This is a genomic window from Nonomuraea sp. NPDC050643, assembly GCF_040654715.1.
In the GTDB taxonomy this organism is placed as follows: domain Bacteria; phylum Actinomycetota; class Actinomycetes; order Streptosporangiales; family Streptosporangiaceae; genus Nonomuraea.
Genome location: NZ_JBFAIM010000008.1, coordinates 228163 through 282742 on the forward strand (window position 1 = coordinate 228163; position 54580 = coordinate 282742).

Genomic DNA, 54580 nt, shown 5'->3' on the forward strand with positions numbered 1-54580 from the left:
TTCATGTTCTGGTGGCACGCGCCCACGCCCGAGGACCTGCAGGACGTCTATGCCAGGTTCCGGCGCACGACGCTGGGCCGACACAGCAGGCCGGTCTGGTCGGCGATGGCGCTGCACCGGCCGGCCGAGTTCAACAAGTCGCACGTTCCGGCCTTCCTCGCCGAGGAGGAGCCGCGCGGCTACGTGAGCGTCTATCCGTTCGTGCGCTCGCTGGAGTGGTATCTCCTGGAGGACTCCGAGCGGCGGGCGATGCTGGCCGAGCACGGCAGGATGGCGCGTGACTATCCCGACGTGCGGGCCAACACCGTGGCGTGCTTCTCGCTCAACGACTACGAGTGGATGCTGGCGTTCGAGGCCGACGAGCTGCACCGGATCGTCGACCTGATGCGCACGCTGCGCGGGGCGCAGGCGCGCCGGCACACGCGCGAGGAGATCCCCTTCTACACCGGCGCCCGCAAGCCGGTGCAGGAGCTCATCGCCGCCCTCCCGTAAGCGGCCCTCCCGTGCACAGGGCGCGGGTCAGCGGGTCAGGGCCGCGCGCAGGCGCCAGGAGCCGAGGGCGAGGAAGGCCGCCGCGTACGCCGCCAGCACGCCGAGCTGCGGCAGGATCGTGCCGTTCTCGCGCAGCAGCACGGCGAAGCCGTCCAGGGCCCAGGCGTGCGGGGTGACGTGGTTCGACCATCTCGCGGGCCTCGGCGTCGTCGCCGACCCGCACCACCTCCATCTGGCCGGACCGCTCCAGGGCCGCCACCAGCTCGGCTCCTCGCGGGCCCGATCCGCCGGTGACGCCCGGCCGCGGGGCGAGGCCCGAGCCGAACGACAGGCCCAGCACCATGATCAGCACGATCGGGAAGATGACCACGAAGAAGATGCTGGTCCGGTCCTTGAAGAGCCTGACCAGGTTGACCCAGGCGATGGCGATCATGTCCTGAGCATCCTTTGTTGAGCCGGCGTTTCATGCCGCCCGAATACTCCTTGATCGGGTCTCCGGCCCGCTCGGTCAGGCCGATGACCTGGAGGACCTCGTCGATCCTGGGGCGGGCGGCGGAGCGGCCGAGGCCGTACAGGCGGGCGAAGAAGCGCAGGTTCTCGCGGGCGCTGAGGTCGGGGTAGAGGGCCAGGTCCTGGGGCACGTAGCCGATCTGCCGCTTGCCCCATGTGCTGGTGGTGCCGTGGGGGCGGCCGCGGACGAGCACCTCGCCGCCGTCGCGGCCGAGAATGCCGGCGATCATCGAGATGGTGGTGGTCTTGCCGGCGCCGTTGGGGCCGAGAAGGCCGTAGGTCTCACCGGCCTCGATGGTCAGGCTGACGTCGTCGACGGTGACGAGATCGCCGAGCGTCTTCCGTAAAATTACGACATTTCAGTATCTCGTCGCCGGGCACGTTTGCAGTCTGCTCAGCTCGATCAAGGAAGAGCAAGACCCAAGTCGGCGATCCCACTGAATTGATCTATCCCCTTTGTCACAATCAGGGAAATCTCTTGTTCTTGGGCGTGGCGCGGGGGTGGCGCGTTCCAGGGGAGCGGAGTGCGGGGTGGGCGAGTCCGGACATCGGAGTCATCGGCGGCGCGCCGCCGGCCGTCACGCGGCGGGACGTTCCCGGCACGCGCGCGGCCGTACCAGGGGGAGGGCGCGATGGGCGGCCGGGGCGCTGGCGCTGGCCGGCGGGGCGGCTGTGCTGTTCTCCGTCCACGGGGCGGTGTTCACTTCCGGATCCGCGACCTACGCCCTGGACACGACGCCCGGCGCGGCAGGCGACCCGGCCCCGGGCTCCGCCGGGTCGTCGTCGATCAGGCCCTTCTCGACCGGCTCGTCCGCGATCGGGTCGTCAGGGCTGTCCGGCCGGGAGGCGACGGCGGGCGCTGAAGCCGAGTCCGAGGCCGAGTCAGAGGCCAGGTCGCGGGAGCAGCGCAGGTCGGCGCCGCCCGAGTCCGCGCCGGCGGCCGAGCCGGGATCGGTGGAGGGGGCGAGCGTCCCCGAGGACCTGCCGGCGGGCGGGCCGGAGCCGGGCGACGGGGACGACTACCGGGCCGACGGGCCCTCCCGGCATACGGATCACCAGGCGGCGCGGTATTTCCGTACACAGTGGGGTTCGGGGGACAAGGCGCTGAAGCGCCTCAAAGACATCCGCACCGTCGGCGGATATTTGCGCATTTATACGGATTTGCCGGAAAGTGCCGACAATTCCGCCACCGCCATCACGCTGTGCGAGCGCGGCCTGGAATATCTGCGCGCCCGCGGAGTGAGCGATCCGGTGGTGTTCGTCCAGGCGGAGTTCGGGGGGAACGGGAATCCGGTGCTCGCCAACATCCTCGGCCCCTCCGACCGCACCTGCCGGGTCACCCATCCCGCGCCGGACTGACCGGCCGGTCCGGATCAGCGGACCCGGACCCGCGTCTTCGCGCACACCTCACACCGCTGCGTGACCACACGCCCTATGACCTCGATCGTCACCCAGCGGTGGCGAAGATGGACAAAGCGCACACGCCACTCCTACCCTCCGGCGGCGATCAGTACGCCGTGTCGCTAGTCGATCACGGTTTGGGTTCGAGTCGCAGGGAGATCGAGTTGATGCAGTAGCGATCGTCCGTTGGAGTCGGATAACCCTCGCCGTGGAACACGTGCCCGAGGTGCGAGTCACACCGGGCGCAGCGCACCTCTGTGCGGACCATACCGTGGCTGCGGTCGTCTATCAGCTTCACCGACTCGGACTCGGACGGCTCGAAGAAGCTCGGCCACCCGCAGTGCGACTCGAACTTCGTGTCCGACCGGAACAGCTCCGCGCCGCAGGCCCGGCAGGAGTAGACCCCCTCGGTCTTGGTGTCGACGTATTCCCCCGTGAACGGGCGCTCGGTCCCGGCCTCCCTGAGGACGTGAAACTCCTCGGGCGACAGCTCGGTCCGCCACTCGGCCTCGCTCTTGACCACCTTGTCCACCTTGTCCATACGTCAAGACTACGAGATCCGGCAAAAAGAGATTTCCGGCGGGTGAAGCATCCTTTCTAGGGCGATTCTGCGTCTTTGTCAGCAAGGGGGTGTCCATCGCCTCCTGCCAAGGGGTGAGATCGTCCGAGGATCCCGCCAAGCGGCACAGCCCACGCCCGTGCTGGCGCCGCTGGGGATCAACATGGGCCGGCCGGGCGGCGCGCCAGCGCCCGGAACGGCAGCGGGCGATCTGATGGCCCGTCCCGTCGAGCCCCCGGTCCCGCCACCGAGGCGGCTCCGGGGCGGGCCCACCTCGCTTGACGCCAGGGAGTAGGTTCGGTGGCATGGCATCGCCGTACATAGAGCTCGAGGTAGGGGAGCGGACCGTCAAGGTCACCAATCCCGACAAGATCTACTTTCCAGAGATCGGCGCCACGAAGCGGGAACTGGTCGAATACTACGTCAGCGTCGGCGAAGGGGCGCTGCGGGCGCTCAAAGACCGGCCCACGAACCTGAAGCGGCACCCGGACGGCGTACAGACCGAGGCGATCTACCAGAAGCGGATGCCGCCCAAGCACCCCGACTGGCTCCAGTCCGTGACCGTGACCTTCCCCAGCGGCCGTACGGCGGAGTCCCTGCGGGTCACGGAGGTGGCGGCCATCGCCTACGGCGCCAACCTCGGCACCATCGACTTCCACCCCTGGCAGGTCCGCGCCTCCGACGTCGAGCACCCCGACGAGCTGCGCATCGACCTGGACCCGCAGCCCGGCCTCGGCTTCGACGCCGCCCGCAGGGCCGCTTTCCTGACCAGGGAGGTGCTGGAGGAGCTCGGGCTGGCCGGCTTCGTCAAGACGTCCGGCAACCGCGGCGCGCACGTCGCCGTCCGCATCGAGCCGCGCTGGGACTTCGTCCAGGTCCGCCACGCGGGCATCGCCCTGGCCAGGGCGGTCGAGGAGCGCGACCCCGGCCTGGTGACGACGGCCTGGTGGAAGGAGGAGCGCGGGGACCGGGTGTTCATCGACTTCAACCAGAACGCCAGGGACCGCACGGTGGCCAGCGCGTACTCGGTCAGGGCCCAGCCGCACGCGCCCGTCTCGGCCCCGCTCACGTGGGAGGAGCTCACGGACGCCGACCCGCGCGACTTCGACATCCGCACCGTGCCCGCCCGCTTCGCGAAGGTCGGCGACGTGCACGCCACCATCGACGACCGTGCCTACTCCATCGAGCCCCTGCTCGACCTGTACGCCCGCGACGACCGAGGCGACATGCCCTACCCGCCCAACTACCCGAAGATGCCCGGCGAGCCCAAGCGCGTCCAGCCGAGCAAGGCCAGAGACGTGCCCGGCGAGAACGAGCCGGGGTAGGCCGGCGTCGTGCCCGGGCCGGACGGGTGGGAGCCGGCTCGACGGCATGACCCTGTTCGGCGAAGGGTGGGGTCAGGAGCCGAGCCGGAGGCGGGCATGGGCGGTGCCGGGATGGACAGGCTGGATCGAGGGCCGATCACCGACGAGCGTTTCCTGGCGCGGGCGGACGCCGAGTCGGCTGAGGACGGCGGCGCGACGGGTGTGATCACCGTGTGCCGGCCGGCTCAGGGGCGCCACCGGCTTCGTAGCCTGATGCACCTGCTCGGGGCGGAGCAGGGCCTCATGCTCGTGCCGGAAGGCACACCACCGCCGGAGTCGCTGCGCGAGCTGGGCTGGCGGAAGGCGCGGCAGATGGTGGACGAGGTGTCCGGCCTGCCGCTCGACGTCCTGCGGGGGCCGATCCCCGGCGATCACCGCCGTACGAGGTGATGCGGCGCCAGTTCGCGTGTCTCGCCCCTGCCCATGTACACGACCCGGTCCGTCAGCCCCGCCTGCTCGATGTGGTGGCGGAAGTCGTCCAGCGGTGAGCCGAAGGCGTCGTAGTCGTCGAGGTGGACCGGTACGACCGTGTGCGGGTTGATCAGGTCCACCCACGCCGCGCCCTGTTCCCCGTCCATGGTGATGGGCAGCGTGCCGAGCAGCTTGGCGCCGCCCAGGTGCACGATGGCCAGGTCGATGTCGGGGAAACGGCGCGGGATCGCGTCCAGGCGGCGGTCGAGCAGGGTGTCGCCGCTGATGTGCAGGCGCAGCTCCACGCGTTCGTCCCGGTTGCAGAACTCCAGCATCGTGCCGATCACGGGCGGCAGCAGCGCCTCGGCCAGGCCCGGCGCGTGTTTGGCGGGCAGGGCGGTGATCATGACCGTGCCGTCGGCGCCGCGCAGCTCGTGCTGGTGCCACGCCTCCAGGCCCACGCTGCCGCGGAAGCCGCGCCGGCGCAGCCGTCCGGCGGCCGCGGTGGTCGTGACGATCGGCGTGTCCTTGTCCAGGCTCCGCCGGGCCACCCGGTCCCAGTGGTCACCGTGCAGGTGGGACAGCACCACCGCGTCCAGCGGCGGCAGGTCCCCGACCTCCACGGCCGGGTCCTTGAGGCGCCGCGCGGACATGCCGAGGCCCAGGTACGCCCGCTGGCCCCGGTGCAGGAAGTGCGGATCCGTCAGCAGCGTGAAGCCGTTGTAGCGGATGAGCGTGGTGGCGTTACCGATGAACTGCAGGCTTCCTCTCACCTTTCGACTCACCCCGGATGCGGCGGCCGCTGCTCGGGAGGCACACTGCCGCCTCTGCGGGCCTTGGCCGTGCCGTGCGGGCGGGAGACGCGCTTGGCGCCGCTCTTCGTCTGGGGAATGAGCTTCGCCGAGTCCGCGTCAGCCGCTGTCTTGCCCGATCTGCGAAGTTCAGGCTGTTGTGGATTGCTCATGGCATTTGTCCCCCTTTGTGGGTATCCCTGCCACGCGAGGCCGTTGCCAAACCCTCCGTGTCCGGCTGGTTTCACTTCGGTCACATTACTTGACTCTCGGTCTAATAATTCGCAAGGCTCTCTTGTGCGTCGGGGGGCGACAACCGATTCTGGAGCCTTCTCATGGCAAGAGTTCGACGTCTCGCAGCGGCTGGAGCGGTGACCGCCTTCGTGGTCGCGGGCGTGAGCCTGGCGGCCGGCCTGGGCCCCGCCTCCGCGTCCACCACGGCGTCCACCATGGCCCACGACGACCCTTTGGTGCCGGGGTCGGTGTCCACGTGCCTGCTTCCGCTGCCCCTCCTGTGTGACGAACAGCCCGGCGACTCCTGGTCGGGCGGCACCCCCGCACCCCACGATTCCTGGTCGAACGCGCCCATACCCGACGACTCGTGGTCGGACGCGCCGAAACCGCAAGAGTCCTGGCCGGGCCCGGAGAAATCCACCCATCCATGGCGACCGGCGGGCGAGCGCGAGCACAAGGTGCCCAAGGGGCATCCGGAGACCGGTGGCGGCGCGCTCGCCGAGCACGAGCCGGTGTGGCCGTTCGCGGTGGGCGGGGCGGCGCTGCTGGCCGGCGCCGGGCTGGCCGGCGTCGCGGTACGCCGCCGCAGGGACGACGCCCGGCGTGACGGGAGCGTCGATCCCGTCGGGTGATGCGGCCGGTGACGAGCGGGGGTCGATGGTGGGGCGTGGCGGGCTTGGGCAGCGGCTCATTGCGGGCGGCGCCGTCGCCGTGTCGCTGGGCGGGGTGCTGCTGATCGGGCTCGGGCTGAGCGGCATCCTGGGCGGCGAGCCCGAGCGCGTACCGGCGGCGGCCGAGCGGAGCCGGTCCGCGCGGGCCCCCGCCCCGCTCGCGGACGTGCCGCTGTCCGGCGTGGCCGATCCCATGAGGGCGGCCCGGCCCACGGCCGTCTACATCCCGTCGATCGGGGTGGCCGCGCCGCTGATGGAGCTGGGACTCGACGCGAAGGGCGCCATCCAGAACCCGCCGTTCGACCCGCCGAACGTGGCCGGCTGGTACCGCTACGGACCCGTACCCGGGCAGCGCGGCGCCGCCGTGATCACCGGCCACCTGGACACCAGGACCGGTCCCGCCGTCTTCGCCCGGCTCGGCACCGTCAGGCGCGGCGACCAGATCCAGGTGCTGCGCGCCGACCGCTCGGTGGCCGTCTTCGTCGTGGACAAGGTCGAGCACACGCCGAAGCGCGGCTTCCCGGCCAAGAAGGTGTACGGCAAGCTGGCCTACCCGGGCCTGCGGCTGGTGACCTGCGGCGGGACGTTCGACCGGAAGGCGCACAGCTACCAGGACAACACCATCGTGTACGCCCACCTCGCGGCCCCGTACTATCCCAAGAGCTGATCACGGGTCGCGCGGCAGCCCGAGGGCGCGCTCGGCGATGATGTTGAGCTGCACCTCCGTCGTGCCCCCGCCGATCGTGAACGCGCGGGTGGTGAGGATCATCCGGTTCCAGTAGTGGTCCGACGGGGCCAGCGACCAGCAGAACTCCGAGATCGCCTGGGCGTGCCGCATGCCGAGCAGCTTGCGCACGCTCGAGGCGGTCCCCGGGCCGGCGCCGGAGAGCTGCGAGAGCGTCACGCGCAGGCCGAGCGCCGCGACGGCCTGGCCCTCCGCCCACAGGCGGCCCGCCTGCTCGCGCTGCGCCTCCCGCAGCGGGGGCAGCCGGGCGATCGTCGCGATCATGTCGGTGTGCCGCGAGCCCGGCCCCCAGGAGTCGCCGAGCGCGACGCGTTCGTGGGACAGCGTGTCGCGCGCCACCCGCCAGCCCCGGTCCACCTCGCCGACGACCAGGTCGTCCGGTACGAAGACGTCGTCGAGGAAGACCTCGTTGAAGATCTCGTCCCCGTTGATCTCCTTGAGCGGCCTGACGGTGACCCCGGGAGCGGACATGTCAACCAGGAAGTACGAGATCCCGTCATGCTTTGATTTTTCGGGGGAAGTCCGGGCGAGGCAGATGCCCCAATGGGCGTACTGGGCCAGCGACGTCCAGATCTTCTGACCGGTCAGCGACCAGCCGCCCTCCACCTGGATGGCCTTCGTCGACAGCCCGGCCAGGTCGGAGCCCGCGCCCGGCTCGCTGAAGAGCTGGCACCAGACGATCTCGCCGGTGAACGTCGTGGGCAGGAAGCGTTCCTGCTGCTCACGGGTGCCGTACCGGACGATGGAGGGGACCGCCCACGCCGCGATGCCCAGGTTGGGACGCTTGAGGTCGCGGAACTCCTGGTGGATGATGACCTGTTCGAGCGGCGAGGCGTCCCTGCCCCACGGCCGGGGCAGGTGCGGCATGATCCACCCCTCCCGCGCGAACCGGCCGAGCCTGGCCGGCCGCTCCTCGGCCCGCAGCGAGGCGGCCTGGGCCCTGACGGCGTCCCTGACGGGGGCGGCCTCCTCGGGCAGGTCGGGCTCCATCCGCCGCCGCACCCCGGCGAGCGCCAGCTCCGTCACCTGCTCGGCCCACGGGCCGGGGTCGCCGGCGAGCATGCGGTCGGACAGGGCCCTGCGGTAGTAGCGGTGCGCGTCGTGCTCGAAGGTGTAGCCGATGCCGCCGAGCACCTGGATGGCGTCCGCCGCGCAGCGCACCGCCGCCTCGGGCGCCAGCACCGCCGCCGCGGCCACGGCCAGCACGACCTCCCCGTAAACCGGCCTCGCCCCACAGGCGCCGCCCGTACGCGCGGCTCTCGCCTGGCCGGCCGTCCTCACTTCGCCGGCCGTCCCCGTCCCCGCCTCGCCGGCCGTCCCCACTTCACCGAGCGTCCCCGTCCCCGCCTCGTGCTGGGTCCGGGTCTCGTCCAGTGCCCTGGCGGCGTCCCAGACGGCGGCGCGGGCCTGTTCGAGTGCCACCAGCGCCCCGGCCACCCGGTGCTTGACCCCCTGGAACTGCCCGATCGGCCGCCCGAACTGCTCGCGCACCTTGGCGTGATCGGCCGCCGTCGCGACGGCCCACGCCGCCACGCCGCACGCGTCCGCGCCGAGCAGCACGGCGGCGATCTCCCGTACCGGGACGTCGCCGAGCACCCGGTCGGCGGGGACGTTCCGCACGATGACCGAGCACAGCGCCCGGTCCAGATCGACGCCGTCGCAGGGCTCGGCGACGACGTCACCGCGCTCCAGCACGGCCCACGCCCCACCGGCGGGAACGAGGAACAGATCCGCGTCCGCCGCCCCCAGCACGGCATCGGGGGTCAGCGCGACGGCGGCGGTCAGGGAGCCGTCGGCGAGCCCAGGGGGCGACTCGCGCCACGCGCCGGGCCAGGCGAGCACCGCCGACGCCAGGACGCTCGCCAGGTACGGCCCCCGCACCCGCCGCTCGCCCAGCGCCTCCAGCGCCACGCAGAGCTCCAGCAGCCCGTACCCCTGCCCGCCGCACTCCTCCGGCAGATGCAGCCCCAGTAACCCTTGCCCGGCCAGCGCCGCGTGGTCGGCGTTGCGCCCGGCCAGCCCCCGTACGGAGGCGGCCAGCGCGAGGTGCTCTTCGGTCAGCCCGATACCCATGCCCCCGAATCTAGAACCCTATTCGGTCCAGCTCCAGCCCGCCCGGCGGCTCGCCGCCCCCCGAAAACGGTTGGCGACCGGCGACCGGCCCCCGTTAGGCTGGCGAATGTCCGATGCGTCTGCGGGTGTGACCACCCGCCGGAGGGAGTGCGTCAATGCCTGGCACCGCGCCGAGTGCGCCTCGTCGTGCCGTGGGCGAATCCTGCCTCCGACGTCACCACCTCTGACAGGACAGACCTCCTGCCGCGAGGCGCTCCTTCGCTGCCCTGAATGACCTTCATTTCGGCAAGGAGTCCTGAGGTTGACCACCATCGGCAAGACCTTCCCGTGCGTACGCTGCGGTCTCACCGTGGCCGAGCACGCTCCCGACGGCGCCCGCCGCAACCACTGCCCGAGCTGCCTGCACTCGCTGCACGTGCTCGACCGGGTGGCCGGCGGCCCGTCCGAATGCGGATCGCGGATGATCCCCATCTCGATCGCCGTCCTGCGCACCGGCGAATGGATGCTCATCCATCGCTGCACCCGGTGCGGTGAGCTGACGTCCAACCCCATCTGCGGGGACGACAACCAGCTCATCCTCATGCGCATGGCCGTACGGCCACTGGCGCAGCCGCCGTTCCCGCTCGAAGCGTTCGGCGACCTGTGACATGCCGAGGAGGAACCCAGGCCGGGAAAGGCCGCAACGGCGTAAACAGGTGCACGGAGAGCCGGTGGACGCGTTCCGCTGCGTCGGCTGCCGGCTCGACGTGCCGATGATCGCGCCGGGCACCGCGCACCGCAACCACTGCCCGCACTGCCTGACGAGCCTGCACGTCGACCATCGGATCCCGGGGGATCGGCGGGCGGCCTGCCGGGGCCGGATGGCGGCGCTGAGCGTCACCGTCCGGCGGGACGGGGAGTGGCTGATCATCCACTGCTGTCAGTCGTGCGGCGGGCTCAGCGCCAACCGCATCGCGGGCGACGACAACGCGCTGGCCCTGCTGCGCGTCGCCGTCCGCCCGCTGTCCGACAGCCGCCTTCCGGTCAGCGCGCTGCTGGCCCTGTGAACCCTCGCCGGGACCGCCCGGCGAGGGATAGGCTCGTCCCCGTGATATCGGAATTCGAACTGGCGCTCGATGGCGGCCGGGTGCTGCACGCCTACGACTCGGCGCCCGGTGTCGCCGGCCGACTGCCCGTCCTCTGGCATCACGGCACGCCCAACACCGGCATGCCCCCCGAGCCGCTCTTCGAGGCCAGTGACCGTCTCGGCCTGCGCTGGGTGTCCTACGACCGGCCCGGCTACGGCGGCTCCTCCGCCGAGCCCGGCCGCGACCTCGCCTCGGCCGCCGACCACACCAGGCGGGTCGCCGACGCGCTGGGCATCGGCCGCTTCGCCGTGATGGGCCACTCCGGCGGCGGCTCCCACGCCCTGGCCTGCGGCGCCCTGCTCCCCGACCGGGTCCTGGCCGTGGTGAGTCTGGCCGGTCTGGCCCCCTACGACGCCGAGGGCCTCGACTGGTACGCGGGCATGTCCGCCTCCGGCGTGGCCTCCCTGCGCGCCGCCGCCGCGGGGCGCGAGGTGAAGGAGCGCCACGAGGCGACGGCGGCGTACGACCCCGAGATGTTCACCCCCGAAGACCACGCGGCGCTCGAGGGCGACTGGTCCTGGGTCGGCGGCCTGGTCGGCCCGGCCCTGGCCGGCGGCCCCGGCGGGCTGATCGACGACGACCTGGCCTACGTCACCCCGTGGGGCTACGACCCGCGGAAGGTGGGCGCCCCGGTCCTGCTCGTCCACGGCGACCGCGACCGGGTGGTGCCCGCCTCGCACGGCCGGTGGCTGGCCCGCCACTGCCCTGCGGCCGAGCTGCGCACGCATCCCGGCGACGGGCACATCTCGATCCTGCGGCAGGCCGAGGCCGCCCTCGACTGGCTGGTCAGTCGTCCGACTCCAGGTGCAGCGCCTGGGTGAAGTCCGAGACCGCCTCCTCGTGCCGGTCCAGCTCCTGGTGGATCTCGCCCCGCACCCGATACGCCCACACATATTCGGGGTCCAGCTCGATCGCCCGGTCCAGGTCCTTCAGCGCCGCCTCGCTGTCGCCCAGCTCGCTCAGCACCGCGCCCCGGCTCCCGAGCGCCCGGTCGTTGGCCGGGTCCAGCTCCAGCGCCCGGTTCAGGTCCGTCAGCGCCTCCTCGTAGCGGTCGATCATGCGCAACGCCTCGCCGCGCCGGCTCAGCGCCCGCACATACTCCGGGTCCGCCTCCAGGGCCTTGGTGTAGTCGTCGATCGCCTCGGGGTAGAGCTGCAGGCGCTGGTACAGGTCGCCGCGGGCCACCCACGAGTACGCCAGCCCCTCGTTCAGGGCGATGATCTTGCCGTGCTCCTCCAGGGCCTCGTCCAGCCGGTCGAGGTCCACCAGGACGTCCGCCCTGGCCTCCAGGATCCAGAGCGAGTCGGGGGAGAGGGTCAGCGCGTGCTCGAAGTCGGCCATGGCCTCCTCCAGGCGGCCCATGGCGGTGTGCACCTGGCCGCGCGAGCCGAGCGCGTACGCGCTGTCGGGCTCCAGCTTCAGCGCCTCGTCGAAGTCCCCGAGGGCGGCCTCGTGCCGTTCGATCAGGCGGTGGGCCTCGCCGCGCAGCCGCCAGGCGCGGGCGTTGTCCGCCACCAGCGCGATCGACTCCGTAAGGTCGGCGATCGCGGCGTCGTGACGCGACAGCGCGATGTACGATTCGGCCCGGCTGCGCAGCACCGACGCACGAGACTGGGCCGCCGCCTCGGACAGCCCGGAATGGTCCTTGATCCCCTCGCTCATGAGGCGTAAATCTATCCAACTAAATCTGGATAATGGCCGCCTTTTCGCGGGTGTACTCGAGGACCGAATCGTGGCCGTAGCCGCTGTCCTTGACCCCGCCGAACGGCAGCCCGGCGGGCATCTGGCGGAAGGTGTTCACCCAGACCGTGCCGCTCTGCAGGTCCCGGACGAAACGGTGCGCGCGGCCCAGGTCACGGGTCCAGACACCGGCCGCCAGCCCGTACGCGGAGTCGTTCGCGATCTCCAGCGCCTCCTCGTCCGACGAGAACGGGATGGCCACCGCCACCGGCCCGAAGATCTCCTCCTGGCACACGCGCAGCGAGTTGTCCTCCGTCGTGTACAGCGTGGGCGCCACCCAGTAGCCGCCGGGCAGCTCCGGCACCACGTCGGCCCCGGTCCGGGCGCCGAAGAGCAGTTCCGCGCCCTCCTTCTCGGCCAGCTCCAGGTACGACGTCACGCGCTCGTACTGGCCGGCCGACACGATCGGTCCCATCGTCGTGGCCAGGTTCAGCGGGTCGCCCAGGACCACGCTCTCGCAGGCGTGCCGGATGCGGCCCAGCATCTCGTCCCAGATCGAGCGGTGGAGCAGGATGCGCGAGCCCGCCACGCACACCTGGCCGGCGTTGCCGGTGTAGATCGAGTTCACGGTGACGCCCTTGGCGGCGGCGTCCAGGTCGGCGTCCGGGAAGACGATGTTGGGGGACTTCCCGCCCAGCTCGAACGTCATCGGCTTCAGCGCGTCGGCCGAGGCCCGGGTGATGGCCTGGCCGGTGGCCGTCGAGCCGGTGAGGCTGATCTTGCCGACGCCGCGGTGGCGCACCAGGGCGTCGCCGACCTCCTCGCCCAGGCCGCTGACGATGTTCAGCACGCCGGGCGGGAACACCTCCGCCAGCAGTTCGCCCAGCCGCAGCACCGACGCGCTCGCCTGCTCGGCCGGTTTGACGATCACCGTGTTGCCCGCCGCCAGCGCGTACGCGGCCTTGGCCGAGAACGTGGAGATCGGCGAGTTCCACGGGATGATGCAGACCGCCACCCCGTACGGCTCCCGCCGCGTCAGCCCCAGCGCGTCGGGCCCGAGCACCACGGTGTCGCCCTTGACCGCGTCGAGGCACTGCCCGGCGGCGATCTGCCACAGGTACGCCATCCCCGGCAGGTCCCGCTTCAGCGTGTCGCGCAGGATCCGGCCGTTGTCGCGCGTCTCCAGCCTGGCCAGCTCCTCGGCATGCCGGCCGAACAGCTCCGCCACCTTGCGCAGGAAGTGGGCCCTGGCCACGGCGGGCAGCGCCGACCAGGCGGGGAACGCCCGGCGGGCCGCCTCGACGGCCGCCTCCGCCTCCGCAGCGCCGCTCGCCGGGATCTGGGCCCACGCCTCGCCCGTGGCCGGATCGACGGTGTCCATCACGCGTGCGGCGGGAAGCAGCTCTCCGCCGATGAGATTACGAAAGTCAGGCACGAAACCAAGCATATGCTTGCTCAAGAAGAGCGGCCAGTGCCGGGGGAAAGATCACGTAAAGCGCGCGAAGGCGGACGCATAGTCCGGAACAGTCCGGGCACAACGCCTCGCGGGGTGGTGACTATGGCGCACAGATTGCTGGGCAAGTTGGCGTACGGCTCCCGTTACGACCGTGTCCCCTGGGGGCAGCGGGTCTACGTCCGGCCGGGGGAGCGGCGCATCCGGGAGGCGCAGTGGGCCTGGCTCACCAGGCGCGCGCCGATCATGACGCTGGCCGACTACGAGCGGCTGCGGTCGCTGGGCGAGATCGAGGAGTTCCTGAGCTGCATGATGTGCGGGGAGTCCCGCCAGCAGCCGCTCTTCGAGCCGACCGGCGGCGCGGAAGGTCGTAAGGGCTGGCGCTACCACGTCGTCCGCTGCCCCTCCTGCGGCTTCCTCTACCGCAACCCCAACGTGCGCCCCGAGCGCCTCGGCGATCTGTACGCCACCGGCTACAGCAACTTCCTGACCGGCAAATACGCCGCCAACCGGCAGCGCCGCTACGACCTGACCATGAAGGCGTTCTCACCGGTCTTCGACGAGGGCAAGGAACGCCGCCTGCTCGACTTCGGCTCGGGCGTCGGCCTGTTCCTGGAGCTGGCCGAGCAGCGGGGGTTCGACGCCTTCGGGGTGGACCTGTCGCCGGAGTCCGTGGCCCAGGCCAACGAGCGGCTGAGCAGGGCGCGCACCTACTACGGCGCGCCCGAGGACGTGCCCGAGATCGCCGCGGGCGGGTTCGACGTGATCACGCTCTGGTCGGTGCTCGCGCACCTGCCCAGGCCGCTGGAGGACTTCGCCAGGTTCAGGAGCCTCCTGGCGCCCGGCGGGGTGCTGCTGATCCTTACCGTGAACGCGCACTCGCTGCTGCTCAAGGCGTACGGGTCGAAGTGGAGCGGCTTCACCAAGAACCACCTGATGTTCTACTCCTCGGAGACCGTGCGCACCCTGCTGGGCCGCAGCGGCTTCGCGGGCGTGGCCTTCGCGCCGCACTACGGCGACACCGTCGAGGCCGGCACCACGAAACTGGACGCCGACCTGACGGCGCGGCTGCGCCGCAACGTGGAGCTGAGCGACGGCGGCAACATGATGCGCGTGCTGGCCTTCGCCGACGAGGAGGCGATCGGCCGCTGGAGCGGCGGCCCCCTGCCGGTCCACCGCCTGCACGCCTAGAACCGCCCGCCCGGAGTAGCCCGTACACCCGGAGTCGCTGCCACGCCGGAGGCCGCCCGCGCTCAGAGTTCGGGCACTCCGAAGTCGGAGGTCTGCGACGGCTTGGCGAGCTCCGGGTCGAGTCGCTCGATCAGCCGCAGCACCAGCGCCGCCCGCCGCACCCGCTCCCGTCCGAGCTCCTTGGGCACCACGCCGAGGTGCCCGCCCGAGGGGTAGATGTTGGGCGCGTTCCGCAGCCCCATCTTCAGGTAGACGGGGGCGGCGGCCCGGATGATCTCCACCGCCTCGTAGAACCGGACGAACCCGCCCTGGTCATCCGGCACCTCCAGGTAGAGGTCGATCGGCAGCCCGGTCGCGGCCCGGATCTCGGCGAGCTGCGGCGCGGTCAGGTCGGTGCCCACGTTGACGGTGCCCGCGCCCAGCCGCTCGTAGATCGCGGCGGTCGGCCCGTTCGTGAGCGGCATCAGCACGGACGTCTTCAGCACCAGGTTCGCCGGCAGCGTGCCGTCCTGCTTCAGCGCCCGCAGCACCTCCAGCGCGCCGAGGTCGCCCACGAGCAGGCTGCGGATGCCCAGCGAGCAGGCCCGCAGCGCGTCCGCCAGGCACGCGGCCACCATCGCGTTCCCGCGCGCCGCCGCCCCGACGGCCTGGGTGAGCTTGGCCTGGCCGCCGGTGTCCCAGGCGGCCCGCGGCCCGAGGAACAGGTTGACCTCGATGCCGCGCTCGGCCCCGATCCGCGCCATCCGCGTGATCTCGTCGTCGGTCAGCATCATCACGCCGCTGCCCTGCGAGGTCCTGGCCACCGGCACGCCGAGCCGGTCGGCCTCCGCGACCACCGCCTCCAGCACGTCCGGTCCCTCGACGCTGGGGATCTCGAACCGGTAGGGGGCCCCGTCCGCGAACCGCGCCCCGGACACGGCGGCGGCCCGCACCACCGGATGCCCGAGGCGGTCCATGAGGGCGTGGAGGTCGGCAAGGCTGGTCATCAGGGGGTCTCCTCGTCGTAGATCACTTCAGCGCGCCCGAGCGTGGTACGCCGGCCCGTGTCGTCCTCGCCCCACAGCTCCACCTCCGCCCGGTTCCCCTCGGTGGACACCACCCGGCCCCGGCACGTGTGGGCCCGGTCGCGGAAGTCCATGCCACGGTAGCTGACCTCGAGCACGGCCAGCCGCCCCCGCCCGCCGAGCCACTCCGTGACGAGCCGGCCCAGGTAGGCGGCCTTGAGCAGCCCGTGCACGGCCAGTTCCGGGTGGCCGAGCGAACGCGCGAAGTCCAGGTCGTAGTGCATCTCGTAGAAGTCGCCCGAGGCGCCGGCGTACTCGACGAGCCGGCGCAGCGTCGTGGTCTCCGTCAGCGGAGGAAGCACGCTATTTCCGGATTCGGGTGCCGACATGCTTCACCACCAGCTCGCCGTCCGGCCGCCTGAACTCCGTCTCGAACGTCAGCAGCGCCATCGTCCCCGCCTTCCCGCTCTTCTCCACGACCCCGGTGAACCGCGGCCGTGAGACGAGCACGTCGCCCGCCCGCAGCGGCGCGTGGTACTCGAACCGGTCACCGCCGTTCAGCCACCCCGACCCGTACGACGCCGCGGCCGGCAACGACGGCGGCTCGTCCAGGAAGCACGCCGTGAACGTGGGCGGCACCACGGAGTCCGAGGAGGAAGCGGTGTCCCCGACCGCCCGCCGGTAGAAGTCCAGATGACGCCGCTCGACGACGTCCTCGCGCAGGGGCCCGGTCCAGCCGACCGCCTCCTGGAGTGCCTCGATCATGTGTCTCCTTCCCTGACCCGCTTCAGCCAGGCCAGCGACTCGGGGGAGTGGCCGCCGACCCGGTCCTCGATCCCGTCGAGGAACGTCATCTCCCCGTGCCCGGCCAGCTCGGCGTGCACGGCCTCCGGCGAGCCCGACTCGATCACCTCGAGCAGCCGGCGGTGCCGGGCCCAGTCGTCAACGAGCGACTCGCCCGATGCCCTGGCCTGCCGGTTCATGCCCATGCAGAGCAGCATCTGGAGCTGGATCGAGCGGTAGGCCTCCTCCAGCCGCCGGTGCCCGGACAGCCCGATGACCGAGCTGTGGAACTCCACGGCCTGCTCCAGTACGCCGATCCAGTCCCCGGAGCGCGCGCAGTCGCCGTGCCGGTCGAGCGCGGCGTGGCAGCGCTGGAGGCGGGACTGCTCGCGTACCGGGACGCCGAGGTCCACGGCCATCCGCTCCAGCTCGCGCCGGAGCGTGACGATCTCGTAGATGTCGTGCAGCGTGAGCCGCGTGACGAAAGCGCCCCGCCGCGGCTGCTGCGTGATCAGCCCCTGCTGCTCCAGCACCCGCATCGCCTCGCGCAGCGGCGGCCTGCTGACGCCCAGCTCCTGGGTGAGCTGGTTCTCCACCACGCGGTCGCCCGGCTGCAGCTTGCCGCTGAGCAGCATGCGCATCAACGCCTCGGTGGCGAGCTGAACCATGCTGGGGGGTGCCTCGATGCGCATCGTGGTCTCTCTTGTCGTCGGCGATCATTGTCTGCCGCCATAGTGCCGAAGAAGTTCCGGCAGAGCTCTTGTCTAGCTCAGTTGTCTTCTGTAGACAATAGACCAACCCCGGCCGAAGTGAGGTTTTCGTAACATATGACTCCCTTGTCCGGAATTCGAGTGGTCGAAGTGGGCGCGTTCATGGCCGCCCCCTTCGCGACCATGCAGCTCGCCGACCTCGGCGCGACCGTCATCAAGGTCGAGAACCCGGCCGGTGGCGACCAGGTGCGCGCCATCGGCCCCTTCGCGGCCGGCCACAGCTCCCCGTTCGCCCGCCTCAACAGGAACAAGCGGTCGGTCGCCCTCGACCTGAAGTCGCCGGACGGCGCCGCCGCCTTCCGCCGCCTCGTCGAAAGCGCCGACGTGCTGGTCGAGAACCTGCGCCCCGGCGCCATGCGCAAGCTCGGCCTCGGCTTCGACGACCTCAGGACGCTCAACCCCGGCCTCGTGTACGTCTCCGCCTCCGGCTGGGGCCAGGACGGCCCCCTCGCCGACCTGCCGGGCCTGGACATCATGGCCCAGGCCCGCGGCGGCCTCATGAGCGTCACCGGCATGCCCGGTGGCGACCCGGTCAAGGTCGGCGTGCCGATCGCGGACCTGGTCTGCGGCCTGTACGGGGCGCTCGGCGCCGTCTCCGCCCTGCACGCCCGCACCCTGACCGGCCAGGGCCAGCACGTGGACGTGTCCCTGCTGGAGTCGGCGGTGTCGTTCGCCATCTGGGAGGCGGGCAAGTTCTTCGCCACCGGCGAGGTCGGCGGGCCGCTCGGCTCGGCGCATCAGAGCACGGCCCCGTACCAGGCGATCCGCACCGCCGACGGCTGGTGCACGGTCGGGGCCGTCACCCCCAAGACCTGGCGGGGCTTCTGCGTCGCCCTCGGCCTGACCGGCCTGCTCGACGACGAGCGCTACGCCGACGCCCACGACCGCCACGGCCTGCGCCACGAGCTGATCCCCGCCATCGAGCGGGTCACCGCCGAGCGCACCACCGCCGAGGTCGTGACCGCCCTGGAGGCCGAGGGCGTGCCCTGCGCCCCCATTTCCGACTACTCCCAGGTGTTCGACGACGCACACCTCAACCAAAGGCGCTTCTTCTGGGATGCCGAGCATCCCGAGATGGGCCCCGTACGCCAGCTCGGCTCGGCCATGCGCTTCTCGGAGACGCCGACCAGACGCGGACCGGCCGGGCCGCTGCTCGGCGCGGACACCGTCGAGGTGCTGCGCGAGTGCGGCCTGACCGAGCAGGAGATCGACCGGCTGCTGGCCGAAGGCGCGGCGGCCCAATCCCCCACCCCCTTGGAGAGTTCATGAGCGACCAGCTGACCCCCGGTGCGAGCGCCAGCCTCACCTGGGTCGTGACCGAGCGGCACTGCACCCGCCGCGGCGACCACGACATCTTCTCCACCCCCAACCTGGTCCACCTGATCGAGGACGCCGCGATCGAGGCGCTGGCCCCCTACCTGGCCGACGGCCAGGGCAGCGTCGGCAGCAGGGTCGAGATCGCGCACGTGGCGCCCACGCTCAAGGGCGGCGAGGTGACCGCGACCGCCACGGTGACCGAGGTGGACCGGCGGCGCGTCGCCTTCGCCGTGGTCGCCGAGGACGGCAACGGGAAGATCGGTGAGGGCACGCACGAGCGCTTCGTCATCGACCTGGCCAAGTTCGCCGCCAAGCTCGACGGGCAGGCGTCATGAAGGCGCGGCCCGGCGCGCTGCCCGCCGTGCTGCTGCTGGGGACGCTGCTCCTGGGGACGGCGGCCTGCGGCGCGGACGCCGACGCGGGCGGCGGCGGAGCCTGGAAACCGCGCGGCGACGTCCGCATGATCGTCCCGTTCGCCGCCGGCGGGGGCAGTGACCTGGCCGGCCGCGCCATCGCCACCGCCCTGGAGAAGGCCCAGCCCGGTCTGAAGGTCACCGTGGAGAACCGCGACGGCGGCTCGGGCGCGGTCGGCTACTCGGGCATGCTGGGCAAGAAGGGCAACGGCAACTACCTGCTGGCCACCGAGAACGCCATCCTGTCCCTGCCACTCAGCGGCCAGGTGTCGTTCACCCGCAAGGACTTCACGCCCGTCGCCAAGCTCGCCGAGGACGGCGGCATCCTCGTGGTCAAGGAGGACTCCGCGTTCAAGACCTGCGCCGACGTGGTGACCGCGGCCAAGAGCGGCCGGGTCAGCGTGGGCATGTCGGGCGCGTACGGCGTGGACAACGTGATCTACACGATGATCGAGAAGAAGACCGGCGTGACCTTCCAGCGCGTGCCGTTCGAGTCGGGCGGCGAGCTGGTGCCGGCGGTGCTCGGCGGCCAGATCCAGGTCGCGCTGCTCAACCCCGGCGAGGTGATCGGCCAGTTCAAGTCCGGTGACCTGCGCGGCCTGTGCGTCACCACCGACAAGCGCTACACCTACCCCGAGTTCGCCCAGCTCGGCACGGCCAAGGAACAGGGCATCGACGTCTCGTACGTGCAGTTCCGGGGCTTCCTGGCGCCCGGCGGGCTGGACGAGCGCGAGCGCGCCTACTGGGAGGGCGCCGCCAGGGGCGTCACCAAGACCCCCGAGTTCCAGAAGTGGCTCAAGGACAACTACCTGCAGCAGGCCGAGCTGTACGGCGACGACTTCGGCACCTATCTCGAGCAGCTCGACACCGCACTCGCGCCGGTGCTGAAGAAGTCGTCATGAGGCAGCTCCTGCGTGGCGAGGCCGCCGTCTGGGCGCTGCTCGTCTGCCTGTCGGCCGCCATGGCCGCAGTCTCGTTCGGCTACGGGATCACCAAGGAGGGCGGGCAGGTCGGGCCCGGGTTCCTGCCGCTGGTCAGCGGCGTGGCCCTGGCGCTGCTGTCGGGCGCCTGCCTGCTGCGGTCCGTACGCGCCGCCGCCGAGGAGGCCGCCCCCGAGGAGGAGGACACCGACCCCCGGCGCGTCAGGACGCTCTGGACCGTCTTCGGCCTGCTGCTGGTCGCGCTGCTGCTGGTGCCGCTGACCGGCTTCCTGGTGGCGTTCGGGCTGCTGGTGTTCACCGTGTCCGCGTTCGTCGAGCGGCAGCCGATCGTCTCCGCCGCCGTCGTGGCGCTCGCCGCCACGCTGGTGATCTACGCGGTGTTCGTGCTGTTCCTGGCCGTGCCGCTGCCGGGCGGGCTGCTCGGCGTCGGAGGCGACGGCTGATGCTGGACAACCTGATCATGGGCTTCGGCGCCGCGCTCACGCCCGCGAACCTGCTCTGGTGCTTCGTCGGCGTGCTCGCCGGCACCGTCATCGGCCTGCTGCCCGGCCTCGGCTCGACGACCGGCGTGGCCGTGCTGCTGCCGCTGACGCTCTCGTTCGAGCCGCTCACCGCGCTCATCATGCTCGCCGGCATCTACTACGGCGCCCAGTACGGCGGCACGATCACCTCCGTGCTGATCTCCACGCCCGGCGAGGCGGCCAGCGTGGTCACCGCGATCGACGGCTACCAGATGGCCCGCAAGGGCCGGGCCGGCGCCGCCCTGTCGATCGCGGCCATCGGCTCGTTCGTCGCCGCCATCGTCTCGCTGATCCTGCTGGTCGCCATGGCGCCGCCGTTCGCCAAGCTGGCGCTCGACTTCGGGCCGCCGGAGAACCTGGCCGTCATGGTGCTCGGCCTGACCACCATCGTCAGCTTCTCCTCCGGCGCGCGGCTGCGCGGCCTGGCCATGGCGATGCTGGGCATCCTGATGGCCACCGTCGGCGTGGACGCCGCCACCGGGCTGCCCCGCTACACCTTCGGCGACGTGGACCTGCTGTCCGGGCTGCCGTTCGTCCAGGTGATGATCGGGCTGTTCGCGGTCGGAGAGGTGCTCTTCCAGATCAGGCAGGGCGCCGCGAAGCCCATCAGGGCCCGCTTCAGGGACCTGGTGATCACCCGCGAGGAGCTGTCGCGCTCCAAGGGCGCCATCGCCCGGGGCAGCGTGATCGGCTACCTGCTCGGCTGCCTGCCGGGGGCCGGCTCCACGCTGGCGTCCTTCCTCGCGTACGGGGTCGAGAAGCGGGTCTCGCGCCACAAGGACGAGTTCGGCCACGGCGCGATCGAGGGCGTCGCCTCCCCGGAGAGCGCCAACAACGCCGCCGCCAACGCCAACTTCGTGCCCACGCTGGCCCTGGGCATCCCCGGCGGCGCGACCACGGCCGTGCTGCTGGGGGCGTTCATGATGTACGGGATCCAGCCGGGGCCGCTGCTCTTCGACGAGCAGCCGGAGCTGGTGTGGGGGCTGCTGGCCTCGTTCTTCATCGGCAACGTCATGCTGCTGGTGCTGAACCTGCCGATGGCGCCGCTGTTCGCGCAGTTGCTGCGGATCCCGTACGGGTACATGTATCCGCTGATCCTGGTGACAAGCTTCGTCGGGGCGTACTCGATCGACAACAACATGTTCAGCGTGTGGGTGGTGTTCGTCTTCGGGTTGGTCGGATATTTCATGAAAAAGTTTGATCTGCCGATGGCGCCGCTCGTGCTCGGCCTCGTGATCGGGCCGCTGTTCGAGAAGGCCCTGGTGCAGACGTCCGCCATGGGCGACGGCGACCTGACGATCATCTTCACCCGGCCGATCGCGCTGGTGGTGCTCGTCCTGGCCGCCCTGCTGCTGGCCGGGCCCTCATTGCTCAAACTGATCCCTCGAAAGGTCAAGGAGACCGTGTGAGCGAGCTACTCGTCACCGCCGACGGGCCCGTGCTGCGGGTGGTGTTCAACCGGCCGGCCCAGCACAACGCGCTGACCTGGGCCATGTGGGACGGCCTGTACGACGCCTGCGAACGCGCCGACGCCGACCCGGAGATCAGGCTTCTCGTGCTGTCCGGGGCGGGCGGCCGGGCGTTCGTGGCCGGGACCGACATCTCCCAGTTCGCCGAGTTCACCGACGGGCAGGACGGCGTCGCCTACGAGCGCAAGGTCCAGCGCGTCATCGACCGCCTCGAACGCGTCCAGGCGCCCACCGTGGCCGTCGTCCAGGGCTACTGCGTGGGCGGGGGCCTGGTCGTGGCCGCCGCCTGCGACCTGCGCCTGGCCGTACCCGGGGCGCGGTTCGGGGCGCCGATCGCCAGGACGCTCGGCAACTGCCTGTCCATGAACACCTACTCCCTCCTCGTCCACCACCTCGGGCCGGCCAGGACCCTGGACATGCTGCTGCGGGCCCGCATGTACACGGCCGAGGAGGCGCACGCGGCCGGGTTCGTCGCCGAGCTGTGCGACCTCGACGACCTGCCCGCCCGGCAGGCGCAGGTCGAGGAGCGGCTGCTGGGCCACGCCCCGCTGTCGATGTGGGCCGCGAAGGAGGCGGTCAGGCGGCTGCGCGTGGCCAACCTGCCGGACGGCGACGACATCGTGGCCACGGTCTTCGGCAGCGCCGACTTCCACGCGGCCGTCCCGGCCTTCCTCGCCAAGGAGAAGGCCACCTGGCAGGGCCGCTGACCCTCCCGGAAGGCCTCGCTGGGAGAGGATGACCTCCGGGCTTCGCCGGGAGAGGACGGCCGTAGGGCTTCGCCGGGAGGCGGCGGTTTCAGGGCCGTGCCGGGAAGCGGCGGCCTCAGGGCCTCGCTGGGAGGAGGCGGTTTCGGGCTCTAAGATCTGAGGCATGCTTCTGGCCCCCGGCGTCCACGTCGCCATCACCGATCGTCACGGAGGGGTCAGCGCCCCTCCCTACGGTTCGCGCAACCTCGGCGGCATGGTCGGCGACGACCCCGCGGCCGTGCGGGCCAACCGCCAGGGCGTCGCGGCCGAGTTGGGCGTGCGGGCCGTCGTCTTCATGCGCCAGGTCCACAGCGCCGACGTCGCCTACGTCAGCGAGCCGTTCGGCGACGACCCGCCCCCGCTCGACGGCGTGTTCACCACCGAGCCCGGCCTGGCGCTGGCCTCGCTCGGCGCCGACTGCCCCGCCGTGCTGGCGGCCGACCCGGTGGCCCGCCTGGTGGGCGCCGCCCACTCCGGCCGTCCCGGCACCGAGGCGGGCATCGCCACCGCCCTGGTGGAGGCCATGGCGGGCAAGGGCGCCGAGCCGCACCGGATGGTCGCGCTGATCGGCCCCGGCGCCTGCGGCCGCTGCTACGAGGTGCCCGCGGAGCTGCGCGAGCAGGTGGCCGCGAAGGTGCCGGCGACGTGGTCGACCACGTCATGGGACACGCCCGCGCTCGACCTGCGGGCCGGCATCGAGTCCCAGCTCAGGGCGGCCGGACTGAGCGACGTACGCCACGACGCGCGCTGCACGATCGAGTCGGACGAGCTCTACTCCCACCGCCGCCGGCAGCCCGGTGGCAGGTTCGCCGGGCTGATCTGGCTCGCCTAACTCTTCCGGGAGGCGTTGAAGATCGCGTTCACCACGATGATCCCGATCCAGATGGGGATCGCGTAGCCCGTGCTGGTTCCGAACAAGGTCAGCAGCACCGTCGCCACGGTGCCGAGGACCACGGACACGATCGCCAGGGCGAGCCGCTGTGCCTCGGCCGGGCCCTGATGGGCCACCTGGTGGGCCTTGGGAGCGGCCTCGGCCAGCCGATCGTCCACGCGCCGATCGATCTCCTGGCCCATCTTGTCGAGGAACGACTCCACGACGGCGTCTTCGAATTCAGGCCCGAGGTCGCGGCGCGCGGACACGGAGGCTCGAAGCTCATCTCCAGTACTCATATGTCGAGATATAACGGGATGAACGGCTAACGAGCAAGGATGTCGTCGAGGTTGTAACTCACTGGACGCTCAAGCTGCTCGTACGTGCACGACTCGGGCGTGCGGTCGGGCCGCCACCGCCGCCACTGCGCGGTGTGCCGGAACCGGTCGCCCTCCATCTGGTCGTAGGCCACCTCGATCACCAGCTCGGGCCGCAGCGGGATGAACGACAGGTCCTTCTTGGCGTTCCACCGCGACACCGCGCCCGGCACCCGCTGCCCGCCCGTCGCCGGACCGGCGGCCGGCTGCCCGATGTTGGCCGTCGCCTGCTCGGCCCAGTGACCCCAGGGATGCTCGCTCAGCTCGGCGAGGTAGGGCCTGATCTCCTCGACCAGCTCGGCCCTGCGCTTCATCGGGAACGAGGCCGCCACCCCCACGTGGTGCAGCCGGCCGTCGTCGCCGTAGAGGCCGAGCAGCAGCGAGCCCACGATCGGCCCCGACTTGTGCTCGCGGTAGCCGCAGACGACCACGTCGGCCGTGCGCTCGTGCTTGACCTTGAACATCGTGCGCTTGTCGGGCACGTAGGGCTGGTCACCCGGCTTGACGATGATGCCGTCGAGCCCCGCGCCCTCGAACATCTCGAACCACTCGGCCGCCCGCTCGTCGTTGGTCGTCACCGGGGTCAGCCGGATGGAGCCGCCCTTCTCCGGGAAGATCTCCTCGAGCCTGGCCCTGCGCTCGGCGAACGGCGCCTCCATCAGCGCCTCCTCGCCCACCGCCAGCAGGTCGAACGCGACGAACTGGGCCGGTGTGCGCTCCGACAGCATCGTCACCCGCGACTTGGCCGGATGGATGCGCTGCTGGAGCGCGTCGAAGTCGAGCTGCGACCCCATGGGCAGCACGATCTCGCCGTCGATGACGACCTTGTCGGGCAGCTCGGCCTTCACCGCCTCCACCAGCTCGGGGAAGTAGCGCGTGAACGGGCGCTCGTTGCGGCTGCCCAGGTAGACCTCGTCGCCGTCGCGGAACACGATGCAGCGGAAGCCGTCCCACTTCGGCTCGTAGAACAGCGTGCCGTCCTGCTTCGGCATGGCCTTGACCGGCTTGGCCAGCATCGGCGGCACCGGCGGGCGCACCACCAGGTTGGGCACCGGCTCCGGCTCTTCGACCGGCTCAGGTGGCGTCGTCGGCTCGGTCATGGCTTTGCTCCCTCGTGTACTTGCAGAAGAGGACCCCCTCCTCTTCCAGCACCTGGCTGAGAGCCAGGGTGGTCTGTGCGGGCTCGCCGTTCAGTATGCGCGCCGCGCCGCCGCCGAGCAGCACCGGGCTGATGGACAGGCACAGCTCGTCGACCAGGTCGCGGGCCGAGAGCTGGGCGTTGATCTGGGGCCCGCCCTCGCACAGGACCCTGGTGAGCCCCCGCTCGTGCAGCTCGGCCACGGCCCGCCGCAGGTCGACGTCGTTGTCGCCGGCCACGATCAGGTCGGACCGCTTGGCCGCCTCCGTGCGCCGGTCGTGGGGCGCGGCCTCACAGGTGATCACGATCGTCCTGCTGGGGGCGTCGGTGAACAGCGCGCCGTCGAGATCGAGCGCGAGGCTCCGGGTGATGACGGCGACGGGCGGCACCTCGGGCCGGCCCGCACGGATCCCGGCCCACGACTCGCGCGGCGGGACCGGCCCGTAGCCTTCCTTCCGCACGGTCGCCGCCCCCGCGACGATCACGTCGGCCAGGCCGCGCAGGGTCTGGAAGATCCGCTTGTCGCCCTTGCTCGACAGCCCGCCCGATCGCCCCTCCAGCCAGGCGGCGCCGTCGGCGCTGGCCACCATGTTGACCCGCAGCCACGGCCGGTCGCCGGGATAGGCGTATGCCTGAACGAGGTCCGGGGTGTCCTGTATGTCGGGATAGATGCGCCGCACTCCTCTACCTTGGCACACCCCACCGACAACCCGTCCGGCAGAGGCTGACAGCGATCCGGCAGAGCGGCCTGGCACGGTCGGGCCATGAACGAGAAGACGGATGTGCTCACGGACGTGCTCATCGCCGGCGCCGGCCCGACCGGCCTCACCCTCGCCGTGGACCTGGCCCGGCGGGGCGTCGCCTGCCGCGTCGTGGACCAGGTGCCCGGGCCCGCGGGCGGCTCCAAGGGCAAGGGGCTGCAGCCGCGTACGCAGGAGGTCTTCGACGACCTCGGGGTGATCGGCGAGGTCGTGGCCGCGGCGACGCCCTATCCGCCACTGCGGGTCAGGGTGGGCCGGGTGCCGGTCTGGCAGGCCCGCATGCACAAGCGCGCCCCGGCGACGGAGGCGGTGCCGTACCCGGCGGTGCTGATGCACCCCCAGTGGCGCACCGAGTCGGTGCTGCGCGCGCGGCTGGCCGAGCTGGGCGGGAAGGTGGAGCACGGCACCGCGCTGACCGGCTTCGAGCAGGACGCGCACGGGGTCAGCGCCAGGCTGGGCACGGGCGAGGTGCTGCGGGCGCGTTACCTGGTCGCGGCCGACGGCGGCAAGAGCCCGGTACGCAAGGCGCTCGGCATCGGCTTCACCGGCGAGACGCGCGAGGAGGAGCGGATGGCCCTGGGCGACGTGCGGGTGGAGGGGCTCGGCCGGGATCACATCCACGTCTGGGTCCGGCCGGGCAAGGGGATGGTGGCGCTGTACCCCATGGCCGGCACCGACGCCTTCCAGATCCTGGCCCCGCTGAAGCCGGGCGTGGCGCCGGAGCAGACGCTGGCCTGGTACCAGCGGGTCTTCGCGGAGCGGTCGATGCTGCGCGGCGTGCGGCTGACCGAGCTGCTGTGGTCCTCCTTCTACCGGGTCAACATCCGCCTCGCCGACCGCTACCGCGCCGGCCGCGTCCTCCTGGCCGGCGACGCCGTCCACGCGCACCCGCCGGCGGGCGGGCAGGGGCTCAACACCGGCGTCCAGGACGCCTACAACCTGGGCTGGAAGCTCGCGCGGGTGCTCGCGGGCGCGCCGGAAGGGCTGCTGGACACGTACGAGGAGGAGCGCAGGCCCGTCGCCGCCGGGGTGCTCGGCCTCAGCGCGGACCTGCACGACAAACGGTCCTACAAGCGGGACGAGGAGACCTACCAGCTCTCGCTGAGCTACCGGGGCGGCTTGCTGGCCCGGCAGGGCGGCGAACGGGTGCCCGACGGGCGGCTCCGGCTGGCCGACGGGACGCGGGTGCGCATCTTCGACCTGCTGCGGGGCCCGCACTTCACGCTGCTGTCGCCCGACCCCGCCCCCCACGTCGCGGGCGGGCCCGAGGTGCGCGCGTACCGGCCGGCGGAGCCGTACGGCGGTGAGCGGCACACCCTCGTCCGGCCGGACGGGTACGTCGGGATCTCCACCTCCTCGGCCGGCGAGCTGGCGGCCTACCTGGCCCGGGTGTGATCCCGCCCGCCGGCCCCAGGGCGCGGCTTTTGGGATGGATAGCGCTTTTGTGTATTTGAGGACGTGGCGGCCCCTCTCTGCTTAACGTGGCGCAAGGGATGGGGACCGACAGGGAGGCGCAGTGGGCCTGGTCACCGCTGTGACGTGGACGATCGCCGCGCTCGCCGGGGTGTACCTGCTCTACTTCTGGCTGTCGGCCGGCGGCCTGCGCCGGGCCAAGGTCACCCGCTTCCCCATGGCGCTGGTCTTCTCTCACCCCGCCCTGGCCGTGTCGTCGCTGGTGTGCTGGGCGGCCGGGCTGATCACGGGGAGCAGGGCGCTGGCCTGGGCGGCGTTCGGCGGGCTGGCGGTCGCGGCGCTGCTGGGGTTCGCGATGTTCACCCGGTGGCTGGGCGCCGGACGGCACGCCACGGGCGGCCGGAGGGTTCCGGTGCTCGCCGTGACGTTGCACGGGCTGGCCGGGCTGGCGACGTTCACCCTGGTGTTCCTCACGGCCAGCGCGGCCCGCGTCTTCTGACCTCCCACCCGGTGCCTCAGCACCCGGTGACCCCGCGCCCCCGCTGTGCGCGTCCGCTGAACCCGCGCCTTCCTTCGCGCCCCGGTGGCGGTCAGGACGCGGACTTGGCCTTCCTGGGCTGGCGCAGGACCTGGAACGAGCGGGCCGTGACGGCGACCAGGTCGCCCGCCTGCCACCCCTCGTCCCCGAGCGCGTCCTCCACCGCGTCGTGGCTGGTGTCGAGCACCGGCAGCCATCTCGTGCCGCACTCCTCGCCGGGCAGCGTGAACGGCATGTTCTCGTGGTGGGCGTTGATCAGCAGCAGGAACGAGTCGTCCACGATCCGCTCGCCACGCGGCCCGGGCTCGGTGATCGCCTCGCCGTTCAGGTAGACCATCATCGACTTGGCGTAGCCGATGTGCCAGTCTCCGGCCGTCATCTCCTGGCCGTGCGGGGTGAGCCAGACCAGGTCGCGCTTGCCGTTGTCGGGGTGGCGGCCGTGGAAGAAGCGGCGGCGCTGGAAGACCGGGTGCTCGCGGCGCAGTTTGGCCAGCGCCTTGACGAACTCCAGCAGCTCGTGCTCGGTGTTCAGTTTCGACCAGTCGACCCAGGCCAGCTCGTTGTCCTGGCAGTAGGCGTTGTTGTTGCCGTGTTGCGTGCGGCCGATCTCGTCGCCGTGGGAGAGCATGGGCACGCCCTGCGACAGGAACAGCGTGGTCAGGAAGTTGCGGCGCTGGCGGTTGCGGAGCGTGACGACGTTGGGGTCCTCGACCGGGCCCTCGGCGCCGCAGTTCCAGGAGCGGTTGTCGTTGGTGCCGTCGCGGTTGTCCTCGCCGTTGGCCTCGTTGTGCTTGTGGTCGTAGGAGACCAGGTCGGTCAGCGTGAACCCGTCGTGGCAGGTGACGAAGTTGATCGAGGCGACGGGGCGGCGGCCGGAGGACTCGTACAGGTCGGCGGAGCCGGTCAGGCGGGAGGCGAACTCGGGCAGGGCGGAATGCGTGCCCCGCCAGAAATCCCGGACGATGTCGCGGTATTTGCCGTTCCACTCCGTCCACAAGGGCGGGAAATTCCCGACCTGGTAGCCGCCCGGCCCGACGTCCCACGGCTCGGCGATCAGCTTGACCTGCGAGATCACCGGATCCTGCTGGATCAGGTCGAAGAACGCGCTCAGCCGGTCGACGTCGTGCAACTCCCTGGCCAGCGCCGAGGCCAGGTCGAAGCGGAACCCGTCGACGTGCATCTCCAGCACCCAGTAGCGCAGGGAGTCCATGATGAGCTGCAGCGCGTGCGGCGAGCGTACGTTGAGCGAGTTGCCGCACCCGGTGTAGTCGAGGTAGTAGCGCCGGTCGCCGTCGTGCAGCCGGTAGTAGGCGGCGTTGTCGATCCCCCTGAACCCGAGCGTGGGCCCCATGTGGTCGCCCTCGGCCGTGTGGTTGTAGACCACGTCGAGGATGACCTCGATGCCCGCCTCGTGCAGCGCCCGCACCATGGCCTTGAACTCCAGCACCTGCTGCCCCCGCGTGCCCGCGCTGGAGTAGCGCCCGTGCGGGGCCAGGTAGGCCATGGTGTTGTAGCCCCAGTAGTTGGTCAGCCCGCGCGCCACCAGGAAGTGCTCGGGGACGTAGTGGTGCACCGGCATCAGCTCGACCGCCGTCACCCCGAGCGACAGCAGGTGGTCGATGATCGCCGGATGCCCGACGCCCGCGTAGGTGCCCCGCAGGTCGTCCGGCACGTCGGGGTGCCGCATCGTGAGCCCCCGCACGTGGGCCTCGTAGATCACGGTCTCGTGGTAGGGGATCCGCGGCGACCGGTCGTTGCCCCACTCGAAGAACGGGTTGATGACCACGTTCTTCGGCATGTAGGGCGCGCTGTCCTCGGTGTTGCGCCGGGAGGGATCGGTGAAGTAATAGGGGAACAGCGCCTGGTTCCAGGTCAGTTCGCCGTCGATGGCCTTGGCGTAGGGGTCGAGCAGCAGCTTGGCCGGGTTGCACCGGTGCCCGTGCGACGGCTCGTAGGGCCCGTGCACCCGATAGCCGTAACGCTGCCCCGGCTGGATCCCCGGCAGGTAGCCATGCCAGACGAACCCATCGACCTCGGGCAGATCGACGCGCTCCTCGGAGCCGTCGTCATGGAATAGGCACAGCTCGATCCGCTCGGCGACCTCGGAGAACACCGAAAAGCTGGTGCCAACGCCATCCCAGGTGCCGCCGAGTGGATAGGGCTCGCCCGGCCAGACCTCACGCATGTGACCCAATTGTCGCACGCCAAAGCGCTCTTGGTCTCTCAATGAGCCGATCGCCTTCAGGCCGACTTCAGGTGGACTTCACGCGGAGCGCGCAGGCCGCCCGGCCGCCGCAGTCGACAGGGCCCTGCCAGCCGTCCGGCGTGGGGAAGAACGCCTCGCCGAACTGGGGGTCGAACAGCACCAGCCCGTGGTGCCAGGCCAGGTCTCCGATGCGCTCCGCGGCCAGGTCACCGGCCGTGCCGTAGCGCAGGCGCATGATCACGTGGTCGGAGCCCACCCGCGGCGGTGTGTCCGCCCAGGGAGTGTCGTCGGAGAAGGAGGGCCGGTCGGGGAACCACGTGCGCAGCTCCCGGCAGAAGGAGTCGATCCCGGGCTCGGACGCGCCCTCGTCGTGGGAGGCGGAGCGGCAGCGTTCGTATCTGGCGCAGGCCTGGCGATGGTCGGCCGAGCCGGCCATCGCCAGGACGGCGAGATCGAAGCTCATGGCGCTCATGATGGCAGGTCCGGACGTTACCCGTCCGGTATTCGGAGGGAACCGGCCGCACCGAGCCGGGGGACGCCGCCCCGGCCGGGAACGCGGCTAGAGCAGCTCGGCCTCGAGCGTGATCGTCGTGCCCGTGAGGGCCTTGCTGACCGGGCAGTTGGCCTTGGCGGTCGCGGCGGCCTCCTGGAACTGCTCGGCCGTGATGCCGGGGACCTGCCCCTTCACCTTGAGCACGATCCCGGTGATGCCCTCACCGGGCTGGAACGTGACATCGGCGCTCGTCTGCAGCGACTCCGGCGGCGTGCCGGCGCCGGCCAGGCCGTGCGAGAGCGCCATCGAGAAGCAGGACGAGTGGGCGGCGGCGATGAGCTCCTCGGGGGAGGTCTTGCCGTTGGCCGCCTCGGCCCTGGAGGGCCAGGAGACCTCGAACGTGCCGACGCCCGACGTGTCGAGCGAGACGGTTCCGGAACCGTCGAGCAGAGCGCCCTTCCACTGGGTGGTGGCGGTGCGGGTGGTGGCCATGTCGTGCTCTCCCTCCGTAGTGGAGTTCCGACACTATCGCGGGCCGGCGGCGGGGCCCGACAAAGTCTTGCCCGACGGTCATCCGGCTCTACATTTGGTGCGAATAATGACATGCTCGGGTCGCGGCGCAGATGCCGCCTTGGTCCGGATTACACGGGAGTGTGGTGCCAGTGGAGGCACCGTACGACGACCGCCTGTTACATCAGCGGGTGGTCGGCGGCGATGAGTCCGCTCTGGGGGAGGTCTACGATCGGCTCTCCTCGCTGATCTTCGGTCTCTCACTGCGGGTCACCAGGGACCGGGTGATCGCCGAGGACATTACGCAGGAGGTGTTCCTGGTCTTCTGGGAGCGGCCGCTGGCCTATGACCCGGAGCGCGGCACGTTGCGCGCCTGGCTGGCCACGATCGCGCACCGTCGCGCGGTCGACCACGTGCGCGCCGAGGAACGGCGGCGCGTGTCGGCGCTGGGACCCAGACTGTTCGAACGCGAGCCCGTCAGACTCGAGGACACCGTGCTCGCCGCCGACGAGGCCCAACGGGTCAGGCAGGCGGTGACGGCGTTACCCGACGGTCTGCGGCAGGCGGTGGAGCTCGCCTACTTCGGAGGCAGGACCTACCGGCAGGTCGGCGAGGAACTGGGCGTGCCCGAGGGCACGGCCAAGTCACGCATCCGGCTGGCGCTGCGGCGCCTGGCGGACGCTCTGGCGGAGGAGGAAGTGTGATGGAGACCGGGCACCCGCACGGACGCCCGGTGGCGGTACAGGCAAGAGGCGTGATGGACGCGGGGCGACCGCACAGACGCCCAGCGGACGTACATGCGCAGGAAGAGGTGTGATGGACCCCGTCGAGCGTCTCTATCTGGACGCGATGATGGAGGACCCGGCGGTGCCGGCCCACTCGTTGCGGCCCCAGCTCCTCGCCGGTGCCAGGGCGCGGCGACGCCCGGCGGCCCCCACCGCCGCCTGGGCCGAGCCGTACGCGGGCCGCGTGGCCGCCATGGACGCGCTGCTGGCCTCGGCCGTGGACGACGACTGGTCGCGTGTCATCGTCGAGGGCTGGACCCTCCAGGAACTGGTCGCCCATCTGGCCGCCAAGGACGGCCTGCTGGCCGCCTCCGTCGGAGCCCCCGTGCTCGGCCCGCCCATCGGCGCGCCGGACTCGATGAGCCGTACGAGCGACGTACAGGCGTACGAGCGCGCCCGCAGCCCCGAGCAGACGCGCAGGGACTGGCGGGCCCAGGCCGACGCCCTCTGCCGTCATCTCGCCGACCTGCCCCCCACGACCCCGGCCCTGCTGGACGGCATGGAGGTCGCGGTACGCGACCACATCCTGGGCAGGTGCCTGGAGACCTGGGTGCACACCGCCGACGCGGCCAGGACGGCCGAGGTCCGCCTGCCCGACCCGATCGCCGAGCACATCCGGCCCACGGCCGACCTGTGCGCGCGCCTGCTGCCCTGGACGATGCTCTTCGCGGGGCTGGACGGCGCCGGCCGCACCCTCCACCTGACCCTGACCGGCGACGGCGGGGGCGAGTGGCGGCTGCCGCTGGGCGTGGAGGACTCCGGGCCCGGCGCGCCGGACGCCCACATCACCGCGGACGTGGTGACGTTCTGCTTCCTGCTCGGCGGCAGGGGAGACCCGGCGGACTTTCCGGCGGAGCTGGAAGGCGACCTGTCATTGGCCAGGGACGTCTTGACCAGTGCCCCCGCCTTTTCCGGCCCCTGATTCGTAAAAGGCGCATTTTCTGCTCGCCTGCTATTTCGTGTATATCCCGAAAAAGCAGTGCCGGTGGCGATGAATTCCGGGCCGCCCGGAGGTCTCATCTCATGACGACGAGACCGACGCGGGGAGCTGCGATGAACGTACCGAACGATGAGACGGCCACGGGCGGCCTGTCCAGGAAACGGCTCGGCCGGATGCGGGAGATCCTGACCGCGGCCGTCGAGCGCGGCGAGGTGCCGGGGCTGGTCACTTTGGTGCACCGGCGCGGCGAGACGCACGTGCAGGCGCTCGGCACGGCCGAGTTCGGCGGGGACACGCCGATGCGGCGGGACACGATCTTCCGCATCGCCTCCATGGGCAAGCCCATCACCGCCGTGGCCGCGATGATCCTCGTCGAGGAGTGCCGGCTGCGGCTGGACGACCCGGTGGACGACCTGCTCCCCGAGCTGGCCGGCGGCCGGGTGCTGCGCAGCGTGGACGGGCCGCTCGACGACACGGTCCCGATGGCGCGCGCGATCACCCTGCGGGACCTGCTGACGTTCCGCATGGGCACCGGCGCCGTCATGGCGCCCCCGGGCGGCACGCCGCCCATCCAGCGGGCCGTCGAGGAGGCCGGGGTGGGCCCCGGGCCGGACGGGCCGCCGTTCGGGCCCGACGAGTGGATCAGGCGGCTGGGCGCGCTCCCGCTCGTCCACCAGCCGGGCGCGGCCTGGATGTACCACACCTCGTCCGACGTCCTCGGCGTGCTGATCGCGCGGGCCGCCGGCCGGCCGCTGCCCGAGTTCCTGCGCGAGCGCGTCTTCGAGCCGCTCGGCATGCGCGACACCGGCTACCACCTGCCGGCCGACCGGCTCGGGAGGATGGCGGGGTCGTACGCCGGCGACCCGCGCACCGGCGCACCGGTACGCAGGCCAGGCCCCCGCGAGGGCGCCTGGGACCGCCCGCCGGCGTTCCCCTCGGGCGGCGGCGGCCCGAGCCTGCTCTCCACCGCCGACGACTACCTGGCCTTCTGCCTCATGCTCCTGAACCGGGGCCGGTACGACGGGGGCCGCCTGCTGTCCAGGCGCGCGGTCGAGCTGATGACCACCGACCACCTCACGCCGGAGCAGAAGGCCGGCAACGAGGTCTTCTTCGGCTCCGGCGGCTGGGGCTTCGGCCTGGCCGTCAACGGAAGGCGGGACGACCTGGCCACCGGGCCCGGCCGGTTCGGGTGGAGCGGCGGCCTGGGCACGGAGGCGTACACCGACCCGGGGGAGGGCCTGGTGGGCATCGTCCTGACCCAGCGCGCCCTCACCTCGCCGCGCCCGCCCGCCGTGTTCCAGGACTTCTGGACCTCCGCGTACGCGGCCATCGACGACTGATCGGCGACTGAGCGCGGCGCCGTGCCAATTCGCCACGCCGCGGACAAGGACAAAATTATTGTTTAATGACCCGTCCCGTGAAGGCTAAGGTTTTGACGGGCTGTTTGGGTTCATGGAGGTAAATGAGATTCCGTCCATGGGTACGTCTGCTCTTGTCCGAGTGCTCCGAGAAATGGACGCCGGATTCCGGGTCGATTCACCCATGAACGGAAGAATGCACGTGAATACCACGAAACCACGAACGCGTATCGCGACGCTCATTCTGGCCGGTGCGGCCGCCGGTTCCATGCTCCTGTCCCTGGGCCAGGGGATCGCCGGTGCGAGCGCAGGCGCCCCCGTCGGCCCGACCGGCTTCGGGGTCGCCACAGACGAGAAGCCGGTGCTCGACTGTGGGCGCCGCTGCGGCGGCTGGGGTAACCGCTGGTGGGGCGGCTGGGGCTGGGGCGGCCGCCACCATCACCACCACCACGGCTGGGGCCACCACCGCGGCCACAGGCACGACGACAGGTCCCACCACGTGCCCGAGCACAGGCAGACGGTCAGGCCCGTGACGCCGCCCGTCACCCCGCCCGTGACGCCGCCCGTCAAGGACGTGAAGCCGGTGAAGCCGGTGAAGCCGGTGGACCCGGACCGTCACCACCACGGCGATGACGACTGGGCGCCGTTCGACGACTGGGCGCCGGTCGGCAACGACGGCGACTGACGCGCCGGCCGCCGCTTCCCAGGAGCGGCGGATTCCTCGGAACGGCGGATGACGAGTGCCGTGGCCGGCCGACCGGCCGCGGCATTCGCGTACCGAAGGGCCGGTGCATCGGCGGACGGAGCCGGGGTAGGAAAGATCGCATGGCATGCCGTATCAGCGAACTGGTGCTCGACTGCCGCGACCCCGAGACGCTCGCCGGATTCTGGTGCGAGGTCCTCGGCTTCGTCGTCCTCGGCAGGGACGGCGACAGCATCGAGATCGGGCCGCCGGAGGGCTTCGGGGGCCTCCAGCCGACCCTGGTCCTCAGCCGGAGCGACGAGCCCAAGACGGGCAAGCTGCGCCTGCACCTCGACGTCAACGCCACCGACCGCGACCAGGAGGCCGAGCTGGAGCGCCTGCTCGCCGCCGGCGCGAAGCCCGCCGACGTCGGCCAGAGCGGCCTGGAGAGCTGGCACGTGCTCGCGGATCCGGAAGGCAACGAGTTCTGCCTGCTGCGCACCCGGCTCGACTGACCGCGCGGGCGGAGACCGTCGTTTAGGCTCTGCGCATGACGAGAGGGGGGTCCTCGTGACGGATGATGTGACAGGGCTCGCGGGGCTGCTGTACGAGTTCGGGCTGCTCAAGCGCTACAAGCGGACCGGGTGGCTGGTGGCCGGCGTCCGCGACCCGGAGAGCATCGCCGACCACTCGTTCCGCGCGGCCGTCATCGCCGGCATGATCGCCAGGCTCGAGGGCGCGAACCCGGAGCGGGCGGCGTTCATGAGCCTGTTCCACGACACGCAGGAAACCCGCATCACCGACATCCCCTACATCGGCAAGCGCTACCTCAAGGCCGCCTCCAACGAGGACGTCACCGCCGACCAGATGCGCGGCGTGCCCGCGCCGGTGGCCGACATGGTGAGCGACGCCGTGGGCGAGTACGAAGAGAAGGCCAGCCTCGAGGCCGTCTGCGCGCGCGACGCCGACAAGCTGGAGTGCCTCATCCAGGCCGTCGAATACCGGGAGCAGGGGCACCAGAACGTCCAGGGCTGGATCGACAGCTCGCTGGCCGCGATCACGACCCCGACGGGCAAGCGGCTGGCCGAGGAGGCGCTGAGCACGGGGACCCTGGAATGGGTGACCCGCGTGCTCAACGGCGACTGAGCCCTCGCGTTCCGCCAGGCCTGCTCGGCGGTCCGGCCTGCTCGGTTCGTCCGGCGGTCTGGAGGTCCGGCTCGTCCGGCTGTTCGGATATCCGGCTTGTCCGGCTGCCGGGCTGCCGGGCCTCGGCTATTCGGCGCCGGGCCGGCTGACGAGATCTCTGGCGTACTCGTCGTCGCTCTCGGCCAGCACCCGAGCGGCGCCCCGCTCGGCCCGCTCGTCACCGCGGGCCGCGAGCCCGCGCGTGGCCTCGGCCACCGTGCGCAGGTCGGTGTCGTCCAGCCGGGCCGCCAGGGCCTCCCTGATCCGGGGCGTGTCGTCCGCCAGCCCGGCGAGCCCGGAGGTCGCCCAGTCGCGGATCTCCGAGTCCTCCTCCTCGGTCATCGCGATGAGCAGCGCCAGCCCCTCCTCGTGGTCCGGCGGCAGCACGTCGGCCAGGGCGATCGGGTCGGTCATCGTGCGCTTGTGCCCGGGGCGGGCGAGGATGTCCATCACGTGCGGCAGCGCCCGCGGGTCGCCCTGGTGGCCGAGCGCGGCCAGGACCGAGCGCAGCACCTGCGGGTTGCCCTCCGTGGTGACCATCTTCTGCAGCAGCGGCAGCGTCCTGTCCAGGAACGGCTTCTCCCCGTCCGCGAACCCGAACTGGGCGATCGCGTCCACGCCGAACTCCCGCTCCCTGGCGTCCTCGCTCACGCACAGCTTCGCGAGGGCCTCGTAGGTCTCCTCGTCGGCCCGCTTGCCCAGCGTGTCGGCCACGATCCACCAGGTCTCGGCGTCCTCGTCGATGTCGCGGTGCGCGAGGGCCCGCGCCACCAGCGGCTCCACCGGCGTGTAGGTGCCCAGCGCGTCCTCCAGCAGGGTGGCGATGGCGGCGTGGCCGCGCTGCGCCTGCACCTGCTCGCTCTGCGCGCCGTCGGCGGAGCGGCCGGCCACGGTGACCAGCTCGGTGCCGTCCTTGGCGTACTGGCGGGCCACGACGTATTCCCAGCCGTCCTGCTCGATCTGGTCGAGCAGCGCGCTCTCCAGGTGCACGCCCACCCAGTCGACGGCGATCTCCAGCGGCGTGTCGCCGTCACCGTCGTACTTCTCCGGGTTGGCCCCCGCCTCCAGCAGCACCTGGACCACGCCCAGCGCGCCGCGCCTGGTGGCCAGCGTGAGCGGCGTGTCGCCGTCGTCGTTGGCCGTGTCGATCTCGGCCCCGGCCTCGAGCAGCGCCGTGGCGACGGCGGCGTGGCCGTTGGCGGCGGCCCAGAGCAGCGCCGTCCAGCCGCCGCTCTCCCGGCCGTTGACGTCGGCGCCGGCCGTCAGCAGCACGCCGGCCACCTCGGTGCGGTCCCAGGCGGCGGCCGCGCACAGCGGCAGGCCTTCCTCTTCGCCTTCTGCGGGCTTGTTGGGATCGGCGCCACTGGCGAGCAGCTTGCCGACGGTCTCGGTCTCGCCGTTCAACGCCGCGCGGTAGAGCTGTTCCTCATGCATGACAGGGACCCTAGCCTGGTCCGGCCGCGCCCCGGACCATGCCAGGGCCCCGTGTCATGGCGTAGTACGTGCCACGCCCGTGGAGCGGTTCAAAAGGCACGGGAAATGTGCATGTTTCGACGTATAGAGGGTTTCCTCCCGTAGGAGGAGCTGACATTTGGGCAAGACGCGATATGTTGCGAGTATGACTGAATACGGGGAGGTCCGCGCGTCGGACGCAGAGCGCGAGGCCGTCGTCGAACAGCTCCGTGTCGCCTCGGTCGAAGGACGCCTCACGCTCGCCGAACTGACCGACCGCACGGAGGCCGCCTACACCGCGACCACCCATGCCGAGCTGGCCCTGCTCACCCAGGATCTGCCCGCGGGCGCCACCCCCGCGGCCCCGCCCGTGCCGGCGGGCGAGGCGAGGAAGCGACGATGGTTCGTGGGCGTCATGGGCGACTCCAAGCGGCGCGGCACCTGGCGCATCGACCAGGAGCTCGGCGCGGTCGCGGTCATGGGGGACGTCGTGCTGGACCTGCGCGAGGCCGAGGTGCGCACGAACACGGTGGACATCCTGGCCGTCTCCGTGATGGGCGACGTGAAGATCATCGTGCCCGACGGGGTGAACGTGGACCTCGACGGCGTGGCGATCATGGGGGACAAGAAGGTCGACGTCCTCGAGGGGCCCGACGGCATGAACGTGCCGGTGGTGCGGGTGAAGGCGTACGCGGTGATGGGTGACGTCAAGGTCATCGGCGACTCGCGGGCCAAGCCGCTGCAGCGCGGCTTCTCGGCCTGGCGCGAGCACTGGCGGATGCTGCACGGGGAGGACTGGCGCGAGCTGAGCCGCCGCCTCCGCACGGACGGCCGCGAACTCCGCAGGCAACTCCGCGACGACCAACGCGGCTACTGACTCCTACTTCGGCTGATCCTCTGCTTCGGCTGCCCGCTTACTTCGGCTGCCCGCCTACTTCGGGGGTGCCACCCGGGACGGGCCCGTACGGCCTCGGTGGCCGCTCTCGAACGTGTCCGGTCAGGCGGGTGCGGCCGTGAGGTGGACGGCGGCGAGGGCGGGGGCCCGGAGCATGGCGGCGCGGACCTCGGCGGGCGGGAGGCCCTGCCTGAGGGCGGCCTCGGCGGCGGCGCTGACCGCGCCCACGGCCGCGCCCACGACGGCGGCGGCCGAGACCTCGTCCAGCTCCGCCGGGAACGCCCGCGCCAGCGCCTCGGCCAGTTCGGTGTGCGCGGAGACCAGCCCGTGCAGGAGGCGGGCGGCGAGATCGGGCTCTGAGGCCGCCAGACGCGCCCGTGCGGCGGCCAGGCCGCTCGGCAGGTCGTCGGCCACCACGTCGGCCACCATCGCCGTCAGCGCCGCCTCCAGGACGGCCGCGACGGACTGCCCGGGCCGCCGCCCCCCGACGACCGCCAGCCCCTTGTCGATCCGCGACCGGGCGTTGGCCAGCAGCACGTCCTCCTTGGCCGGGAAGTGGAGGAAGAACGTCCGGGTGGACATGCCGGCCGCCGCGGTGATCTCCGCCACCGTGGTCCGCTCGTAGCCCTTCTCCCCGAACAGCCGCACCGCCGCCTCGACCAGCGCCGTCCTGGTGCGCTCCTTCTTCTCCTCACGCAGCCCCATGCCGGCCGACGTTACTACACTCGATGAAGCGAATCAGCCCGCGAGCGACACCGGCTGCCGCTGGGCCGCCTCGTAACGTTCCAGCAGCACGCCCACCAGCTCGGGGGCCGGTCCCAGCACGTCCGCCACGATGTCGGCGCCCGCCGCCAGCGTGCCGCGCCGCACCTTGTCGGCGAAGTACCCGGGCGCCAGCAGGTACGGCGCCACGACCACCCTCGGCGCGCCGGCCCGCCTGAGCGACTCGACCGCCTGGGCCGGCGTGGGCTCGGCCGCGGACGCGTACGCCGGGGTCACCGTCCACCACCCGGAACGCCGCCACTGCCGCGCCAGCCGCGCGATCACCGCGTTGGCCCTGGCGTCGCTCGACCCCGCCGACACCAGCACCACCGCGGTGTCAGGGTCGCCCGCCGGGACGCCCGCCTCGGCCAGCCGCCGCTCGAGCGCGGCCAGCAGCATCGGGTGCGGCCCCAGCGTGTGGCCGTAGTGGACGCGCAGCCGCGGGTCGCGGGCACGTGCCTCGTTCAGCGCCGCCGGCAGGTCGACCCGGCTGTGGTACGCCTCGGTGAGCAGCAACGGCAGCACCACGGCCTCCTCCAGGCCGCCGAGCGCCTGTCCGAGCGTGGGGGCGCAGTGGTCCAGGTAGGCGACCCGGACGTCCAGGGGCACCTGATCGAGCAGCGCGGCCACGGTGGCGGCGGCGCGCGGGTCGCGAGACCCGTGCGCCACCGCCACCAGTGGCACGCGGCCGGGGGCCGTCCCGTCTGCCAACGGGACGCGTCCCCTGCTGGGGATCACAGGTGAATGCCGCATTCGACCTTCCCCAGGCCCGCCCAGCGTCCGCTGCGCGGATCCTCCCCCTCGGCGACCTGGCGCGTGCAGGGCGCGCAGCCGATCGAGGGGTAGTTGTCATAGTGCAACGGGTTGATCAGCACCCCGTTGTCGGTGATGTAGTTGTCGACGTCCTCCTGCGTCCAGGCGGCGATCGGGTTGACCTTCACCATCTGCCGCTTGGCGTCCCACTCCACGACCCTGGTGTTCGTCCGGCTGGGCGACTCGTCGCGGCGGATGCCGGAGACCCACGCCAGGTACGGCTCCAGCGCCCGGTTCAGCGGCTCCACCTTGCGCAGGTAGCAGCACAGGTCCGGGTTGCGGCCGAACAGGCGGGGGCCGAGGTCGCGATCCTGCTCCTCGACCGTCCGCGACGGCTTCACGTCGATCACGTTGACGTCATAGACCTGCCGGACGGCGTCACGCGTGCCGACCGTCTCGGCGAAGTGGTAGCCGGTGTCGATGAACAACACGTCCACGCCGGGCTTGACCCTGCTCACCAGGTCGATGAGAAGGGCGTCGCTCATCGAGGAGGTCAGGCACAGCCGGTCGCCGAAGGTCGCCGCCGCCCAGCGGATGATCTCCCGCGCGGGGGCGCCCTCCAGGAACGTGGCGGCGGACTCGACGATGTCCTGCAGATCGAGAGCGCCGCGCTGTTGTCTCAGTCCAACCTCGATGTCGGCCAGCGTCATATCTTCACTCCGATTCCAAGAAATTTCAGCTTGAAGGCACGAGCGCAGGCGCGGCAGTACCAGCCGCCGTCGCCCTCGTAGGGCTCCAGGTCCTCGTCGCCGCAGTAGGGGCAGTGGAAGGGAACCGCTCGTGTGGTCATTTCAGGTCGGCCTCATCTGCTCGCTGGACCCAGTCGGCGAACGACTCGCCTTCCTTCTTCTGGCTGTCGTAGTGGGACACGACGCGCGACACGTAGTCGGGCAGCGCCTTGGCGGTGGTCTTGAGCCCGCGTACCTTCCTGCCGAAGCCCGCGTTGACGCCGAGCGAGCCGCCCAGGTGGATCTGGAAACCCTCGACCTGGTCGCCGTTCTCGTCCACGACGAGCTGGCCCTTCAGGCCGATGTCGGCGACCTGGATCCGGGCGCAGGAGTTGGGGCAGCCGTTGACGTTGATGGTCAGCGGCTCCTGGAAGTCCGGCAGGCGCCGCTCCAGCTCGTCGATCAGGTCCATGGCGGTGGCCTTGGTCTCGACGATGGCGAGCTTGCAGTATTCGATGCCCGTGCAGGCCATCGTCTGGCGGCGGAACGTGGACGGGTTGACCTGGAGGTCGGCGGCCTCCAGGTCGGCCACGATGGAGTCGACCTGGTCGGCGGTGACGTCGAGGATGACCATCTTCTGCTCGACCGTCGTGCGGACCCGGGTGGACCCGTGCCGCTCGGCGATGTCGGCGATCAGGTGCAGCTTGTCGCCGTCGAGCCGGCCCACCTTGGGGGCGAAGCCGACGTAGAAGTTGCCGTCCTTCTGCGGGAAGACGCCGACGTGGTCGCGGCGGCTGCCGCGGGGCTGCTGCGGCGCGGGCCCGTCGGGCAGCTCGGCCTTGAGGTATTCGGTCTGGAGGATGTCGCGGAACTTCTCCACGCCCCAGTCGTTGACCAGGAACTTGATCCGGGCCCGGTGCCGCAGCCGCCGGTAGCCGTAGTCGCGGAAGATCCCGACGACGCCCTCGAAGACGTCGGTGACCTGGTCGGGCCGGACGAACACGCCGAGGCGCTTGCCCAGCATCGGGTTCGTGGACAGGCCGCCGCCCACCCACAGGTCGTAGCCGATCTCGCCCCGCTCGTTCGCCACGCCCACGAACGCCACATCGTTGATCTCGTGCACCGTGCAGTGCGCCGGGCAGCCGCTGAGCGCCGACTTGAACTTGCGCGGCAGGTTCGAGTACGCCGGGTTGCCGACGATCCGCTCCTGCACCTCGTGGATCTGCTCGGTCGCGTCCAGCACCTCGTCGGAGTCGATCCCGGCCAGCGGGCAGCCCAGGATGACGCGCGGGGTGTCGCCGCACGCCTCCGTGGTGGACAGGCCCACGGCCTCCAGGCGCTCCCAGATGTCCGGAACCGACTCGATCTCGATCCAGTGGAGCTGGATGTTCTGGCGGTCGGTCAGGTCGGCGGTGCCGCGGCCGTACTCGTTGGAGATGTCCGCGATCGTGCGGAGCTGGGCCAGGTCGAGCTGGCCGCCGTCGATGCGCACGCGGAGCATGAAGTAGCTGTCGTCGAGCTCCTCCGGCTCCAGGATCGCCGTCTTGCCGCCGTCGATGCCGGGCTTACGCTGGGTGTAGAGGCCGTACCAGCGCATGCGGCCGCGCAGGTCGGCCGGGTCGATCGAGTCGAATCCCCGCTTGGAGTAGATGTCGATGATGCGCTGGCGGACGTTGAGGCCGTCGTCGTTCTTCTTGTTCTCTTCGTTCTTGTTGAGCGGCTCACGGTAACCGAGGGCCCACTGGCCTTCGCCGCGCGGGCGCTTGTGGTGCCGGCTGGCGGGAGTGCGGCTGGCAGGGGTACTCATTGCGCGTCCTTCTGACTCATGGGCGCGCGCAATGTCCCTCCTGCCTCTTCATCGAGTGCAGGGGTGGTGGCAAGGAGTGCGACGCGCTCAGCGGGAAAACGAACGTGGGTTAGCGGGCGTCGCAACAGATGGCACTGCGGACACGCTGAAGATCGACGTGGCGTCGACCGACGAGCATGGGGTCCGCTGGCATGCTTCGAGATTACTCTGGCTGTCCGGGATGTCCAAGACGGGGTCCAGAGTGTGGGATTGGCTCAGCCTTGCCGCGGCCAGTCGAGGGCCGATTCCCGGGGCTGCTCGGCCGTCTGATGCTGGCAGTCGCACCAGGAGCCGCCCCGGCAGTCCTCGTGCCGTTTGTCCTTGCAGCTCTCACAGATCACCCTTCGCATTATTCTCCCAGAACGTTGTTCGGGTTAGGCTGGCGCTCGTGGATCTCATGGCCGAGTTGGTCGCCGACCTGCGCGCCGAGACCGTCTCCCTCGAAGAGCTGCTCCACCCCCTGCGGGAGGAGGACTGGGAGCGGCCGACGCCGGCCGAGGGCTGGGCGATCCGCGACCAGGTGAGCCACCTGGCCTGGTTCGACGACCTCGCCGTCCGGGCCGCCACCGACCGCGCGGGCTACGACGCCGCGCTGGAGGGCTTCGGCTCGGTCGACGACCTGGCGCTGGAGTCGCGCGGGATGCCGGTGACCGAGCTGCGCGAGTGGTTCCGTACGTCCCGCGCCCGCAGCATTGAGACATTCGCCACTCTCGACGCCCGCGACCGGCTCCCGTGGTTCTGGCGGGAGATGTCGGCCGCCTCCTTCGTCACCGCCCGGCTGATGGAGACCTGGGCCCACGGCCAGGACGTCGCCGACGCGCTCGGCGTCACCCGGGAGCCGACCGCGCGGCTGCGGCACGTGGCCCAGCTCGGCTACCGGGCCCGCGCGTACAGCTTCGTCGCCCACGGCCTGCCCGTCCCGGCCGACCAGGTACGCGTGGAGCTCACCCTCCCCGGCGGCGCCACGTGGACGGCGGGCCCCGCGGACGCGGACGGCGTCGTACGCGGCACGATGCTCGACTTCTGCCTGGCCGTCACCCAGCGCATCCACCTGTCCGACACCGGGCTGGACCTGACCGGCGAGCCCGCGCGGGCCTGGATGCGGATCGCCCAGGCGTTCGCCGGCGCACCCGGAAGGGGCCGGGCGCCCGCGTCAGGGTGAGATCAGGGTCTTGCCGGATGACCCGGGCGGCACGACCGGTGACATGCTGTGAACATGCGCACCATCCTCAACGTCATCTGGCTCGTGTTCGCGGGCATCTGGCTGGCCATCGGCTACGCCCTGGCCGGGATCATCTGCTGCATCCTGATCGTCACCATCCCCTTCGGCATCGCCTCGTTCAGGATCGCCGCCTACGCGCTGTGGCCGTTCGGCCGGACCGTCGAGCGCGACCCGGAAGCGGGGGTCTTCTCACTTCTCGGCAACATCATCTGGTTCGTGGTCGCGGGCATCTGGCTCGCCATCGGGCACGTGGTCACCTCCATCCCCCTGTTCCTGTCCATCATCGGCATTCCGCTGGGCGTGGCGAACATCAAGCTGATCCCCGTTTCGCTCCTTCCCCTGGGTGCGCGCATCGTCGACAACGACTAGGGCAGTTGAGGGACGTAAGCTGTCCCGAAGAGTCACTGCCAATACCGTTGGGTGCCCATGACGTCCACCGATGCGCCTTCCCGGCCCAAGAGAGGGCTCCGCTCCAACGCCCGGGCAAGGCTTGACTGGGTGCTCGACACCAAGTCGTGGGCGACCGTGCGCGCGGCCACGAACGCGGGCGTCACCTACCGGGTGACCGGCCTGGCGGGCGAGGCCGCGTTCTTCGCGCTGCTGTCGCTGCCGCCGTTCGTGCTGGGCCTCATCGGCGTGCTGGGCAAGCTCACCCCCTGGCTGGGGCCGAGCGTGGTCACCCAGGTCAAGACCTGGGTGATCGAGCAGGCGGGGTTGTTGTTCACCGACGACGCGGTCAACAAGGTGATCAACCCGCTCATCACCGACGTCCTCAGCGACGACGCCGGCAAGGTGTCGATCATCTCGCTGGGCTTCCTGCTGTCGCTCTGGTCCGGCTCCAGGGCCCTCTACGTCTACGTCGACCTCATCTCCGTCGCCTACGGCCTGGGCGAGGAGCGCGGCATCATCCGCACCCGGCTGATGTCGTTCGGCCTCTACATCGTGGGCCTGATCATCGGCATCATCGTCATGCCGATCCTGGTCATCGGCCCGACGCTGCTGAAAGACGTGCTGCCCGCCGAGTTCGGCGTCATGGTCGACATCCTCTACTGGCCGGTCGTGATCATCGGCTCGGTGCTGTTCCTCACCGTGCTCTACCACGTGAGCGTGCCCGTGCGCACGAAGTGGTACCGCGAGCTGCCGGGCGCCATCCTGGCCCTGTTCCTGTGGATCCTCTGCGCGGCGATGCTGCGCGCGGTGCTGGCGGCCTGGTTCTCCCCGGTCTCGGTGTACGGCTCCCTGGCCGCCCCCATCGCCCTGCTGCTGTGGCTCTACATCACCGCCCTGGCCGTGCTCATCGGGGCGATCCTCAACGCCGAGGTCGATCGGCTCTCGCCGGGCGTGGGCCGGGTCAAATAGCCGGGTCAAATAGCCCGTACCGAAGTCCGGGCTCGTCCGGAATAATCCCTGCGATGGAGGTGCAGCGACGCGTCGGGCCCTACACCCTGCTCAGGAAACTGGGCGAGGGCGGGATGGGCTTCGTCCATCTGGCGGAGGATCCCGCGGGCAGGCGGGTCGCGCTCAAGACGATGCGGCCCGAGCTGGCCGCGCGCGAGGAGTTCAGGCGCAGGTTCGGCAAGGAGGCCGAGGCCGCCAGGAGGGTCGCCAGGTTCTGCACCGCGCCCGTGCTGGACGCCGGGTTCGACAACGGGACCGCCTACCTCGTCACCGAGTACGTCGAGGGCCCCGACCTGTCCGCGGTGGTCGCGCGGGCCCCGCTGACCGGCTCGAACCTGGAGGCGCTGGCCGTCGGCGTGGCCACCGCGCTGGCCGCCATCCACCAGGCCGGGGTCGTGCACCGCGACCTCAAGCCGTCGAACGTGCTGCTCAGCCCGGTCGGGCCGCGGGTCATCGACTTCGGCATCGCGCAACTGGCCGAAACGGCCGTGGGGGCGCCGGTCACGGTGGCGCAGAGCATGGGCACGCCCGCGTACATGTCGCCCGAGCAGGCCAGGGGCGAGCAGGGGACACCGGCGGGCGACATCTTCTCGTGGGGCGCGCTGGTGGCCTACGCGGGCACCGGCAGGCCGCCGTTCGGCACCGGCGGGGTCGCGGAGGTCGTCTACCGCGTCATCAACCACGCCCCCGTGCTCGACGGGCTCGACGAGCGGCTCCGGCCGCTGGTCGAGCGGGCCCTGGACAAGGACCCCGGCCGCCGCCCGACCGCCCAGCGGCTCGTGGACCTGCTGCTGGGCGGCGCCGAGGTGCCGGTGGCCGCGGCCACCGCGAAGGTCTCGGAGACCTGGACCCCCGTCGTCCCCGCCCCGCCCGCCGCCACCCGGCCCCCGGCCCGGCCCGGCGCCGCTCCGGGGGGCGGGAGGCGGCTGTGGGTGCCCGTCGCCGTAGGGGCGCTCGCCGCCGTGCTCGGCGCGGCCGTCACGCTCGCCGTCGTACGCCCGTGGGAGCCGCGCGGCGCGGAGCCCGGCACCCCGGCGGTCGCCGGCACGATCAAGGCCCTCGACAGCACCTTCGCCGTCCAGATCGACTCCGTCGTACGGCAGGGCACGACGGTCCGCCTGCGGTGGACGGTCAAGAACGTCGGCACCGTGAACTCTCCCATCTACAACAAGTTCGGCTCCGGGGCCCTCGACAACACCGTCTCGCGGATCGCCATCGTCCCGCCCGGCGTGGGCAAGCCCCTCTACCCGGCCCAGAAGGACGGCTCCTGCGAGTGCGCCGACGTTCCCGTGGCGCCGTTCGAGGAGGGCGACCAGTTGCAGCTCTGGGCGCTCTTCGAGGGCGTGCCGGAGGGCACGGAGCGGGTGGACGTCGATCTGGGACCGCTGGGGACGATGCGGAACGTGGCGGTCTCGTCCGCCTGAGCACGAGCTCGGGCGCCACTCGAACGTGCTGATCACGACGGGATGGGCCCTCGTCGCATCCGCTATCGTCTAGACGAGACGCGACTGGCGCATTGGGTGGGATCGACCACCGGGGAGCGAAAGGAGCGGAGGCCGTGCGCCTGGGTCTTCGCAGATTGTCAACGATGACAGGAGAATCATGAGTTCTCTCGCTAGCGTCGACCCGCAGATCGCCGAGCTCATCAAGGCGGAAGAACGGCGTCAGGCCGACACCGTCAAGCTGATCGCGTCCGAGAACTACGTGTCCAAGGCCGTCCTCGAGGCCACCGGCACCGTGCTCACCAACAAATACTCCGAGGGCTACGCGGGCAAGCGCTACTACGAGGGCCAGCAGGTCATCGACCAGGTCGAGACCCTGGCCATCGAGCGGGCCAAGTCCCTGTTCGGCGTCAACCACGCCAACGTGCAGCCCTACTCGGGCTCGCCCGCCAACCTGGCCATCTACATGGCGTTCCTGCAGCCCGGCGACACCGTGATGGGCATGGGCCTGCCGTTCGGCGGCCACCTCACCCACGGCTGGTCGGTCTCGGCCACCGGCAAGTGGTTCAACGCGGTCCGCTACGGCGTGCGCAAGGACACCGGCCGCATCGACCTCGACGAGGTGCGGCAGCTCGCGCTCGAGCACCGGCCGAAGCTGATCTTCTGCGGCGGCACCGCCATCCCGCGCACGATCGACTTCGAGGGCTTCGCCTCGATCGCCCGCGAGGTCGGCGCCGTGCTGGCGGCCGACATCGCCCACATCGCCGGTCTCGTCGCTGGTGGCGCGCACCCGTCCCCGGTGGGCCACGCCGATGTGATCTCCACGACCACGCACAAGACGCTGCGCGGCCCGCGCGGCGCCATGCTGATGGCCACCGCCGACGAGCACGCCACGGCGCTCAACAAGGCCGTCTTCCCCGGCCTGCAGGGCGGCCCGCACAACCACACCACGGCCGCCATCGCCGTCGCGCTGCACGAGGCAGCGCAGCCGGCCTTCCGCGACTACGCCCACCAGATCGTGGCCAACGCCAAGGCGCTGGCCGACGAGCTGTCCTCGCGCGGCTTCGACCTGGTCTCCGGCGGCACCGACAACCACCTGATCCTGCTCGACCTCACGCCGAAGGGCGTCGGCGGCAAGCCGGCCGCGCAGGCGCTCGACCGGGCGGGTCTGGAGACCAACTACAACACGGTGCCGTTCGACCCGCGCAAGCCGTTCGACCCGTCGGGCATCCGCATCGGCACGCCGTCGGTGACCTCGCGCGGCATGGGCGAGGCGGAGATGCGGCAGGTCGGCGCCTGGATCGACGAGGTCGTCACCGCCGTCGCCAAGGGCGACGCGGAGTCGGTGATCGCGCGCGTCCACCACGAGGTCAGCGAACTGACCGCGCAGTTCCCGGCGCCGGGGCTGTAAAGAAGGATCTTTTACGGCAGGCCGGCTGGGCGCCGCCCACCGCACGGGGCTGAGGGCCTCCAGGGTGACGCCATCTGACCCGCACGTGGCCGGCCACCGTCACGGCGCACGTTCGCCCGTGACGGTGGTTCTCACGCCGCCAGACGGCGCATCCTCCCGGCGGCCCGTGACGTGGCGGGCACAGCGGCGTGGCGGGCACAGCGGCGTGGCGGGCACAGCGGCGTGGCGGGCACAATGGCACGACAGGTGTCGTGGCATGACAGCGCCCCGCCGCACGGGCTCCCGTGTGCGGCGGGGCGCTGGTCGCGATCGGGGTGGGCCGGAGTACCCCGTCGCGGTGGTCGATGCCGTGGCCCGGGGGACTGGGCCGGATCGACCGGGGGAGGGCCTGTCGGGGGACGGGACCGAATCGTCCCCCTGTCGGCCTTAGCCAAGGAATATGTAGTCGGCCCCGTACGGGACCCTGGCCTCGGCGCCCGGCCGGCAGGTGCCGGTGGGCGCGAGGCCGCCGGTGGTGTTCAGGCGCAGGATCTGCGTGGCGTGCGCGAGCAGGCCGGTCGTCGCGCCCGCCTGGGTGGCGTTGAGGAGCAGTTCGGGGATGTGGCCGTCGTTCGGCGTCCTGGTGACGACCGCGCCGCGCACCGCGCTGCCGTCGGGGGCGATCCACTGCGGCGGGCCCGAGGCGGGCGTCACGAACGAGTGGTCGATCCCGCGTCCCAGCTTGGCCGTCACGCCGAGCTGGGTGAACCCGTGGCCGCCGGCGGGCAGCGGCGTGCAGGAGTAGATCTGCGCGCCGGTCAGCACCTCCGCGGTGAGGGCGCGCGGATGGGTGAACGGCGTCCCGGAGAGCCGGCCGCGCACCGCGCCGGCGGTGAAGTCGAGTGTGTGCAGGTTCGCGTAGTAGGCGCCGGGATCGGCGGTGATGGCCTTGACGACCTCGGCGGGGACGTCCGCCTCGCCCGCGACGCCGGTGACGTTCGCGGGCAGGCCGCCGGTCTTGGCGAACAGGTCCGCGACCACCGCGCCGTTCTGGCCCGGCGCGCCCTTGTGCACGTGGCCGTTCGTCACCCGGCCGAGCGCCGACCAGTGGGCGGTGTAGGCGAGCTTCGCGGGGCCCGTGGGGCGCAGCCACCAGGTGGCCCGGCCGTCCTGGTCGCCCTGCGGCACCTCCTGGCCCCCGTCGGCGTCGGCGGACAGCGTGGCCTGGTTGCTGCCGTGCAGCACCCCGTTGAGGTCCACGGGCTTGCTCAGGCGGTGGAACTGGCCTCGTACGGCGCCCTGGGGGTGCGGCCGGTCGTGCAGGTTGGCGTAGAAGCCGCCCGGGTTGTCCACGAGCGCCTTGACGAGCTCGTTGTCGGCGGTGACCGTGCCCGTGACGCCGAGCACCGACTTGGGCAGCGGCTCGGTGAAGAACGGGAGCCTGACGTCGCCGTTGACGCCCTTGGCGCCCTGGTGCACGTGGCCGGCCATGGGGATGCCGATCTTGCTCCACCGGGCCGCGAACGTGATCTCGTTCCCGCTGATCTTGAGCACCACCGTGGAGCGCCCGTCGGCGTCGCCCGCGCCGCCCACCTCGTTCGCGCCGCGCAGCCCGGCCGCGAGGTAGACGTCGTCGGCGGAGGCGTTCGCCGGTGCCGACGGCACGAACAGTGCACTGGCTAATAAAGCACCCGAAATCATGAACTTACGGATAGACATAATGAAACCTCTTAAAAGGGCTTGATATCGCGGTCGGTACGGCAAGCAGTACGCGCCGCGGCCCGGTGGGGTTCAATCCGCGAACCCGTAAATTTCCACAGAGCGAAGAGGGCACGAAAAAGCCCTCCCACCAGCGGCGGGAGGGCTCCTAGCGCGTCGATCAGGCCTGGATGGTGAGCAACTTCTTACCCGCGGAGGTGACCACCTCGAAGTGATCGATGTCCTTCAGCGGTGTCGCGCTGCCCCCGTGCATGTAGAGGGGGTCGGGTGACCCCGGCACTCCGTACCCGGCTGGAGGCACGGACCACCCCGTCATCACCCGGCGCTCGCCCGACTTGCCGACCGAGATCAGCTCGCACTCCAGCGGCCCCTTCACCCCGGCCAGCTTGAGTGCCGCGTGCGTGCCCCACCCCTTCGACTCGACGACCAGGCCGCCGGTCACCCCGTCGGCGCCCTTGCCCTCGATGGGCCTGCCTTCGACGTAGAACTGCTCGGCCGGGCCCATGTTGGTGCCCATGTGACCGGGGTGCCCCTGGGCGACAGGGGGCGCGTCGTCCGCGCTGAGCTGGGTGCCGATCGTCAGCCCCCCGGCCACCAGCGTGACCGCCGCCGCCATCCCGATCACGAACGTCCCCCGGCGCGTCCGCCTGTCGGCCGACTTCTTGCGCCGCAGCATGTCGACGACTTCGCCCTGGCGTTCGTACGACGGGGGATCAGGGTCCTCCACGGGACCGAGCCCGTTGAGCACGCTGGCCACCCCGGCCAGGTCCGACAGTTCGTATCTGCAGGAGGAGCAGCCGAGGAGGTGTGCCTCGAAAGCCATCCTGTCGTCCTCATCCAGCAGTCCGAGCGCGTACGCGCCCACGTCCGTGTGCTCGACTCTCGAAGTCACGCCGTCACCCCCCTCTCCTCCAATGCGATGCGTAACGCGCGTACGGCGTAGTAGACGCGGGACTTCACGGTGCCCACAGGGATACCCAGCGCGTCGGCGGCGTCGTTGACCGACCGGTCCCGCAGGATCGTCTCGTTGAGGATCTCGCGGTGTGCCGGCGACAGCGCCTTCAGCGCTTCTGACACGACCACCTGGTGCAGCATTCCCTCCATCTCGTCCGGCACGGGCATGCTCTCCAGCGGTCCATCGCCCGACTCCTGCGGCCGGGCTTCCCGGCGCCGCCGGTCATCGATCACGATACGTCTCGCGACCGTGGCGAGCCAGGGCATCAGCGAGACCGAGTCAGGGTCGAGCTGCTCGGCACTGCGCCATGCACGGATCATCGTCTCCTGCACCACGTCTTCCGCCCACTGCCGATCGCCCGCGGTCAGCCGGATCACGAAGGCGAGCAGCGGCCTGTGATACTCCCGGTAGAGCGCGGACACGACCACCTCGTCATCCGGGCGTACGCGCCGGATCCAGTGCCGTAAGCGCGGCTTGCCCATCGGGGCGGCTCCCTCGGCCGAGGGTGGGGGATACGTGCTGATTCGCATCATTCCCCTTTCTCAGTCCGTCGGGAGGTGGTACGGCCAGCCGCCTAGGGGCGGTTCAACGGATCGCGGAAGATAATCCGATTGCAACCTCGGGGACAGGTGCGTAGAGTCGCCCCGAAACCGATCGAGGAGGTGAGGGCTATGCGGGTCGCCGTCTTCAGCGCGCCGTTCGTCCACCTCCGGGGGCTCCTCTGAGCCGCCCGTTCCTTCTCGAATCAAAGGTTCATCACGTTGTCTTACGATCTTTCCCTGCTCGGCTGGACCGACCTCCGCGCCGACGGGCTGCCCGCTGACACCATCCCCGCCCGCGTGGCGCGCGTCGATCGCGGCGCCGCCGAGGTCATCGCGGCGGACGGTCAGCATCACGTCAAATACGGCGCCCGCGTCCGCCGGGCATCCGCCGCCGACCCTGTCGCGCTGCCGTGCGTGGGCGACTGGGTGGCGCTCAGGTGGCTGCCCGAGGGCCGCCACGAACTCGACGAGGTCCTGCCCCGGACGACCGCGTTCGTCAGGGGCGGCGTGAGCCGCGACTCCGTCGGCGGCCTGTCGGGCGACGGCCAGGGCCAGGTGCTCGCGGCCAACGTCGACATCGTCTTCGTGGCCGAGCCGTCGATGCACTCCACCGACTTCGCCGACCTCGGCCGCATCGAACGCCTCGTCGCCCTCGCGTGGGAGTCCGGCGGCACGCCCGTCGTGCTCATCACCAAGTCCGACCTGTTCGAGGACGGCCTCGACGACCTGCTCGCCGACGTGCACGTGACCGCGCCCGGCGTGGCCGTGCACGCCGTCTCCTCCCTCCAGGGCGACGGGGTGGAGCTCGTCGCGAACTACCTCGAAGGCTCCCGCACGGCCGTCATCCTCGGCCCGTCGGGGGCGGGCAAGTCCACCCTCGTCAACGCCCTGGCCGGTGACTCCGTCATGGAGACCCAGCAGGTCCGCGCCGCCGACGGGCGCGGCCGGCACACCACCGTGCACAGGGAGCTGATCCCGCTGCCCGGGGGCGGCCTGGTCATCGACACGCCGGGCATCCGCAGAATCGGCCTGTACGACATGGGCGAGGGCGTGGAGCTGGTCTTCTCCGACATCGAGCGACTGGCCGACCGCTGCCGCTTCGCCGACTGCAGGCACTCCACCGAGCCGGGATGCGCGGTGCTGGCCGCCCTGGAGAGCGGCGAGCTGCCGGAACGACGGCTGCTGAGCTGGCGCAAGCTGCAGCGGGAGGCCGTGTGGATGGCCGCCCGTACGGACGCGCGGCTGCGCAAGGAGCAGCAGAACAAGTGGAAGATCATCCACAAGGAGATGCGCCGCTCCGGCCGCAACCGTCCCTGACCAGTCCCTGTCCGGGCCCGGCTCCCTGCCGGGCCCGGACGAGGAGTCCTCATCCTCGTCCGCGGGACCGCTGGGCGACCGGCGGGGATGGGTGGGCGAGGAGCGGGGCCTGAGCGGGTATGCACAGGTCATGGACCTCTTCGCAGACCGGGCCGAGGCGGGGACGCTGCTGGCCGAGCGGCTGCGGGACGCGCACGACCCCGTGGTCCTGGCGCTGCCCCGCGGTGGAGTGGCGGTGGCCGCGCCCATCGCGCGCCGGCTCGGCGTCTCCATGGACGTGCTCGTGACCAGGAAGATCGGCTATCCGCCCACCCCGGAGCTGGGCGTCGGGGCGATCGCCGAGGGCGGCGAGCCGGTGTTCGACGTGCCGCTGCTGCACCGCCTCGGCCTCACGCCCGAGTCCGTGGCCGGCGTGGTGGAGCAGGAGCGGCACGAGCTGGCCCGCCGGGTGCTGGCCTACCGCGGGGACCGCCCGTTGCCCCCGCTGGAGGGCCGGGAGGTGATCGTGGTGGACGACGGCCTGGCCACCGGCGGCACCGCCAGAGCGGCTCTCAGGGCCGTCCGTGCGCACAAGCCCGCCAAGGTGACGCTGGCCGTACCGGTCGGGGCGCGCGACACGGTGGGCTCCCTGCGGCGGGAGGCGGACGAGGTGGTGGTGCTGCGGACGCCACTGGACTTCCGGGCGGTCGGCCAGTGGTACGAGCGCTTCGACCAGCTCAGCGACGCCGACGTCCTCGAACTCCTCGGCGGTGCCTGATGGACGCGGCGGGCGGGTCAGCCCGTGATGACGGCCCAGACGATCTTGCGGGAGCCGTCCGGCGCGAGCCAGCCCCAGGCCGTGCAGAGGGCGTCCACCAGCCGCAGCCCCCGCCCGAACTCCGAGAACACGTCAGGCGCCGCCGCCACCGGCACCGTCCGGCTGTGGTCGGTCACCGCGCACGCCAGCTCGGCCCCGTGCGCCAGCAACCGGAGCTGCGCGGCGCCGCCCCCGTGCCGCATCGCGTTGGTCACCAGCTCGGAGACCACGAGCTGGGTGTCGAAGGCCAGCTCCAGCACGCCCCAGGAGGTGAGCGTCTGGTCGACGAAGCGCCGGGCCGTGGCCACACAGGCGGGCTCGAGGGCGGAACGTTGATGGAACGGGAACACCGCGTCACACTCACCGGCATGACCTTCCAGCAGAATGGACGAAAGCCATCCTGGTGGCCGGGAACCGATGGCGGCTTGCGGCCGAGCGTCGAAAGTCGTCATTCTGGCCCCCGAAGCGCGGTCTGGTGATCCAATGCCCATCTTTACGGGGAGTGCTTACCGATGCAAGACTTTTCGTAGTTTACGGATGCGAATCGCATCTGCACGTGCAGATGACCTAGGAGCGATGCAGTGAGCGCACAAAGCGCGGAAGGGGAGCTTCTCAGCTATTCGCCGGGAAGCCCGACAGTGCTGCGAATCCTGCTGGGGACACAACTGCGCAGGCTCCGCACGGAGAAGGGTATCTCGCGCGAGGACGCCGGGTACTCGATTCGCGCATCTCACGCCAAGATCAGCCGGTTGGAGCTCGGCCAGGTCAGCTTCAAGCAGCGCGACGTGGCCGACCTGCTCACCCTGTACGGCGTCACCGACCCCGCCGAGCGCGAGCCGCTCCTGGCTCTGGCCAAGCAGGCCAACGCCCCCGGCTGGTGGCACAAGTACGGCGATCTGCTGCCCGCCTGGTTCGAGGTCTACATCGGCCTGGAGGGCGCCGCGTCCAGCATCCGTACCTACGAGAACCAGTTCGTCCCCGGCCTCCTCCAGACCGCCGACTACGCCAGGGCCGTCATCGAGCTGGCCCACGAGAAGGCCCCGAAGGCCGAGCTCGACCGGCGGGTCGCCCTGCGCACCACGCGGCAGAGGCGGCTCGAGAGCGGGCTGACGCTCTGGGCCGTGATCGACGAGGCCGTCGTGCGCCGCACGCTCGGCGGTCCCGGGATCATGCGCGAGCAGATCGCCCATCTGCTGGACATCACGGCCGAACGCAACGTCACGGTGCAGATCATGCCGTTCGACCGCGGCGGCCACGCGGCGGCCGGAGGCCCGTTCAGCATCCTGCGCTTCCCCGAGCGCGAGCTGCCCGACGTCGTCTACATGGAGCAGCTCACCAGCGCCCTCTACCTGGACAAATCCGCCGACTCCGACCACTACATGGAGGTCATGGACCGGCTGAGCATCCAGGCCGAGGAGCCCAAGGCGACCAGGCGCTTCC

At 71.2% G+C, this 54580-nt stretch carries 59 protein-coding genes, 1 pseudogene and 1 riboswitch (2 of these 61 running past the window's edge); of the genes and pseudogenes, 34 read left to right on the top strand and 26 right to left on the bottom strand.

Translation table 11 applies throughout. The features are described from left to right. A protein-coding gene (gene hemQ / locus AB0I15_RS13280) for a hydrogen peroxide-dependent heme synthase (RefSeq protein ID WP_358094214.1) crosses the window boundary here: on the top strand, nt 1-492 show its 3' portion. It extends 210 nt beyond the left edge of the window; 492 of the gene's 702 nt are visible here — the last part of the coding sequence; its start codon lies beyond the left edge, outside the window; it ends in the stop codon at nt 490-492. A 512-nt stretch (nt 493-1004) separates the two neighbouring features. On the opposite strand, the pseudogene AB0I15_RS13285 reads toward hemQ, so the two are convergent. Next, nucleotides 1005-1352 (bottom strand): annotated as a pseudogene (locus AB0I15_RS13285) (ABC transporter ATP-binding protein); the annotation flags it as partial. A gap of 181 nt (nt 1353-1533) precedes the next feature. Between AB0I15_RS13285 and AB0I15_RS13290 the strand changes: the two are divergent. Next, on the top strand, nt 1534-2361 hold the full coding sequence (locus AB0I15_RS13290) for a hypothetical protein (protein ID WP_358094217.1): 828 nt from the start codon (nt 1534-1536) through the stop codon (nt 2359-2361). 172 nt (nt 2362-2533) lie between these two features. Here AB0I15_RS13290 and msrB read toward each other — a convergent pair whose 3' ends face one another. After that, complete coding sequence (gene msrB / locus AB0I15_RS13295; RefSeq protein WP_358094404.1) at nt 2534-2935, bottom strand: peptide-methionine (R)-S-oxide reductase MsrB; 402 nt, start codon at nt 2933-2935, stop codon at nt 2534-2536. A gap of 332 nt (nt 2936-3267) precedes the next feature. On the opposite strand from msrB, the gene ligD reads away from it, so the two are divergent. Both ligD and AB0I15_RS13305 read left to right on the top strand, forming a co-directional pair. Continuing rightward, the gene (gene ligD, locus AB0I15_RS13300) at nt 3268-4287 is read left to right on the top strand and encodes a non-homologous end-joining DNA ligase (protein WP_358094220.1); all 1020 of its coding nucleotides are present in this window, start codon (nt 3268-3270) and stop codon (nt 4285-4287) included. A 111-nt stretch (nt 4288-4398) separates the two neighbouring features. Continuing rightward, entirely contained in the window at nt 4399-4716 is a 318-nt protein-coding gene (locus AB0I15_RS13305) for a hypothetical protein (protein WP_358094223.1), read from the top strand. Here AB0I15_RS13305 and AB0I15_RS13310 read toward each other — a convergent pair. Continuing rightward, nucleotides 4698-5510: an MBL fold metallo-hydrolase gene (locus tag AB0I15_RS13310; protein ID WP_358094226.1), complete on the bottom strand. Its 813-nt coding sequence runs from the start codon at nt 5508-5510 to the stop codon at nt 4698-4700. The genes AB0I15_RS13305 and AB0I15_RS13310 overlap by 19 nt on opposite strands. Nucleotides 5511-5899: 389 nt before the next feature. Between AB0I15_RS13310 and AB0I15_RS13315 the strand changes: the two genes are divergently transcribed. Together AB0I15_RS13315 and AB0I15_RS13320 are read left to right on the top strand one after the other, a co-directional pair. Further along, nucleotides 5900-6394 (top strand): hypothetical protein, encoded by a 495-nt coding sequence (locus AB0I15_RS13315; protein WP_358094229.1) that lies wholly within the window; start codon nt 5900-5902, stop codon nt 6392-6394. After that, nucleotides 6366-7100 (top strand): class F sortase, encoded by a 735-nt coding sequence (locus AB0I15_RS13320; RefSeq protein ID WP_358094232.1) that lies wholly within the window; start codon nt 6366-6368, stop codon nt 7098-7100. Before AB0I15_RS13315 ends, AB0I15_RS13320 begins: the two co-directional genes overlap by 29 nt. On the opposite strand, the gene AB0I15_RS13325 is transcribed toward AB0I15_RS13320, so the two are convergent. Beyond that, entirely contained in the window at nt 7101-9251 is a 2151-nt protein-coding gene (locus tag AB0I15_RS13325; RefSeq protein ID WP_358094235.1) for an acyl-CoA dehydrogenase, read from the bottom strand. It abuts the gene before it with no gap. 301 nt (nt 9252-9552) lie between these two features. Between AB0I15_RS13325 and AB0I15_RS13330 the strand changes: the two genes are divergently transcribed. The 3 genes from AB0I15_RS13330 to AB0I15_RS13340 are packed head-to-tail and all read left to right on the top strand — an operon-like array spanning nt 9553 to nt 11199. Beyond that, nucleotides 9553-9897, top strand: coding sequence for an RNHCP domain-containing protein (locus AB0I15_RS13330; RefSeq protein ID WP_358094238.1), 345 nt, complete (start codon nt 9553-9555; stop codon nt 9895-9897). Nucleotide 9898: 1 nt separating this feature from the next. After that, nucleotides 9899-10297, top strand: a complete 399-nt coding sequence (locus tag AB0I15_RS13335) for an RNHCP domain-containing protein (RefSeq protein ID WP_358094241.1) — start codon at nt 9899-9901, stop codon at nt 10295-10297. A gap of 41 nt (nt 10298-10338) precedes the next feature. Further along, a complete protein-coding gene (locus AB0I15_RS13340) occupies nt 10339-11199 on the top strand; it encodes an alpha/beta fold hydrolase (protein ID WP_358094243.1) in 861 nt (286 codons plus the stop codon). Here AB0I15_RS13340 and AB0I15_RS13345 read toward each other — a convergent pair. Continuing rightward, nucleotides 11165-12040, bottom strand: a complete 876-nt coding sequence (locus AB0I15_RS13345; protein WP_358094246.1) for a tetratricopeptide repeat protein — start codon at nt 12038-12040, stop codon at nt 11165-11167. The two genes, AB0I15_RS13340 and AB0I15_RS13345, sit on opposite strands and share 35 nt — an antisense overlap. Nucleotides 12041-12059: 19 nt before the next feature. Continuing rightward, nucleotides 12060-13493, bottom strand: a complete 1434-nt coding sequence (locus AB0I15_RS13350) for an aldehyde dehydrogenase family protein (protein WP_358094249.1) — start codon at nt 13491-13493, stop codon at nt 12060-12062. A 123-nt stretch (nt 13494-13616) separates the two neighbouring features. Between AB0I15_RS13350 and AB0I15_RS13355 the strand changes: the two genes are divergently transcribed. Then, entirely contained in the window at nt 13617-14702 is a 1086-nt protein-coding gene (locus AB0I15_RS13355) for a class I SAM-dependent methyltransferase (protein WP_358094252.1), read from the top strand. Between the two features lie 62 nt (nt 14703-14764). Here the strand turns inward: AB0I15_RS13355 and AB0I15_RS13360 are convergent, their stop codons facing one another. From AB0I15_RS13360 to AB0I15_RS13375, 4 genes are read right to left on the bottom strand one after another with little or no spacing between them, the layout of a single operon-like run. After that, the gene (locus AB0I15_RS13360; protein ID WP_358094255.1) at nt 14765-15688 is read right to left on the bottom strand and encodes a hypothetical protein; all 924 of its coding nucleotides are present in this window, start codon (nt 15686-15688) and stop codon (nt 14765-14767) included. Further along, nucleotides 15688-16068 carry a MaoC/PaaZ C-terminal domain-containing protein gene (locus AB0I15_RS13365; protein WP_358094258.1) on the bottom strand — a complete coding sequence of 127 codons (381 nt, stop codon included), beginning with the start codon at nt 16066-16068 and terminating at the stop codon, nt 15688-15690. Before AB0I15_RS13365 ends, AB0I15_RS13360 begins: the two co-directional genes overlap by 1 nt. A gap of 1 nt (nt 16069) precedes the next feature. Beyond that, a complete protein-coding gene (locus AB0I15_RS13370) occupies nt 16070-16471 on the bottom strand; it encodes a MaoC family dehydratase N-terminal domain-containing protein (protein WP_358094261.1) in 402 nt (133 codons plus the stop codon). Then, nucleotides 16468-17181, bottom strand: coding sequence for a GntR family transcriptional regulator (locus AB0I15_RS13375; RefSeq protein WP_358094264.1), 714 nt, complete (start codon nt 17179-17181; stop codon nt 16468-16470). The genes AB0I15_RS13370 and AB0I15_RS13375 overlap by 4 nt, the downstream gene beginning before the upstream one ends. A 135-nt stretch (nt 17182-17316) precedes the next feature. Here AB0I15_RS13375 and AB0I15_RS13380 point away from each other — a divergent pair, with 135 nt between their 5' ends. From AB0I15_RS13380 to pgeF, 7 genes are all read left to right on the top strand, one after another. Next, nucleotides 17317-18528, top strand: coding sequence for a CaiB/BaiF CoA-transferase family protein (locus AB0I15_RS13380; RefSeq protein ID WP_358094267.1), 1212 nt, complete (start codon nt 17317-17319; stop codon nt 18526-18528). Next, a complete protein-coding gene (locus AB0I15_RS13385; protein ID WP_358094270.1) occupies nt 18525-18911 on the top strand; it encodes a thioesterase family protein in 387 nt (128 codons plus the stop codon). The genes AB0I15_RS13380 and AB0I15_RS13385 overlap by 4 nt, the downstream gene beginning before the upstream one ends. Further along, complete coding sequence (locus tag AB0I15_RS13390) at nt 18908-19891, top strand: tripartite tricarboxylate transporter substrate binding protein (RefSeq protein WP_358094272.1); 984 nt, start codon at nt 18908-18910, stop codon at nt 19889-19891. Before AB0I15_RS13385 ends, AB0I15_RS13390 begins: the two co-directional genes overlap by 4 nt. After that, nucleotides 19888-20373 carry a tripartite tricarboxylate transporter TctB family protein gene (locus AB0I15_RS13395; protein WP_358094274.1) on the top strand — a complete coding sequence of 162 codons (486 nt, stop codon included), beginning with the start codon at nt 19888-19890 and terminating at the stop codon, nt 20371-20373. The genes AB0I15_RS13390 and AB0I15_RS13395 overlap by 4 nt, the downstream gene beginning before the upstream one ends. Next, nucleotides 20373-21860: a tripartite tricarboxylate transporter permease gene (locus tag AB0I15_RS13400; RefSeq protein ID WP_358094277.1), complete on the top strand. Its 1488-nt coding sequence runs from the start codon at nt 20373-20375 to the stop codon at nt 21858-21860. Before AB0I15_RS13395 ends, AB0I15_RS13400 begins: the two co-directional genes overlap by 1 nt. Then, nucleotides 21857-22627, top strand: a complete 771-nt coding sequence (locus AB0I15_RS13405) for an enoyl-CoA hydratase/isomerase family protein (protein ID WP_358094280.1) — start codon at nt 21857-21859, stop codon at nt 22625-22627. The genes AB0I15_RS13400 and AB0I15_RS13405 overlap by 4 nt, the downstream gene beginning before the upstream one ends. Before the next feature lie 163 nt (nt 22628-22790). Further along, nucleotides 22791-23498: a peptidoglycan editing factor PgeF gene (gene pgeF, locus AB0I15_RS13410; protein ID WP_358094283.1), complete on the top strand. Its 708-nt coding sequence runs from the start codon at nt 22791-22793 to the stop codon at nt 23496-23498. Here pgeF and AB0I15_RS13415 read toward each other — a convergent pair. Genes AB0I15_RS13415 through AB0I15_RS13425 form a run of 3 tightly spaced genes read right to left on the bottom strand, consistent with a single transcriptional unit; the run spans nt 23495 to nt 25732 of the window. Further along, nucleotides 23495-23836 (bottom strand): hypothetical protein, encoded by a 342-nt coding sequence (locus AB0I15_RS13415; RefSeq protein ID WP_358094286.1) that lies wholly within the window; start codon nt 23834-23836, stop codon nt 23495-23497. The two genes, pgeF and AB0I15_RS13415, sit on opposite strands and share 4 nt — an antisense overlap. A 26-nt stretch (nt 23837-23862) precedes the next feature. After that, a complete protein-coding gene (locus AB0I15_RS13420) occupies nt 23863-25014 on the bottom strand; it encodes an ATP-dependent DNA ligase (RefSeq protein ID WP_358094289.1) in 1152 nt (383 codons plus the stop codon). Continuing rightward, on the bottom strand, nt 24989-25732 hold the full coding sequence (locus AB0I15_RS13425) for a pyrimidine reductase family protein (protein ID WP_358094292.1): 744 nt from the start codon (nt 25730-25732) through the stop codon (nt 24989-24991). The genes AB0I15_RS13420 and AB0I15_RS13425 overlap by 26 nt, the downstream gene beginning before the upstream one ends. An 84-nt stretch (nt 25733-25816) precedes the next feature. Between AB0I15_RS13425 and AB0I15_RS13430 the strand changes: the two genes are divergently transcribed. Both AB0I15_RS13430 and AB0I15_RS13435 read left to right on the top strand, forming a co-directional pair. Beyond that, on the top strand, nt 25817-27208 hold the full coding sequence (locus AB0I15_RS13430; RefSeq protein ID WP_358094295.1) for an FAD-dependent monooxygenase: 1392 nt from the start codon (nt 25817-25819) through the stop codon (nt 27206-27208). 121 nt (nt 27209-27329) lie between these two features. Beyond that, entirely contained in the window at nt 27330-27725 is a 396-nt protein-coding gene (locus tag AB0I15_RS13435) for a hypothetical protein (RefSeq protein ID WP_358094298.1), read from the top strand. Between the two features lie 91 nt (nt 27726-27816). Here the strand turns inward: AB0I15_RS13435 and glgX are convergent, their stop codons facing one another. From glgX to AB0I15_RS13450, 3 genes are all read right to left on the bottom strand, one after another. Continuing rightward, entirely contained in the window at nt 27817-29949 is a 2133-nt protein-coding gene (glgX, locus tag AB0I15_RS13440) for a glycogen debranching protein GlgX (RefSeq protein WP_358094301.1), read from the bottom strand. A gap of 67 nt (nt 29950-30016) precedes the next feature. Next, on the bottom strand, nt 30017-30433 hold the full coding sequence (locus AB0I15_RS13445) for a hypothetical protein (RefSeq protein ID WP_358094304.1): 417 nt from the start codon (nt 30431-30433) through the stop codon (nt 30017-30019). A gap of 96 nt (nt 30434-30529) precedes the next feature. After that, a complete protein-coding gene (locus tag AB0I15_RS13450) occupies nt 30530-30955 on the bottom strand; it encodes an OsmC family protein (protein WP_358094307.1) in 426 nt (141 codons plus the stop codon). 164 nt (nt 30956-31119) lie between these two features. Between AB0I15_RS13450 and AB0I15_RS13455 the strand changes: the two genes are divergently transcribed. The 6 genes from AB0I15_RS13455 to AB0I15_RS13480 all read left to right on the top strand — a co-directional run bounded on the left by AB0I15_RS13455 (nt 31120) and on the right by AB0I15_RS13480 (nt 35884). Then, the gene (locus tag AB0I15_RS13455; protein ID WP_358094310.1) at nt 31120-31677 is read left to right on the top strand and encodes a sigma-70 family RNA polymerase sigma factor; all 558 of its coding nucleotides are present in this window, start codon (nt 31120-31122) and stop codon (nt 31675-31677) included. A gap of 112 nt (nt 31678-31789) precedes the next feature. Next, nucleotides 31790-32680 carry a maleylpyruvate isomerase family mycothiol-dependent enzyme gene (locus tag AB0I15_RS13460; protein WP_358094313.1) on the top strand — a complete coding sequence of 297 codons (891 nt, stop codon included), beginning with the start codon at nt 31790-31792 and terminating at the stop codon, nt 32678-32680. A gap of 131 nt (nt 32681-32811) precedes the next feature. After that, entirely contained in the window at nt 32812-34038 is a 1227-nt protein-coding gene (locus AB0I15_RS13465; RefSeq protein WP_358094316.1) for a serine hydrolase domain-containing protein, read from the top strand. Between the two features lie 286 nt (nt 34039-34324). Beyond that, nucleotides 34325-34741, top strand: a complete 417-nt coding sequence (locus AB0I15_RS13470) for a hypothetical protein (protein WP_358094318.1) — start codon at nt 34325-34327, stop codon at nt 34739-34741. Nucleotides 34742-34881: 140 nt separating this feature from the next. Next, nucleotides 34882-35253, top strand: a complete 372-nt coding sequence (locus tag AB0I15_RS13475) for a VOC family protein (protein ID WP_358094321.1) — start codon at nt 34882-34884, stop codon at nt 35251-35253. A gap of 55 nt (nt 35254-35308) precedes the next feature. Continuing rightward, entirely contained in the window at nt 35309-35884 is a 576-nt protein-coding gene (locus tag AB0I15_RS13480; protein ID WP_358094324.1) for an HD domain-containing protein, read from the top strand. A gap of 126 nt (nt 35885-36010) precedes the next feature. Here the strand turns inward: AB0I15_RS13480 and AB0I15_RS13485 are convergent, their stop codons facing one another. Then, nucleotides 36011-37357, bottom strand: coding sequence for an ankyrin repeat domain-containing protein (locus tag AB0I15_RS13485; protein ID WP_358094327.1), 1347 nt, complete (start codon nt 37355-37357; stop codon nt 36011-36013). A 184-nt stretch (nt 37358-37541) separates the two neighbouring features. Between AB0I15_RS13485 and AB0I15_RS13490 the strand changes: the two genes are divergently transcribed. Then, nucleotides 37542-38252, top strand: coding sequence for a DUF1707 domain-containing protein (locus AB0I15_RS13490; RefSeq protein ID WP_358094330.1), 711 nt, complete (start codon nt 37542-37544; stop codon nt 38250-38252). A 120-nt stretch (nt 38253-38372) separates the two neighbouring features. Here the strand turns inward: AB0I15_RS13490 and AB0I15_RS13495 are convergent, their stop codons facing one another. From AB0I15_RS13495 to AB0I15_RS13515, 5 genes are all read right to left on the bottom strand, one after another. Beyond that, on the bottom strand, nt 38373-38975 hold the full coding sequence (locus AB0I15_RS13495; protein WP_358094333.1) for a helix-turn-helix domain-containing protein: 603 nt from the start codon (nt 38973-38975) through the stop codon (nt 38373-38375). A gap of 33 nt (nt 38976-39008) precedes the next feature. Further along, nucleotides 39009-39743: a sirohydrochlorin chelatase gene (locus AB0I15_RS13500; RefSeq protein WP_358094336.1), complete on the bottom strand. Its 735-nt coding sequence runs from the start codon at nt 39741-39743 to the stop codon at nt 39009-39011. Nucleotides 39744-39766: 23 nt separating this feature from the next. Beyond that, complete coding sequence (locus tag AB0I15_RS13505; RefSeq protein WP_358094339.1) at nt 39767-40495, bottom strand: phosphoadenylyl-sulfate reductase; 729 nt, start codon at nt 40493-40495, stop codon at nt 39767-39769. Between the two features lie 136 nt (nt 40496-40631). Then, on the bottom strand, nt 40632-42320 hold the full coding sequence (locus tag AB0I15_RS13510; protein ID WP_358094342.1) for a nitrite/sulfite reductase: 1689 nt from the start codon (nt 42318-42320) through the stop codon (nt 40632-40634). 109 nt (nt 42321-42429) lie between these two features. Beyond that, nucleotides 42430-42513: a putative leader peptide gene (locus AB0I15_RS13515; protein ID WP_311132608.1), complete on the bottom strand. Its 84-nt coding sequence runs from the start codon at nt 42511-42513 to the stop codon at nt 42430-42432. Nucleotides 42514-42756: 243 nt separating this feature from the next. On the opposite strand from AB0I15_RS13515, the gene AB0I15_RS13520 reads away from it, so the two are divergent. The 5 genes from AB0I15_RS13520 to glyA all read left to right on the top strand — a co-directional run bounded on the left by AB0I15_RS13520 (nt 42757) and on the right by glyA (nt 47832). Further along, a complete protein-coding gene (locus tag AB0I15_RS13520; protein WP_358094406.1) occupies nt 42757-43521 on the top strand; it encodes a TIGR03084 family metal-binding protein in 765 nt (254 codons plus the stop codon). A gap of 54 nt (nt 43522-43575) precedes the next feature. Beyond that, on the top strand, nt 43576-43950 hold the full coding sequence (locus tag AB0I15_RS13525) for a YccF domain-containing protein (RefSeq protein WP_358094345.1): 375 nt from the start codon (nt 43576-43578) through the stop codon (nt 43948-43950). 129 nt (nt 43951-44079) lie between these two features. Continuing rightward, nucleotides 44080-44940, top strand: a complete 861-nt coding sequence (locus AB0I15_RS13530) for a YihY/virulence factor BrkB family protein (RefSeq protein WP_358094348.1) — start codon at nt 44080-44082, stop codon at nt 44938-44940. A 53-nt stretch (nt 44941-44993) separates the two neighbouring features. Continuing rightward, on the top strand, nt 44994-46403 hold the full coding sequence (locus AB0I15_RS13535) for a serine/threonine-protein kinase (RefSeq protein WP_358094351.1): 1410 nt from the start codon (nt 44994-44996) through the stop codon (nt 46401-46403). 70 nt (nt 46404-46473) lie between these two features. Beyond that, nucleotides 46474-46556: riboswitch (ZMP/ZTP riboswitch) on the top strand. Nucleotides 46557-46581: 25 nt separating this feature from the next. Beyond that, nucleotides 46582-47832, top strand: coding sequence for a serine hydroxymethyltransferase (gene glyA, locus AB0I15_RS13540; RefSeq protein ID WP_358094354.1), 1251 nt, complete (start codon nt 46582-46584; stop codon nt 47830-47832). 426 nt (nt 47833-48258) lie between these two features. Here the strand turns inward: glyA and AB0I15_RS13545 are convergent, their stop codons facing one another. The 3 genes from AB0I15_RS13545 to AB0I15_RS13555 form a co-directional block, all read right to left on the bottom strand. After that, nucleotides 48259-49476: a CHRD domain-containing protein gene (locus AB0I15_RS13545; protein ID WP_358094357.1), complete on the bottom strand. Its 1218-nt coding sequence runs from the start codon at nt 49474-49476 to the stop codon at nt 48259-48261. Between the two features lie 214 nt (nt 49477-49690). Next, on the bottom strand, nt 49691-50422 hold the full coding sequence (locus tag AB0I15_RS13550; protein WP_358094360.1) for a zf-HC2 domain-containing protein: 732 nt from the start codon (nt 50420-50422) through the stop codon (nt 49691-49693). Then, complete coding sequence (locus AB0I15_RS13555) at nt 50419-50967, bottom strand: sigma-70 family RNA polymerase sigma factor (protein WP_358094363.1); 549 nt, start codon at nt 50965-50967, stop codon at nt 50419-50421. The genes AB0I15_RS13550 and AB0I15_RS13555 overlap by 4 nt, the downstream gene beginning before the upstream one ends. A 279-nt stretch (nt 50968-51246) precedes the next feature. On the opposite strand from AB0I15_RS13555, the gene rsgA reads away from it, so the two are divergent. Both rsgA and AB0I15_RS13565 read left to right on the top strand, forming a co-directional pair. After that, nucleotides 51247-52344 (top strand): ribosome small subunit-dependent GTPase A, encoded by a 1098-nt coding sequence (rsgA, locus tag AB0I15_RS13560; RefSeq protein ID WP_358094366.1) that lies wholly within the window; start codon nt 51247-51249, stop codon nt 52342-52344. Nucleotides 52345-52474: 130 nt separating this feature from the next. After that, on the top strand, nt 52475-53101 hold the full coding sequence (locus AB0I15_RS13565; RefSeq protein ID WP_358094369.1) for a phosphoribosyltransferase family protein: 627 nt from the start codon (nt 52475-52477) through the stop codon (nt 53099-53101). 17 nt (nt 53102-53118) lie between these two features. Here the strand turns inward: AB0I15_RS13565 and AB0I15_RS13570 are convergent, their stop codons facing one another. Continuing rightward, nucleotides 53119-53490, bottom strand: coding sequence for an ATP-binding protein (locus tag AB0I15_RS13570; protein WP_358094372.1), 372 nt, complete (start codon nt 53488-53490; stop codon nt 53119-53121). 288 nt (nt 53491-53778) lie between these two features. Here AB0I15_RS13570 and AB0I15_RS13575 point away from each other — a divergent pair, with 288 nt between their 5' ends. Continuing rightward, nucleotides 53779-54580 carry the 5' portion of a helix-turn-helix transcriptional regulator gene (locus AB0I15_RS13575; protein WP_358094375.1) on the top strand. 23 nt of this gene lie beyond the right edge of the window, so only the first 802 of its 825 coding nucleotides appear in the window; the start codon lies at nt 53779-53781; its stop codon lies off the right edge, out of view.

Excerpts from the sequence above, each read along its gene's own strand:
- AB0I15_RS13520 (WP_358094406.1), top strand. The coding sequence starts at position 42,757 with ATGGCCGAGTTGGTCGCCGACCTGCGCGCCGAGACCGTCTCCCTCGAA.
- ligD (WP_358094220.1), top strand. The coding sequence starts at position 3,268 with ATGGCATCGCCGTACATAGAGCTCGAGGTAGGGGAGCGGACCGTCAAG.
- glyA (WP_358094354.1), top strand. The coding sequence starts at position 46,582 with ATGAGTTCTCTCGCTAGCGTCGACCCGCAGATCGCCGAGCTCATCAAG.
- AB0I15_RS13395 (WP_358094274.1), top strand. The coding sequence starts at position 19,888 with ATGAGGCAGCTCCTGCGTGGCGAGGCCGCCGTCTGGGCGCTGCTCGTC.
- AB0I15_RS13375 (WP_358094264.1), bottom strand. The coding sequence starts at position 17,181 with ATGCGCATCGAGGCACCCCCCAGCATGGTTCAGCTCGCCACCGAGGCG.
- AB0I15_RS13510 (WP_358094342.1), bottom strand. The coding sequence starts at position 42,320 with ATGAGTACCCCTGCCAGCCGCACTCCCGCCAGCCGGCACCACAAGCGC.
- AB0I15_RS13415 (WP_358094286.1), bottom strand. The coding sequence starts at position 23,836 with ATGAGTACTGGAGATGAGCTTCGAGCCTCCGTGTCCGCGCGCCGCGAC.
- AB0I15_RS13445 (WP_358094304.1), bottom strand. The coding sequence starts at position 30,433 with ATGAGCTTCGATCTCGCCGTCCTGGCGATGGCCGGCTCGGCCGACCAT.
- AB0I15_RS13485 (WP_358094327.1), bottom strand. The coding sequence starts at position 37,357 with ATGCATGAGGAACAGCTCTACCGCGCGGCGTTGAACGGCGAGACCGAG.
- AB0I15_RS13325 (WP_358094235.1), bottom strand. The coding sequence starts at position 9,251 with ATGGGTATCGGGCTGACCGAAGAGCACCTCGCGCTGGCCGCCTCCGTA.
- AB0I15_RS13345 (WP_358094246.1), bottom strand. The coding sequence starts at position 12,040 with ATGAGCGAGGGGATCAAGGACCATTCCGGGCTGTCCGAGGCGGCGGCC.
- AB0I15_RS13370 (WP_358094261.1), bottom strand. The coding sequence starts at position 16,471 with ATGATCGAGGCACTCCAGGAGGCGGTCGGCTGGACCGGGCCCCTGCGC.
- glgX (WP_358094301.1), bottom strand. The coding sequence starts at position 29,949 with ATGCGTGAGGTCTGGCCGGGCGAGCCCTATCCACTCGGCGGCACCTGG.
- AB0I15_RS13525 (WP_358094345.1), top strand. The coding sequence starts at position 43,576 with ATGCGCACCATCCTCAACGTCATCTGGCTCGTGTTCGCGGGCATCTGG.
- AB0I15_RS13450 (WP_358094307.1), bottom strand. The coding sequence starts at position 30,955 with ATGGCCACCACCCGCACCGCCACCACCCAGTGGAAGGGCGCTCTGCTC.
- pgeF (WP_358094283.1), top strand. The coding sequence starts at position 22,791 with ATGCTTCTGGCCCCCGGCGTCCACGTCGCCATCACCGATCGTCACGGA.
- AB0I15_RS13460 (WP_358094313.1), top strand. The coding sequence starts at position 31,790 with ATGGACCCCGTCGAGCGTCTCTATCTGGACGCGATGATGGAGGACCCG.
- AB0I15_RS13505 (WP_358094339.1), bottom strand. The coding sequence starts at position 40,495 with ATGACGCTGGCCGACATCGAGGTTGGACTGAGACAACAGCGCGGCGCT.
- AB0I15_RS13360 (WP_358094255.1), bottom strand. The coding sequence starts at position 15,688 with ATGACCAGCCTTGCCGACCTCCACGCCCTCATGGACCGCCTCGGGCAT.
- AB0I15_RS13335 (WP_358094241.1), top strand. The coding sequence starts at position 9,899 with ATGCCGAGGAGGAACCCAGGCCGGGAAAGGCCGCAACGGCGTAAACAG.
- AB0I15_RS13515 (WP_311132608.1), bottom strand. The coding sequence starts at position 42,513 with ATGCCAGCGGACCCCATGCTCGTCGGTCGACGCCACGTCGATCTTCAG.
- AB0I15_RS13420 (WP_358094289.1), bottom strand. The coding sequence starts at position 25,014 with ATGACCGAGCCGACGACGCCACCTGAGCCGGTCGAAGAGCCGGAGCCG.
- AB0I15_RS13465 (WP_358094316.1), top strand. The coding sequence starts at position 32,812 with ATGAACGTACCGAACGATGAGACGGCCACGGGCGGCCTGTCCAGGAAA.
- AB0I15_RS13535 (WP_358094351.1), top strand. The coding sequence starts at position 44,994 with ATGGAGGTGCAGCGACGCGTCGGGCCCTACACCCTGCTCAGGAAACTG.
- AB0I15_RS13385 (WP_358094270.1), top strand. The coding sequence starts at position 18,525 with ATGAGCGACCAGCTGACCCCCGGTGCGAGCGCCAGCCTCACCTGGGTC.
- AB0I15_RS13390 (WP_358094272.1), top strand. The coding sequence starts at position 18,908 with ATGAAGGCGCGGCCCGGCGCGCTGCCCGCCGTGCTGCTGCTGGGGACG.
- AB0I15_RS13490 (WP_358094330.1), top strand. The coding sequence starts at position 37,542 with ATGACTGAATACGGGGAGGTCCGCGCGTCGGACGCAGAGCGCGAGGCC.
- AB0I15_RS13565 (WP_358094369.1), top strand. The coding sequence starts at position 52,475 with ATGGACCTCTTCGCAGACCGGGCCGAGGCGGGGACGCTGCTGGCCGAG.
- AB0I15_RS13305 (WP_358094223.1), top strand. The coding sequence starts at position 4,399 with ATGGACAGGCTGGATCGAGGGCCGATCACCGACGAGCGTTTCCTGGCG.
- AB0I15_RS13430 (WP_358094295.1), top strand. The coding sequence starts at position 25,817 with ATGAACGAGAAGACGGATGTGCTCACGGACGTGCTCATCGCCGGCGCC.
- AB0I15_RS13470 (WP_358094318.1), top strand. The coding sequence starts at position 34,325 with ATGCTCCTGTCCCTGGGCCAGGGGATCGCCGGTGCGAGCGCAGGCGCC.
- AB0I15_RS13495 (WP_358094333.1), bottom strand. The coding sequence starts at position 38,975 with ATGGGGCTGCGTGAGGAGAAGAAGGAGCGCACCAGGACGGCGCTGGTC.
- AB0I15_RS13380 (WP_358094267.1), top strand. The coding sequence starts at position 17,317 with ATGACTCCCTTGTCCGGAATTCGAGTGGTCGAAGTGGGCGCGTTCATG.
- AB0I15_RS13355 (WP_358094252.1), top strand. The coding sequence starts at position 13,617 with ATGGCGCACAGATTGCTGGGCAAGTTGGCGTACGGCTCCCGTTACGAC.
- AB0I15_RS13475 (WP_358094321.1), top strand. The coding sequence starts at position 34,882 with ATGGCATGCCGTATCAGCGAACTGGTGCTCGACTGCCGCGACCCCGAG.
- AB0I15_RS13555 (WP_358094363.1), bottom strand. The coding sequence starts at position 50,967 with ATGGGCAAGCCGCGCTTACGGCACTGGATCCGGCGCGTACGCCCGGAT.
- AB0I15_RS13400 (WP_358094277.1), top strand. The coding sequence starts at position 20,373 with ATGCTGGACAACCTGATCATGGGCTTCGGCGCCGCGCTCACGCCCGCG.